Source organism: Clostridium sp. CM028 (assembly GCF_030585565.1).
GTDB classification, from domain to species: Bacteria; Bacillota; Clostridia; order Clostridiales; family Clostridiaceae; genus Clostridium_AD; species Clostridium_AD estertheticum_B.
In genome coordinates, this window is sequence record NZ_CP077766.1 from 2,617,501 (window position 1) to 2,675,171 (window position 57,671).

Consider the following 57,671-nt stretch of genomic DNA (forward strand, 5'->3'; position numbering starts at 1 on the left):
AATTCCTTAATTGAAGATAGCTGGAAAGCTGCTCCGCAGAAGGTAATAGGCCTGTAAATGAAAAGGAAAAACAGTCAGATCTAATCCAGAGTACCACGAGACACGTGAAACCTTGTGGGAAGCTGGGAGGACCACCTCCCAAGGCTAAATACTACCTAGTGACCGATAGTGAAGAAGTACCGTGAGGGAAAGGTGAAAAGAACCCCGGAAGGGGAGTGAAATAGAACCTGAAACCGTGTGCCTACAACCGGTCGAAGCACTTTATATGTGTGACGGCGTGCTTTTTGTAGAACGAGCCAACGAGTTACGATATGTAGCAAGGTTAAGTACTTAAGGTACGGAGCCGAAGGGAAACCAAGTCTGAATAGGGCGCATAGTTGCATGTCGTAGACCCGAAACCGGGTGACCTATCCATGGCCAGGATGAAGCGGAAGTAAAATTCCGTGGAGGTCCGAACCACGTTGGTGTTGAAAAACCATGGGATGAGCTGTGGATAGCGGAGAAATTCCAATCGAACTCGGAGATAGCTGGTTCTCCTCGAAATAGCTTTAGGGCTAGCGTCGATTAATTGAGTAATGGAGGTAGAGCACTGAATGGGCTAGGGGCTGACAACAGTTACTGAACCCTATCAAACTCCGAATGCCATATACTTTTATTTCGGCAGTCAGACTGCGAATGATAAGATCCGTAGTCAAAAGGGAAACAGCCCAGACCATCAGCTAAGGTCCCAAAGTGTAAGTTAAGTGGAAAAGGATGTGGGATTTCTAAGACAACTAGGATGTTGGCTCAGAAGCAGCCACTCATTTAAAGAGTGCGTAATAGCTCACTAGTCAAGAGATCCTGCGCCGAAGATGTCCGGGGCTAAAACTTACCACCGAAGCTATGGGTGTACACAATTGTGTACGCGGTAGAGGAGCTTTCTGTACTGGCTGAAGTCATACCGTAAGGAGTGGTGGACGGTACAGAAGTGAGAATGTTGGCATGAGTAGCGAGAGTTAAGTGAGAATCTTAACGGTCGAAAACCTAAGGTTTCCTGAGGAAGGCTCGTCCTCTCAGGGTTAGTCGGGACCTAAGCCGAGGCCGAAAGGCGTAGGTGATGGACAATCGGTTGATATTCCGATACCACCAATGGACGTTATTAGAAATGGGATGACGCAGGAGGATAAGATGTGCACACTATTGGATGTGTGTCTAAGCATTTAGGCGGAGCAGACAGGCAAATCCGTTTGCTCTTAACGCTGAGATGTGATGGGGAAGGGAATTTATTCCTGAAGTATCTGATTCCACGCTGCCAAGAAAAGTCTCTATCGAGGATATTGGTGCCCGTACCGCAAACCGACACAGGTAGGTGAGGAGAGAATCCTAAGACCATCGGAAGAATTGTTGTTAAGGAACTCGGCAAATTGACCCCGTAACTTCGGGAGAAGGGGTGCCTACGTAAGTAGGTCGCAGAGAATAGGCCCAAGCAACTGTTTAGCAAAAACACAGGTCTCTGCTAAAGCGAAAGCTGATGTATAGGGGCTGACGCCTGCCCGGTGCTGGAAGGTTAAGGGGATTACTTAGCGCAAGCGAAGGTATGAACTTAAGCCCCAGTAAACGGCGGCCGTAACTATAACGGTCCTAAGGTAGCGAAATTCCTTGTCGGGTAAGTTCCGACCCGCACGAATGGCGTAATGATTTGGGCACTGTCTCAACAACACATCCGGCGAAATTGTAGTGCAAGTGAAGATGCTTGCTACCCGCGATTGGACGGAAAGACCCCGTAGAGCTTTACTGTAGCTTAGCATTGAATTTCGGTATTGTCTGTACAGGATAGGTGGGAGACTGAGAAACATGGGCGTCAGCCTGTGTGGAGTCATCCTTGGGATACCACCCTGACAGTACTGAGGTTCTAACTGGAGGCCATGAATCTGGTCACAGGACATTGTTAGGTGGGCAGTTTGACTGGGGCGGTCGCCTCCAAAAAAGTAACGGAGGCGCCCAAAGGTTCCCTCAGCGCGGTTGGAAATCGCGCGAAGAGTGCAAAGGCAGAAGGGAGCCTGACTGCGACACTTACAAGTGGAGCAGGGACGAAAGTCGGGCTTAGTGATCCGGTGGTACCTCGTGGGAGGGCCATCGCTCAACGGATAAAAGCTACCTCGGGGATAACAGGCTGATCTCCCCCAAGAGTCCACATCGACGGGGAGGTTTGGCACCTCGATGTCGGCTCGTCGCATCCTGGGGCTGAAGTAGGTCCCAAGGGTTGGGCTGTTCGCCCATTAAAGCGGCACGCGAGCTGGGTTCAGAACGTCGTGAGACAGTTCGGTCCCTATCCGTCGCGGGCGTAGGAAATTTGAAGGGAGCTGTCCTTAGTACGAGAGGACCGGGATGGACAAACCTCTGGTGCACCAGTTGTCACGCCAGTGGCATCGCTGGGTAGCTATGTTTGGAAGGGATAAACGCTGAAAGCATCTAAGCGTGAAGCCCACCCTGAGATGAGATTTCCCATAACTCGCACGTAAGTGCGGTGTTAGTAAGACTCCTGGAAGACCACCAGGTTGATAGGTTAGAGGTGTAAGCATGGTAACATGTTCAGCTGACTAATACTAATAAGTCGAGGGCTTGACCTAAATATATAATTAGAAATAAAGCGATACTTCAAGCGTAAGCGAGAAGACTAGTTCACTGTGCAATTTTGAGAGAATATTTATTTTCTCAATCTAGTGATTATGGCATGAAGGTAACACCCGTTCCCATACCGAACACGAAGGTTAAGCTTCAATGCGCCGATGGTACTGCAGGGGTGACCTTGTGGAAGAGTAGGTTGTCGCTAGGTAATGTTCCGCGATAGCTCAACGGTGGAGCACTCGGCTGTTAACCGATAGGTTGAAGGTTCAAATCCTTTTCGCGGAGCCATTTTTTAAAATATAATAACATATGACGGATATTAATAAATCTGGTGATTATGGCATGAAGGTAACACCCGTTTCCATACCGAACACGAAGGTTAAGCTTCAATGCGCCGATGGTACTGCAGGGGTGACCTTGTGGAAGAGTAGGTTGTCGCCAGGTAAATATGGATCTTTAGCTCAGCTGGTTAGAGCTACCGGCTCATAACCGGTCGGTCCGGGGTTCGAGTCCCTGAAGGTCCACCATATGTGGGGATATAGCTCAGCTGGGAGAGCACCTGCCTTGCACGCAGGGGGTCAAGGGTTCGATTCCCTTTATCTCCACCAAAGAACAGTCCAATATGGGCTGTTTTTTTTGTGGAGATAAATAAGTTGTTAGTAAAAAAACTGGGTTAAATCATCTCCTGTGCAGCGGTTGATTTTATTCCAAGATTGCAGCTCCGCAGGAGATGATTTAAGTGGATTATTAATGTTGTTAGAAATTCTATAATATAAAAATTCTTAATAACGTTTATAAATAAATAAATAAATAAAATGCTTAAATACAAACAATTTCTTATATACTTGACCATGCGTGTCAATATATATAAAACAAAGGATTATAATGAAAGAATGAGTAAATGGAGAATAACGTGGATATATAACAAAAAAAACAAATATACAACTTTATTATTATGATACAATATTCCTTGTCGTCACAAACAAGTGGCACGATAAGCTAACTGTTGATAACTATTTAATATATTTTCAAATGAAAATAATTTTTAAAAAGTTGTTGACAAAACAAGAAATACCTAGTAGAATAGTAGAAGTCGTCACATGATGACAAAGCAAATTGGTCTTTGAAAATTAAACAGAGAAATAGGTAAAGATAGCGAAATAATATTTCGCTAAACCAGTTAATTACTTTAGTATAAAGTAAAATTTAGTCGTAAGACTAAAAGTATGTAATGAGCTTGCGTAACAACTTAACAGTTGTCGCAGATTAATCATTTCAACTAAAAAAGTGTAAACTTTTAAATTGAGAGTTTGATCCTGGCTCAGGACGAACGCTGGCGGCGTGCCTAACACATGCAAGTCGAGCGATGAAACCTTTCGGGGTGGATTAGCGGCGGACGGGTGAGTAACACGTGGGTAACCTGCCTCAAAGAGGGGAATAGCCTCCCGAAAGGGAGATTAATACCGCATAATATGTTTTGGTCGCATGATCGAAACATCAAAGGATTTTTCTTCGGAAAATTCCACTTTGAGATGGACCCGCGGCGCATTAGCTAGTTGGTGAGGTAACGGCTCACCAAGGCGACGATGCGTAGCCGACCTGAGAGGGTGATCGGCCACATTGGAACTGAGACACGGTCCAGACTCCTACGGGAGGCAGCAGTGGGGAATATTGCGCAATGGGGGAAACCCTGACGCAGCAACGCCGCGTGAATGATGAAGGCCTTCGGGTTGTAAAGTTCTGTCTTCTGGGACGATAATGACGGTACCAGAGGAGGAAGCCACGGCTAACTACGTGCCAGCAGCCGCGGTAATACGTAGGTGGCAAGCGTTGTCCGGATTTACTGGGCGTAAAGGATGCGTAGGCGGACATTTAAGTCAGATGTGAAATACCCGAGCTTAACTTGGGTGCTGCATTTGAAACTGGGTGTCTAGAGTGCAGGAGAGGTAAGTGGAATTCCTAGTGTAGCGGTGAAATGCGTAGAGATTAGGAAGAACACCAGTGGCGAAGGCGACTTACTGGACTGTAACTGACGCTGAGGCATGAAAGCGTGGGGAGCAAACAGGATTAGATACCCTGGTAGTCCACGCCGTAAACGATGAATACTAGGTGTCGGGGGTCGAACCTCGGTGCCGCCGTTAACACATTAAGTATTCCGCCTGGGGAGTACGATCGCAAGATTAAAACTCAAAGGAATTGACGGGGGCCCGCACAAGCAGCGGAGCATGTGGTTTAATTCGAAGCAACGCGAAGAACCTTACCTAGACTTGACATCCCCTGCATAACCCAGAGATGGGCGAAGTCCTTCGGGACAGGGTGACAGGTGGTGCATGGTTGTCGTCAGCTCGTGTCGTGAGATGTTGGGTTAAGTCCCGCAACGAGCGCAACCCTTATCATTAGTTGCTACCATTAAGTTGAGCACTCTAGTGAGACTGCCCGGGTTAACCGGGAGGAAGGTGGGGATGACGTCAAATCATCATGCCCCTTATGTCTAGGGCTACACACGTGCTACAATGGTGAGTACAAAGAGATGCAAGACCGCAAGGTGGAGCCAAACTCAAAAACTCATCCCAGTTCGGATTGTAGGCTGCAACTCGCCTACATGAAGCCGGAGTTGCTAGTAATCGCGAATCAGCATGTCGCGGTGAATACGTTCCCGGGCCTTGTACACACCGCCCGTCACACCATGAGAGTTGGTAACACCCGAAGTCCGTGAGGTAACCGTAAGGAGCCAGCGGCCGAAGGTGGGATTGATGATTGGGGTGAAGTCGTAACAAGGTAGCCGTAGGAGAACCTGCGGCTGGATCACCTCCTTTCTAGGGAGTAGATGTATTGACTTCGGTCGATGCAATAGAAGAATATTAATTTGTTCTTCAAAAATATCTATTGTAATTAATCGTACCTAGTTCTCTGTTTAATTTTGAGAGACTAATTTTATCTAACTCTTAGGAGTTAGATAATGAATAGTTTTTCTTAAAATGTTCTTTGAAAATTGCACAGTGAAAAAAGTTGTTTTAAAAAAATTAAAACTACGCAAGTAGTTTATAAATTAATTTAATACAATTTCGCAAAATTAATATAACCGTCTATGTAAATAGACAGAATCAAGGTCAAGCTACAAAGGGCGCATGGCGAATGCCTTGGCACTAGGAGCCGAAGAAGGACGCGTTAAGCTGCGATAAGCTTTGGGTAGGCGCAAATAGCCTGTGATCCAAAGATTTCCGAATGGGGGAACCCACATAGTAACAACTATGTACTGCATACTGAATAAATAGGTATGCAGAGGTAGACCCGGGGAACTGAAACATCTAAGTACCCGGAGGAAGAGAAAGAAACATCGATTTCCTAAGTAGCGGCGAGCGAAAGGGAAAGAGCCCAAACCCAGGTCTTTGATCTGGGGGTTGAGGATAGATCATAAATACTGCAATTCCTTAATTGAAGATAGCTGGAAAGCTGCTCCGCAGAAGGTAATAGGCCTGTAAATGAAAAGGAAAAACAGTCAGATCTAATCCAGAGTACCACGAGACACGTGAAACCTTGTGGGAAGCTGGGAGGACCACCTCCCAAGGCTAAATACTACCTAGTGACCGATAGTGAAGAAGTACCGTGAGGGAAAGGTGAAAAGAACCCCGGAAGGGGAGTGAAATAGAACCTGAAACCGTGTGCCTACAACCGGTCGAAGCACTTTATATGTGTGACGGCGTGCTTTTTGTAGAACGAGCCAACGAGTTACGATATGTAGCAAGGTTAAGTACTTAAGGTACGGAGCCGAAGGGAAACCAAGTCTGAATAGGGCGCATAGTTGCATGTCGTAGACCCGAAACCGGGTGACCTATCCATGGCCAGGATGAAGCGGAAGTAAAATTCCGTGGAGGTCCGAACCACGTTGGTGTTGAAAAACCATGGGATGAGCTGTGGATAGCGGAGAAATTCCAATCGAACTCGGAGATAGCTGGTTCTCCTCGAAATAGCTTTAGGGCTAGCGTCGATTAATTGAGTAATGGAGGTAGAGCACTGAATGGGCTAGGGGCTGACAACAGTTACTGAACCCTATCAAACTCCGAATGCCATATACTTTTATTTCGGCAGTCAGACTGCGAATGATAAGATCCGTAGTCAAAAGGGAAACAGCCCAGACCATCAGCTAAGGTCCCAAAGTGTAAGTTAAGTGGAAAAGGATGTGGGATTTCTAAGACAACTAGGATGTTGGCTCAGAAGCAGCCACTCATTTAAAGAGTGCGTAATAGCTCACTAGTCAAGAGATCCTGCGCCGAAGATGTCCGGGGCTAAAACTTACCACCGAAGCTATGGGTGTACACAATTGTGTACGCGGTAGAGGAGCTTTCTGTACTGGCTGAAGTCATACCGTAAGGAGTGGTGGACGGTACAGAAGTGAGAATGTTGGCATGAGTAGCGAGAGTTAAGTGAGAATCTTAACGGTCGAAAACCTAAGGTTTCCTGAGGAAGGCTCGTCCTCTCAGGGTTAGTCGGGACCTAAGCCGAGGCCGAAAGGCGTAGGTGATGGACAATCGGTTGATATTCCGATACCACCAATGGACGTTATTAGAAATGGGATGACGCAGGAGGATAAGATGTGCACACTATTGGATGTGTGTCTAAGCATTTAGGCGGAGCAGACAGGCAAATCCGTTTGCTCTTAACGCTGAGATGTGATGGGGAAGGGAATTTATTCCTGAAGTATCTGATTCCACGCTGCCAAGAAAAGTCTCTATCGAGGATATTGGTGCCCGTACCGCAAACCGACACAGGTAGGTGAGGAGAGAATCCTAAGACCATCGGAAGAATTGTTGTTAAGGAACTCGGCAAATTGACCCCGTAACTTCGGGAGAAGGGGTGCCTACGTAAGTAGGTCGCAGAGAATAGGCCCAAGCAACTGTTTAGCAAAAACACAGGTCTCTGCTAAAGCGAAAGCTGATGTATAGGGGCTGACGCCTGCCCGGTGCTGGAAGGTTAAGGGGATTACTTAGCGCAAGCGAAGGTATGAACTTAAGCCCCAGTAAACGGCGGCCGTAACTATAACGGTCCTAAGGTAGCGAAATTCCTTGTCGGGTAAGTTCCGACCCGCACGAATGGCGTAATGATTTGGGCACTGTCTCAACAACACATCCGGCGAAATTGTAGTGCAAGTGAAGATGCTTGCTACCCGCGATTGGACGGAAAGACCCCGTAGAGCTTTACTGTAGCTTAGCATTGAATTTCGGTATTGTCTGTACAGGATAGGTGGGAGACTGAGAAACATGGGCGTCAGCCTGTGTGGAGTCATCCTTGGGATACCACCCTGACAGTACTGAGGTTCTAACTGGAGGCCATGAATCTGGTCACAGGACATTGTTAGGTGGGCAGTTTGACTGGGGCGGTCGCCTCCAAAAAAGTAACGGAGGCGCCCAAAGGTTCCCTCAGCGCGGTTGGAAATCGCGCGAAGAGTGCAAAGGCAGAAGGGAGCCTGACTGCGACACTTACAAGTGGAGCAGGGACGAAAGTCGGGCTTAGTGATCCGGTGGTACCTCGTGGGAGGGCCATCGCTCAACGGATAAAAGCTACCTCGGGGATAACAGGCTGATCTCCCCCAAGAGTCCACATCGACGGGGAGGTTTGGCACCTCGATGTCGGCTCGTCGCATCCTGGGGCTGAAGTAGGTCCCAAGGGTTGGGCTGTTCGCCCATTAAAGCGGCACGCGAGCTGGGTTCAGAACGTCGTGAGACAGTTCGGTCCCTATCCGTCGCGGGCGTAGGAAATTTGAAGGGAGCTGTCCTTAGTACGAGAGGACCGGGATGGACAAACCTCTGGTGCACCAGTTGTCACGCCAGTGGCATCGCTGGGTAGCTATGTTTGGAAGGGATAAACGCTGAAAGCATCTAAGCGTGAAGCCCACCCTGAGATGAGATTTCCCATAACTCGCACGTAAGTGCGGTGTTAGTAAGACTCCTGGAAGACCACCAGGTTGATAGGTTAGAGGTGTAAGCATGGTAACATGTTCAGCTGACTAATACTAATAAGTCGAGGGCTTGACCTAAATATATAATTAGAAATAAAGCGATACTTCAAGCGTAAGCGAGAAGACTAGTTCACTGTGCAATTTTGAGAGAATATTTATTTTCTCAATCTAGTGATTATGGCATGAAGGTAACACCCGTTCCCATACCGAACACGAAGGTTAAGCTTCAATGCGCCGATGGTACTGCAGGGGTGACCTTGTGGAAGAGTAGGTTGTCGCTAGGTAATGTTCCGCGATAGCTCAACGGTGGAGCACTCGGCTGTTAACCGATAGGTTGAAGGTTCAAATCCTTTTCGCGGAGCCATTTTTATTTAAAGTATACAAAGCTAATTATTAGCTTTTTTTTATTTTTTGAAAAATTATAATAAATAATATACAAATTTTAAAAAATAGATATGAGCTTTAGTAATAACTTATATTTAGTTTAAATATATAATTAAGTATCAATAAATTTATTTTATTGATACTTTTATCTTTTTTAGAAAGTAATAATTATAAAATTCAGCTATATACAAAGGCTTTTTATTTAAAGGTAGAATATATGAATATATATCTAACGAAAAGCTAGGAGGTATCGTATATGAAAGAATATATAAGCAAAAATCTAAGAAATATAGGAATTGTTGGACATAGTGGTTCAGGAAAAACCACATTAATGGAATCAATATTATATTACACTAAAGCTATAGATAGATTCGGAAAAGTTAATGATGGTACTACAATTAGTGATTACGATATTGAAGAAAAGAAAAGAAAAACGTCTATTTCTACATCAGTGGCTTTAAGTGAATGGGGAAATATAAAATTAAATTTAGTAGATATGCCTGGATATTTTGATTATGAAGGAGAAATGATTGAGGGGCTAAGAGCTGTAGATATGGCAATGATAACTGTTTGTGGGGTATCAGGTGTAGAAGTTGGAACTGAGAAGGCTTGGGAATATATCAATGATCATAAGCTACCTAGAGCATTTTTTATTAATAAGCTAGATAGGGAAAATAGTAATTTTCAAGTTGCTTTGCAACAGATAAAAGAAACATTTGGAATATCCGCAGTACCAATTCAATATCCTATAGGTAGTGAAGAAAATTTTAGCGGCGTAATAAATGTCATATCTAGAAGGGCTCAAATATTTAATCCTAAAACACATGGGATGGAAGATAGTGATATTCCAGAAGAATTAATAGATAAAGTGGATGAGTGTAAACAGATGGTTATGGAAGCAGTTGCTGAAACAGATGAAGTTCTATTAGAAAAATATTTCAATGAGGGTTCTATAAGTGAAAAAGAAATATATCAAGGTCTTATAAAAGGAGCTTCTATGGGAGAAATTACACCTATAATGTGTGGATCTGCTTTACTTGGTATAGGAATGAATACGTTGCTAGAAGATATGGTTGAATGCTTCCCTTCTCCAATTGAAACAACTATGTACATTGCAAAAGGTATGAAAAACAATAAATATACGCAAGTCAAAATTGATGATATGGGTCCATTCTCAGCATTAGTATTTAAAACTATTGCAGATCCTTTTGTAGGTAAATTATCTATGTTCCGTGTTATTACTGGAAAAGCTAAAAGTGACACAATAGTATATAATACTAATAAAAATAAAGAAGAAAAAATAGGTGCTATGTATTTTTTAAAAGGAAAACAACAATTTCAAACTCGAGAAATTGCGGCAGGGGATATAGGTGCAGTTGCAAAACTTCAATGCACGACTACTGGAGATACTCTCTGTGATAGAGCGAAACTAATAATGTTTGATACTATGGAGTTCCCACAACCAGTTTTTTCAAGAGCTATTGTAACTAAAGCTAAAGGTGATGAAGATAAAATATCTAATGGATTAACAAAATTGTTAGAAGAAGATCTTACATTCTCAATATCTAGGAGCGCAGAAAATGCACAAACTATAATCTCAGGATTAGGATCTACCCACTTGCAGGTTATAGTTAGTAAATTGAAAAATAAATTTGGAGTTGAAGTATCATTAGAAATTCCAAAGATTGCTTATAGAGAAACAATTAAAAGAACTTCTGATGTCCAAGGAAAACATAAAAAGCAATCCGGAGGACATGGCCAGTATGGTGATGTAAAGATTAAATTTGAGCCTAGAATAGACGGTGCAGATGATTTAGAATTTATTGATGCGGTGGTTGGTGGAACAGTTCCAAGGCAGTATATACCTGCTGTTGAAAAAGGGTTAAGGGAATGCATTAGGCATGGTGTACTTGGAGGATTCCCAGTTATAAGACTTAAAACAACGTTACATGATGGTTCGTATCATGCTGTAGATTCTTCTGAAATGGCATTTAAAATGGCAGCGTCGTTAGCTTACAAGAAGGGCATTAAGGAATCAGATCCTGTTTTATTAGAACCAATTATGCATGTGGAGGTCACATGTCCAGAGGACTATATGGGCGATATTATTACGGATATAAGCAAGAAAAGAGGTAGAATTTTGGGGATGGAGTCTGTTGAAAGAGGTCAGAAAGTCATAGGAGAAGTACCTCAATCAGAATTATTTGATTATGCAACAGATTTACGCTCAATGACTGGTGCTAGGGCAAATTTTAGAGTCAAGTTTGAAAGATATGAAGAAGTGCCTCAGGATGGAATTGATAAAATAATTGAAGCTAGCAAGAACCTGGAATAGAAATAAAATAAAGAAATAAAACCATAGGTAGCTACGGTTTTATTTCTTTGTTTTAACGACATTTCAGAAGGAAAGTCTCCCAACTCATATAAGTGAGGGTATAAATCTCCTTCTGAAGTCGTCAATTCATCTTCTTCGAAGCTGTGCAGCTCCGCAGGAGATGATTTAATTATGAATTTTTAGGTATAGAAAAAGAATAAAAGTAAATTATAATAAATGCGCATATTTTGCTCAAAATTACAAAACCTAATGTGAAATATAGTAAAGAGGGGAGAATTAAATGTCTGAATATAAATTAGACATTCCTGGAGAAATTAACTTAAGTGATTACAGCAGCATTCATGATTATATGGGCATAATAGAGCGAAATGATAAGTTCACAATTATTTCAAAAATGAAAAATGCTGATGAAATGAAAATATTATGTGAAATGTTGGAAAATAATTCTTTTACCGTTGTAACACAAGGAGATAAAGAAAATGGCAAATATTACATCACATCACAAAAGGGAAGGTAAAGAGGAAATTAAGAGCAATTATGTAAGTGAGCTATTTGCATAATATATTTAAGAAGGCCATCACTATTAATGTTTGAATATTTTAAAAAAACAAATTAGGAAATAAAACTTTCCGAAATTTGTTTTTGATTTTATAGGAGTTATTAAATAGAGTACTGTGTTATTTATGCTTATTTTTTATTCTTATAGATAGTAAAGTATGAAACTCACTTCGATATTGGTATTTTTAGGATAAAACTGGGTGCAATTGGTCATAATTAAAGGAAGAAGTAAATCCATTGCAAGTGAGGTGTTTTAACATGATGTTTAATAAATTTACAGAAAGATCACAAAAGATTTTAGTATATGCTCAAGAGGAGGCAAAGCAATTAAAGCATGGTTATGTAGGGACAGAGCATATATTGCTAGGAATTCTAAAGGATGAAGACGGAGTATGTAAAAAATCATTGGATGATATGAAAATTTCGTTTGAGGGAGTAAAGAAATTAGTAATGGAGTATGAGGGAGAAGGAGACATAGAAATGCGAAGTAGCGAGATACCTCTAACTCCAAGAACAAAAAGGCTACTAGAACTAAGTCTTCTGGAAGCTAGAAATTTGAATCATAATTATATTAGTCCAGAGCATATTTTGTTAGCCTTGATTAGAGAAGAAGAAGGTGTTGCATATACAATTTTGGCTAATTTAGGAGCGGACTTTAATAAACTTAGAAATGGTATACTAAATAATTGGTGTTCTGAAGATACTCCAAAAGGTAGTTTATCAAAAGAAAAGCAAAAACAGGGTACTCCAAACTTAGAACGTTTTGGTAAAGACTTAACTGAGATGGCAAGACAAGGTAAACTTGATCCTGTTATAGGTAGAGGTAATGAAACTCAAAGACTTTTAGAAATTTTATGCAGAAGAATGAAGAATAATCCATGCCTTATAGGAGAACCAGGCGTAGGGAAAACAGCTATAGCAGAGGGACTAGCACAAAGAATAGCTTCCGGTAGCATTCCTGAAATTTTAAAAGACAAAAGGGTTATAACTTTGGATATATCCTCAATGGTGGCAGGTTCTAAATACAGGGGAGAGTTTGAGGAAAGGCTTAAAAAGGTTATGCAAGAGATAGTCGTCGCAGGAAATGTTATTATATTTATAGATGAAATTCATACTATCATTGGGGCAGGAGGAGCTGAAGGAGCTATTGATGCATCTAATATATTAAAACCGGCCCTCGCTCGAGGAGAACTTCAATGCATAGGGGCAACAACTATAGATGAATACAAAAGGCATTTTGAAAAAGATGCAGCACTCGAGAGGAGATTTCAACCTATAATTGTAGGAGAACCAAGCAAAAATGAAGCTGTTGAAATATTAAAAGGATTAAGAGATAAGTATGAAGCACATCATAGAGTAAAGATTACGGATAGTGCAATAGAAGCAGCTGTTAGCTTATCACATAGATATATATCAGATAGATACTTACCTGATAAAGCAATAGATCTTATAGACGAGGCTGGTGCAAAAGTAAGAATTCAAAATTTAACTGCTCCAGAAAATTTGAAAAATTTAGAAGAAAAAATAGATGGAATTTGTAAAGAGAAAGCTGATGCTATATCAGTGCAGGACTTTGAAAAAGCAGCTAAGATTAGAGATATCGAAAAACAATTAAAGGATAAATTGTATAATTCAAAAAACAATTGGAAAACTCAAAATCAAGCGGATGAGCTAATAGTTACAGAGCTTGAAATTGCTAATGTGGTATCAAGGTGGATTAATATACCTATAGAAAAATTGACTGAAAAAGAATCGGAACGGCTACTAAAGTTAGAAGAGGTACTCCACACGAGAGTAATAGGACAAGGTGAGGCAGTGAAATCTATTTCAAGAGCTGTAAGACGTGCAAGGGTAGGGTTAAAGGATCCAAAGAGACCTATAGGATCTTTTATATTTTCAGGTCCCACTGGTGTAGGAAAAACAGAATTGTCTAAAGCTTTAGCAGATGCCATGTTTGGTGATGAAAATAACATGATAAGAATAGATATGTCAGAATATATGGATAAGCACACTGTTTCAAGGCTTATGGGTTCGCCACCAGGATATGTAGGTTTTGATGAAGGTGGTCAATTAACGGAAAAGGTGAGGAGAAACCCTTATTCAGTTATACTTTTTGATGAAATTGAAAAAGCTCATCCAGACGTAGTTAATATTTTGTTACAGATATTAGAGGATGGAAGGCTAACAGACGGAAAAGGGAAAACAGTAGATTTTAAAAATACAGTAATTATAATGACATCAAATGTAGGCGCGTCTAGTATAAAAAAACAGAGGTCTCTAGGTTTCGATATAAAGGATAATGAAGCAAGCTCTAAATATGAAAAGATGAAAGAAAATATAATGGAAGAGCTAAAACATTCATTTAGACCTGAATTTTTAAATAGAATAGATGACATTATCGTATTTCATTCGCTAGAACATGAAGATTTATATAAAATAGTAGGATTAATGCTTAAGGTAGTAAAAGAGCGTCTTAAAGATCTTGAAATTAATATTACTTTTGATGAGGAAACTAAGAAGCATTTAGCTAAGGCGGGACTTAATACTACTTATGGAGCTAGACCACTAAGGCGAGAAATAACTAATACTGTGGAAGATAAGCTTTCTGAAGAAATACTTAAGGGTAATATTAATAAAGGTGATAATGTAAGTGTTCTTATGAAAAATAGTGAATTGATTTTTAAGACTTTACATATTTAATGTTGTTTATGTGTAGGATATGCTTAAAAAACATAATTTTTTTTACTTTCAGTTTATAACTAAACTTACAAATAAATAAAACTAAGGAAAACTGCACACAAGAGGTATACGGTTTTTCTTAGTTTTATTCAGGATATGCAATTATATTCTGTTATACACAACATGTGAATCAGTTGTATCGCTAACTATTGGATTATGGTAATGTAATTCTACAATTTAAATAATAAAAGATTTTTCATAAACAACATAGGCACATTAATATTTTATATAAAAATGCTTATTTATTATCTATATATTTAACATTTTTAATCTCTGGCATAGATATATTCAATGATTTTAATGTATCTTTATTTATATACACTTCTGTTTCTTCAGAGATTTTAATTGGCATATTAGATATATCATTACCCTTTAGTACATCAACTGCCATGTTACCTGCTTCATATCCTAACTTATAATAATCTATTCCTACAGTAGCTAATGCTCCAGATTCTACGGAGCCTTTTTCCGATGCTATAACAGGTATTTTTGCCTCCAATGTATTTTTTACTATTATAGGCATGGATGACACTATTAACTGATCAGTTGGTACATATAAAACGTCTATTTTCGTAAGTAAGCTACTTATGGCACTATTAACTTCATTAGTGCTTGTTACTCCGGAAGTAACAATTTCATAACCTTTAGCTGCTTTTTTTAGCTCATTTACCTGTACTTGTGAATTTACTTCACTTGTATTATATAAAATTCCTATTCTTTTAGCATTGGGCATCAATTCCTTTATTAACTCCAATTGTTTTTTCACTGGTAAATAATCTGAAGTCCCAGAAACATTAGTTTCTGGCTTATCTAAAGACTTTATTATTCCAGCTTGCACAGGATCAGTAACGGCCGTAATTATTATTGGAATTTTTTTTGTAGCATTATATGACCCCTGTGCTGAAGGGGTAGCTATTGCATAAATTAAATCCTTCTTTCCAGATGCAAACTTTTTGCCGATAGTTTGGGTCGTAGTTATATCTCCTTGGGCGTTTTGATAATCAATATCTATATTGTCTCCCTCCTTATAACCATTATCCTCTAGTGCTTTTATAAATCCTTCTCTACTTTGATCTAGTGCAACATACTCTACTATTTGACTTATACCTATTTTTATAACTTTCTTCTTTTCATTCGTTTTTGTACATCCGGTTAATATGCATGTAATTATTAGTGTAGTAGCTAACATTTTTTTCACAATAATACCTCCTTTATACCGCGTATTCAAATTTTTTCAATATACTTTCTATTGTTAATTTTTTCTTTTCGGATTCATTTAAATCTAAAATAACTTCACCTTTATGTAGCATTATTAGCCTATTACCATACTGAAGTGCATCCTTTAAATTATGAGTTATCATTAATGTAGTAATATTTTTTTCTTTTACAATCTTTTGAGTTAACTCCATTATCTCATTAGATGTCTTTGGATCTAATGCTGCAGTATGTTCATCTAACAACAGTAACTTAGGAGCAGATAGGCTTGCCATTATCAATGATAGAGCTTGTCTTTGTCCCCCTGATAAATAATTTACATTCACATCTAAAAGCTTCTTTAGATCTAATGATATTCCATTTAAAAGAGCTTCCAGTTCTTTAGTTTTATATCTAAGGCAATATTTAAAATTAATTAATTTACCCTTATTTAAAGCCAGAGATAAATTTTCTCTAACGGTCATGGATGGACATGTTCCTAAGGATGGGTTTTGAAAAACCCTGCTTACAATTCTTGTTACTTTATGTTCAGGCATTTTAGTTAAATCATTTCCTTCAAGAAAAATATTACCTGAGCTTTCTTTAACTAATCCAGAAATTATATTTAATAATGTGGACTTACCTGTTCCATTGCTACCAATTATGCTTATAAAATCCCCTTCGTTAATGTCTAAATTAATGCCCTTAAATAACACATTTTCACCTAAATAAGAATTATAAAAAATTTTTGATAAATCTTGTATTTTTAACATTTAATAACCACCCCCGTATAGATTTGTTACTTTCACTATTACTTCTACCACCAACTGTTATAAATAAAATTATTACAAAAGATGTGACCATTTTTAAATCCACAGGTGTAAGTCCAAAATTCATAGCTAAATATATGGTAATTTGGTAGATTAGAGTGCCTATAATTACACTACTTGTCTGTTTTATAAACTTGCCGTTTTTAATAATAGATGATCCAATGATTATAGAAGCTATACCTAAAATTAATGTACCTATGCCCATAGATATATCCGAAAATCCTTGATATTGAGCCATCATACTTCCAGAAAAAGCTATAAGTCCATTAGATATCATAAGTCCTAATATTTTTATTTTACCTATTTCTACGCCTAAAGATTTAATCATTTGTGGGTTATCGCCCACACCTTTCAATGCATATCCTAATCCTGTTTTTAAAAACATATCGATAGCAACTTTAAATATTACAACTAAGATTAAAGCTACAATTAAAGGGTTGAAATCATAAAAAATATTTTCATCATTAAAGAGGGCAATGTTTGCCTTTCCCATAATCCGTAGGTTTAGAGAATATAAAATTCCCATTACTAGAATGCCTGAAAGTAAGTTTGATATTTTAAATTTAACATGGAGTATTCCCGTTAATAACCCCGCTATACACCCAGAAGCTAGCGCAAGCACTGAGCCTAAAATAGGAGAAATTCCACTTTTTAAGGTTACAGCTATTATTGCTGCCCCTAAGGAAAAACTTCCATCAGCAGATAAGTCCGGAAAGTCCAAAATTTTATAGCTTATATACACCCCCAATACCATGATTGATAAAATTAAGCTTTGTACTAATATTCCTGTTGCGACTTCCATCAAAATCCTCCTTTGTAAAATTAAGAAAAGATATTTAAAATACAAAAAAAAGCCACATAGAATATCTATGTGACTTTTTTCATATAACTTATGAAAAACTTATAATCATAGTCAACATAGATACAAATCATTTGATGCAAGCATCAATGGACCTGTACCTATGTTTAATTTTTAGGTACAAATCCTATGTAAATTGGCGACTAAAGACAAATTGTATTTTTTGATTTAATAAGTTTTTCATAATTAATCTCTCCTTAAAAAAATATTATATTTATAATACCATTCTTATCTGTAATAATCAAGAATATTTTTTCGTTAAAACTATTTTATTATTTCGGTTTTATAGGGTGTACAACCTTATGCAAATATAAATAATATAATTTATTTTATTTGTAAGAATTTATTTAATCTTGTATAATATTATAATGAGACAAGAAGGCCTACTCAAATATTAAATGCTTCTAGTTTTTTTATTTAAGAGACTAGTTTAGAAAAAAATAAAGGGTTACTTTTTATAATTGTGATATTTATGTTAATGTAGTAGGGCGACTAAATTTAGATGGGACTTCTGGAGATTTAGGGCTTGGTATTGTCTAGCGTGAAAAGTAAGGAAATAAAGCTCGACAAACAATTATTGTATAAGTGCGAAAAGAAAATTAATGCTAAGGATATTAATATTATAGGGACGGCTTCATTAAAAGATATTATAAGATTTTTTAATGGCACTATTTATTAAGTAGGGAGAAAAAGATGAGAGAAGAAAAAAGCAAGGAACTTATGAATATATTAAAAAGAATGGCCCCTGGAACGACGCTTAGGGAAGGACTTGAAAATATCTTAAGAGCTAAAACGGGAGGGCTTATTGTTTTAGGAGACAGTAAGGAAATATTAGACATCGTAGATGGCGGATTTCGAATAAATGCGGACTATAGCCCTGCTTATGTATATGAACTAGCAAAGATGGATGGAGCCATAGTAATAAGCAGTGATTTGAAAAAAATATTATATGCTAATACTCAGCTCATGCCAAGCCCTACAATACCCACTTTTGAAACAGGGACAAGGCATAGGACAGCTCAAAGAATAGCTAAGCAGACTGGGTATGCTGTTGTTGCAATATCACAAAGAAGAACCATCATAACTGTATACAAAGATGATATAAAATATGTTTTAAGAGATAGTAGTATTATTTTAGCGAAGGCAAATCAAGCTATTCAGACATTAGAAAAGTATGTTTCAGTTCTTGAGCGAGTAGTAAGTAATCTAAATCTTTTAGAATTTCAAGATTTAGCAACCTTGTTTGATGTAATATCAGCAATACAAAGAACAGAAATGGTTATGAGGATAGTTGGTGAAATTGAAAGGCATATATGTGAACTAGGGAATGAGGGCAGACTAATTTCAATGCAACTAAATGAGTTAATTAGAAGTGTTGAGGAGGATGGGATACTCTTAATAAGGGATTATTGTCAAAGTGGTATGGATTATACGCAAATATATAGCCAAATAGAAAATATGAGTTCTGAAGAGCTCATGGATTTAGATTTTATTTCTAGGATTATTGGATATATAGGTGTTCCGTTAGTAGATACTCTAATTTCTCCAAGAGGATATAGAATGCTTGGTAAGATACCTAGAATACCTGTAAATGTTATAGAAAATTTAGTTAAGCACTTTAGAGAATTAAAAACTACAATGGAAGCTTCTTATCAACAACTTGATAGCGTAGAAGGTATTGGGGAAGCAAGGGCTAAAGCTATTAAAAATGGGTTAAGAAGGTTAAAAGAGCAATTTATGTTAGATAAGCAAATATAGCATAAAATAAGTTTTAACTTATTTTATGCTATATTTACTAACGCATAGTATATTTACCTAAGGTACTTATTTTGTTATACTCTTTTAAAAGAATATCATATAAGTTTAAGTCTACAAGATTACATAAAGAAGCAATATAAAAAAGGTTGTTTCCTAATTCTTTTTCTAAGACTTCTCTACAGTTTTCACAAAGATTACCTAGCATGTGGGTATCAAGTGAAGCACTAAGAGTATCCAAATCTAAATCATCTATATCAGCAGGAGTATATTGCTTCTTTGCTTCCACGCCAATACAACCACAATTGGTAACAGACTTTGCAACAGCTCTGTTAACTCTAGCCTGAGACTCTTGAAGTTTGGTGATTATATCCAAAATACTTTTATGTCGTAATAGGGACTCATCCACAGAGTTTTGAAAATTATCAAAAATACAATCTTTCATTAAGTTCAACTCCTTTTAATCATTTAAGTAGCTATACTATCTTTATTATAGGATTTACATTACGTTTTTGTCAATAAATTAAGTACGCATTTAACCTTATGAATATATAATAAAGCAACAGGAGTTTTATTAATAGGGGGCGTGTTATGTTAAATATTGGCCAAAAAATATTTGTAGCATATTATGGTGCTGGGTATGTACAGAATATAAACAGTGAAGAATTGTATAATATAAAATGTAAATATATAAATATATATCTTTTATTAGATAATATGAATTTTATGATTCCGATAGATAAAATAGAGAAACATAAAATAAGAAACATTTCAAATAAAGTAGAATTAGAAACAGTTTTAAATACAATATCAAATAGGTCCAATTGTATAGAAAGTAATTGGAATAATAGATATAGATTTAACAAGAAAAAAATCCAAAGTGGTAATGCTCTAAAAATGTGCGAGGTACTTAGGGATTTATATTATTTAAAGAAGAAAGATATGCTTCCACCGGGTGAGTTAAAGATTCTAGAAAGAGTTGAAGGGATGGTAGCCAGTGAAATAATGTTAGTGTTTGAACTTAATATGGAACAAGCGTTAAACAAAATAAGGGATTTCGTTTAACAAATTGTTAATTCTAGGGTGCATTTTATTGAAATGCACAACTTTATAGTATATATTAGATAATAACAGGATATAAATCCAAATAAGTGTTAATAATTTAGAAGGAGGTGAAATTTTTTGTTAAAAAAAATTTTGAGAGGACTTTTTACAATCATAGGACTAATTTTGGGGTACTTAATAGGAGATATGCTTCTAAGCACAAGCTATTTAGGTGGGCTTAATTATTTAAAAAATGGTACAATTCAAGGAATAATATTCATTATTTTTTCTACTTTAATTTTTGGAGTTATTTTATTTCTAATATCTCCTATAATCGTATCTTTTATAATGAAGTTTATGGATCATGTGGAGAAAAGCACACAAAAAATGCCGACTTCTCAAATTATTTTTGGTACAGGAGGGGCAATAATAGGGCTTGTAATAGCATCTTTGTTTGCGGGATTATTTAAGTACCAATCTCTTATATGGAATATTATTGCAGTTATTTTTACTGTTATAATGGCAGCTTTAGGAGCAGATATTTGCGCTAGAAAAAGAGATGAAATATTATCCTTCTTTACAAGCATTAAAAGGAAAGATGGATTCAAAGATAAGAAAATCAAAGGATTTACTAATGAAAATCCTAAGGTGCTAGATACATCAGTAATAATTGATGGTAGAATATTTGATATTTGTCAAACGGGTTTTGTTGAAGGGCCACTAGTAATACCAACTTTCGTATTGGAGGAGCTTAGGCATATAGCTGATTCATCAGATGGGCTTAAAAGGAATAGAGGCAGAAGAGGATTAGATATACTAAACAAAATTCAAAAGGAATTAAATATAGAAGTTGAAATTTGGGAGAAAGACTTTCCCAATATTGCAGAAGTAGATAGCAAACTTCTTAAGTTAGCTCAAGTTTTGAATGGTAAAGTAATTACTAACGATTTTAATCTTAACAAGGTAGCTGAATTCCAAGGAGTTCCAGTTTTAAATATTAATGAACTTGCAAATGCAGTAAAGCCAGTAGTTCTACCAGGGGAAGAAATGAAAATTCAAGTGATGAAAGATGGAAAAGAATCGGGCCAAGGGATAGCTTATTTAGATGATGGCACAATGATTGTTGTTGAAGGTGGAAGACGATATATTGGTGAAAATATAGTTGTTATTGTAACATCAGTACTTCAGACGGCAGCAGGTAGAATGATTTTTGCTAAAAATAAGGATTCTTTGGTAAAAAGTTAGTCATATTGTGTGAGTAACTTTTTTATAAGTAAAAACGATGCTATTGTACTTATTAATGATGGGTCTAGAACATTTATAAACGAATATGTTATAAGCTATTAGTGACAACTTAGATGATGGTTTTACTATTGACAGTAGCATATTTAATGTGTATATTGATTAATAACTATAAAAAATATTAAATCTAAATTAAATAGTAGGTTGAGAGACTTTCAAAGTTTTTAACCCGTTTCGGAGCTGTAGCAAAACTACCGGTAGCATAACCGTTAAAAAATGAGTACAAATTTAGGTGGTACCGTGATAAAGCTCGCCCTAAAACAGGGTGAGCTTTATCATTTTTTTGATGTTTTTTATTTTAAATGTGTATCATGTAAATAATAAATTCAAGGATAAAAGATATAAGCGGTAAAGATGGGCAGGACCTTAGTAAGTACATTGATATAGAAATACCTATAACGATAAAAAGTAGTAGCCGTGTTATAAGCCACCATACAATGGCTACTACCTTTTATCATAGAAATGTCTAATAATTAAAAAGGAGAATAAGCATGGAATTTAATATGCTAAAGGGTAAATTTACAGTAGAACAAGTTAAACAGATAAATCCACTAGTGCTTGCATTAGTTGGAGATGCAGTTTATGAGGTATTTATTAGAACCTATCTTGTGGAAAAAAATAGAAATATGAATGTTCATAAAATTCATATTAAAACAGTTGAACATGTAAAAGCACATGCGCAAAGTGAGTATATGAAATTCTTTATAGAAAATTTAAATGAAGAAGAGCTCAGTATATTTAAAAGAGCTAGAAACTCTAAAAGTGGCACAACACCTAAAAATGGAGATTTAAATGAATATAAATGGGCTACGGGGTTTGAAGCTTTAGTGGGATTTCTATATTTAAGTGAAAAGAATGAAAGACTAAACTATATTTTCGAGAAGATTATAAACCACGATTTGGGGGCTGAGTAATTGTGCTTAAGGTTAAATTAATTGAACATACGCCTAATCCAGAAAAAATTATAGCAGCGGCAGCTAAACTTTGTTATAGTCAAGTTGGGGTTGATGAAATACTAGAAGATTTGAATGAACAAAAAACACAAAAGTTGTTAGACATGTTAATGACTTATGGCCATCATTCGCCAATAGAACATGTGAGCTTTACTTTTGCAATTGAGGGCATATCTAGAAGTTTGACCCATCAATTAGTGAGACATAGGGTGGCATCATATTCTCAACAGAGTCAGAGATATGTAAAGCTTGAACAATTTGAATATGTAATTCCTCCCAATATTGAAAAAGATGAAGAAGCAAAAATAATATTCATAGAATCTATGAAGCGCATTCAAGAGGAGTATAATCAGTTAGTAGAGATATTGTGTAGAAATGAATTGGCTAATCTTTTAAAAGAATATTTAAAGGATGAAAAATTAATAAATACTGAAGAAATTGAGAAAAAACAATATACAATTATTAAGGGCAAAGCTGAGAAAAAGGCTATCGAAGATGCGAGATATGTATTTCCAAATGCTTGTGAAACTAAAATGATAGTTACTATGAATGCTAGAGAATTAATTCATTTCTTTAATCAGAGATGTTGTACTAGAGCTCAATGGGAAATACGTCAAATGGCAAAAACAATGCTGATGCAAGCGAGGATTGTAGCACCTGTACTTTTTAAATATGCAGGGCCAAGTTGTGTTAGTGGACCATGCCCTGAAGGCGGTATGAGTTGTGGAAAAATGATGGAAATAAGAAAAGAATATGAAGTTAAATAGATAAAGAGAGAGGTATTTGAAATGAGCGATAATAAAAAATATCAAGGAAATAGTGGATTTGGAAGTAGTAGGGAAGAGAAAACTGGAACAGGGTCTAAAAGGGTTAGGACGAGCGAAAAAGGTGCGAAAGAAAGTAGAGGGTTTTCAAGTAGTAAATATGATAAAGGTGGAGCGTCTTCCAGAAGATTTAGAGGTGACGAGCAGGGTACAAAAGAAAGTAGAGAAGATAAAGGCAGAGTAGGTAATAAAAGAAACAAACAAAGTGAAGAGAATGCACCAGAAAACAAAAAATTTGCTAGGGAAAGAACTGAAATAAGCCCTAAGAATAGCAATGTTAATAAAGAAGTTGAGACTAAAATCATTAGAGAGGATTTAGTTGAAGGAAGAAATGCAGTTATAGAAGCGCTAAAATCAGATAGAACCATAGAGTACATTCTTATTGCCAAAGGTGATATGGTAGGATCTATAAGCGTGGTACTAGCATTAGCCAAAGAAAAAGGAATTGTTACGAAAGAAGTAGATAGAAGAAAACTAGATGAAATATCACAAACTTCATCACATCAAGGAGTTATTGCTATAGTAACACCTTACAAATATTTTCAATTAAATGACATATTTGAATATGCGCGAGAAAGAGGAGAAAAGCCTTTTATAATTATACTAGATGAAATTGAAGATCCACATAACTTTGGGTCTATCATAAGAACTGCAGAGGTATGCGGAGCTCACGGAATAATTATACCTAAGAGAAAAAATGTGGGAGTTACACCAACAGTGTATAAAACATCAGCTGGTGCAATTGAACATATGAAAATAGTAAAAGTAACTAATATAAATGCAACTATTGAAGAAATAAAAGGACTCGGAGTATGGGTTTATGGTGCGGATATGGATGCCGAAAATTATGTTTTTAATACTGATTTAACTGGTGCGGTAGCCCTTGTTATTGGAAGTGAGGGTAGAGGCATTTCTAAACTTACAAAAGAAAAATGTGATGTTCTAGTAAAAATACCCATGGCAGGGAAAATAACATCTTTAAATGCATCGGTTGCAGGTGGTATAATAATGTATGAAATTATGAAGCAAAAGATTAAATGAGGTAAAAAGTGAAAACAGTTTTTGTTGATGGGTATAATGTTATAAATAGCTGGCCAAATCTTAAAAAGATTAAAGATTTTAGTTACGAATCTTCACGCCTGCAGCTTATTGACACTCTTCAAAATCACTCGGGATTTAAAGGGTATAAAATATTTATAGTTTTTGATGCACAAATGGTTAAAGGTAGCCTTCAAAAAAAAGAAAGACAAGGAAATTTAGTTGTGATTTTTACAAAAGAGGGCGAAACGGCAGATGATTATATTGAGAGAATGGTCAATAATATAGGACGAAAATCCGAAGTCTGCGTTGTCACGTCAGACTCGCTAGAGCAGCAAGTTACCTTTCAAAGAGGGGCCACTCGAATGTCTTCCATTGAATTTTATCACGAAGTAATTAGTACACAAAAAGAGATTCAAATAAATATCGAAAAAAAGCATTTAGGAAAAAGAAATTGGTTAGAAGAGAGAATAGATGAAAAAACATTAAAAAAACTTGAAAAAATACGCAGGAGCCATTGAATTTTCTTGACTATAGAAATTGCACTAAGGTATAATCATCTATATGACACATGTTTGGTGTGGAGGGGATATTTGTTGGAAAAAATCATTAGAGCTAGTATGGATACTTCATGCTTTGAAGAAAGATTGGATGAAGAAGTAGTCATTGAAGCACAAAATGGAAATGTTAGAGCACAAGAATATTTAATTAATAAATACAGGAATTTTATTAAAGCCAAGGCTAAGTCGTATTTTTTGATTGGGGCTGATAAAGAAGATATTTATCAAGAAGGAATGATAGGTCTCTATAAGGCCATTAGAGATTTTAAGGCAGATAGATTATCTTCTTTTAGGGCTTTCGCAGAAATTTGTGTTACAAGACAGATAATTACAGCAATAAAAACAGCTACTCGCCAAAAACACATTCCCCTTAATACATATATATCTTTAAATAAGCCAATATATGACGAGGAATCAGACAGAACATTATTGGATGTGTTATCAGGTGCTAAAATTACTGATCCCGAAGAGCTAGTTATAAGCCGTGAAGAAGTAATAAGCATTCAAAATGAAATTGGGGAAGTTCTTTCAGAACTAGAGATGGAAGTGTTGATGTCATACTTAGATGGTAAATCTTATCAAGAGATTGCTTGTGATTTAGATAGGCATGCAAAGTCTATTGATAATGCGCTACAAAGAGTAAAAAGAAAATTAGAAAAATGTCTAAGCAAAAGGTGAAAATACATTGACAAAAAAATAAACAGTAGTATAATCAATAATTGGTGTATAGCTTTAAGTTGTACGTCGGCGGGAGTAGCTCAGTGGTAGAGCACCAGCTTCCCAAGCTGGGTGTCGCGGGTTCGATACCCGTTTCCCGCTCCAAAATTTAATGCCCATATAGCTCAGTCGGCAGAGCGTCACCTTGGTAAGGTGGAGGTCACCGGTTCAATTCCGGTTATGGGCTCCATAACTATTAAATCCGTACAATACACTAGGATGAGTTTACTTGCACAAAAGTGTAATTATTTATATTGAGGAGGAATACAAAATGGCAAAGGCAAAGTTTGAAAGAAGCAAACCACACGTAAACATTGGAACAATAGGGCACGTAGATCACGGCAAGACAACATTAACAGCTGCAATAACAGCAGTACTCGCAACTAAAGGTTTAGCAGAAGTATCTAGGTTTGACCAAATTGACAAAGCACCTGAGGAAAGAGAAAGAGGAATTACAATAAATACATCACATGTTGAGTATGAAACAGATAATAGACATTATGCACATGTTGATTGCCCAGGGCATGCAGATTATGTAAAGAACATGATCACAGGCGCAGCACAAATGGATGGAGCAATTCTAGTTGTTAGTGCAGCAGATGGCCCAATGCCTCAAACAAGAGAGCATATACTATTAGCAAGCAGAGTTGGAGTAGGATATATAGTAGTATTCTTAAACAAAGCAGATATGGTAGATGATCCAGAATTATTAGAACTTGTTGAAATGGAAGTAAGAGAATTATTAAGTGAGTATGACTTCCCTGGTGACGACATTCCAGTAGTAACAGGATCAGCATTAAAAGCATTAGAAAACCCAACTGATGAAGAAGCATCAAAATGCATAGCTGAATTAATGGAAGCAGTAGATAGCTACATTCCAACACCAACAAGAGCAACAGATAAAGCATTCTTAATGCCAGTAGAAGATGTATTCACAATCACAGGTAGAGGAACAGTTGCTACAGGAAGAGTTGAAGCTGGGATACTTAAGGTTGGAGAAGAAGTAGAAATCGTAGGACTTAGCGAAGATAAAAGAAAAGTTGTATGTACAGGAGTTGAAATGTTCAGAAAACTTTTAGATCAAGCAATGGCCGGAGACAACATCGGAGCATTACTAAGAGGAGTACAAAGAACAGATATTCAAAGAGGTCAAGTACTTTCTAAGCCAGGTTCAATACATCCACATGATAAATTTGTAGGTCAAGTATATGTACTTAAAAAAGAAGAAGGCGGAAGACATACTCCATTCTTCGACGGATATAGACCACAATTTTATTTCAGAACAACTGATGTAACTGGATCAATAAAATTACCAGACGGAATGGAAATGGTAATGCCAGGAGATCACATAGACATGAATGTTGAACTAATCACTCAAGTAGCAATGGATGAGGGATTAAGATTCGCAATCAGAGAAGGTGGAAGAACAGTAGGTTCAGGAGTTGTTACTTCAATAGTTAAATAATACAAACAAAAAAATGCATTATGAATTAGAAGAAAGAAAATTGTTTAATAAAAAAACACCTTGAACTAATTCATTGACATATGTATTAAATTGTGATAACTTATTTAAGTATAACAAAAATGCTAAAGATAGCTTAGCGCTTAATAAGTATGAGCTTTCTTAAATAGATGGAAAACCGGGAGGTGTAGATTGTGAGAGTAAAAGTAACTTTAGCTTGTACTGATTGCAAACAGAGAAATTACAATACAATGAAAAACAAAAAAAATAACCCAGACAGAATAGAAATGAAGAAATACTGTAAGTTCTGCCACAAACATACACTTCATAAAGAAACAAAATAATACAGCATTAAACACAAAACAGTAGGGATGTGAATAAAATGGCTGTTACTGGGAATGTTAAAGTAAAGGAAAAATCAAACCAAAAAGGTATAGTGAAGTTTTTCAATGAACTTAAGGCAGAGGCGAAAAGAATAACTTGGCCTTCAAAACAAGATGTTAAAAAGGCAACTTTTGCAGTGACAAGTTTTTGTTTTATTTTTGTGATTTTAATAGGTTTGTTGGATTATGGTTTTAAGAACCTCTATAAACTAATCTTTAAATAAGGTAAAGGAAGGAGGTAGGGGGACGGAATACTCCACCCCTTGAGCTATGGCAGATAAAGCTAAATGGTATGTTGTACATACATATTCTGGTTATGAAAATAAAGTTAAAGTCAACCTAGAAAAAGCGATCGAAAATAGAAATCTTGAAGAATATGTACATGATATTCAAGTACCTATGGAAGAAGTAGTTGAAGTAAAGGATGGAAAAAAGAAAATAACTTTAAAAAAGGTGTTTCCAGGTTATGTTATGGTTAAAATGCTTATGACAGATGAATCTTGGTATATAGTTAGAAATACCAGAGGTGTAACTGGGTTCGTAGGACCGGGTTCTAAACCGGTAGCTCTTACTGAAGATGAAGTTAGAACTATGGGTATAGCAGAAAAAACTATAGTTGTTGACTACGAAATAGGTGAGAATATTCAGGTGACATTTGGACCATTAGAAGGATTTGTTGCTTTAATACAAGAAATTCATTTGGAAAAGCAAAAAATTAAAGCACTTATAAATATGTTTGGCAGGGAAACTCCTGTTGAACTAGAATTCAATCAAATACAAAAACTAGACTAGATACTTAATAAAACGAAAGTTTTAGTAAGTGGGAGGATTTTTAATCCGTTTACCACAATATAGGAGGTATAAATTCATGGCTAAGAAAATAACAGGGATGATAAAACTTCAACTTCCTGCAGGAAAAGCTACCCCAGCACCACCAGTTGGACCAGCACTTGGACAACACGGAGTTAATATCATGGGATTCTGTAAAGAATTCAACGCGAAAACTTCGGATCAAGCAGGTATGATAATACCAGTAGTAATAACAGTATATCAAGATAGATCTTTTAGTTTCATACTGAAAACTCCACCAGCAGCAATATTGTTAAAGAAAGCAGTTGGATTAGAAAGCGGTTCTGGTGTTCCAAACAAAACCAAAATTGCTACAGTTTCTAAAGCTAAAGTAAGAGAAATAGCAGAACTTAAGATGCCAGATTTAAATGCAGCATCAATTGAATCTGCAATGAGTATGATAGCTGGAACAGCAAGAAGTATGGGAATAGTTGTAGAAGAATAATTTTAAATTAATTACGTGGGAGGTAAAAACCGTTATTACCACGAAGGAGGATACTATTATGGGAAAAAATTACATAGAAAGCGCTAAGCTTATAGATAAAAATGCTCTATATACACCAACAGAAGCTATGGAACTTGTGGTGAAAACATCTAAAGCTAAGTTCGATGAAACTATAGAACTCGCTGTAAGCCTTGGTGTTGATCCAAGACATGCAGACCAACAAGTTAGAGGTGCAGTAGTACTTCCTCATGGAACAGGTAAAACAGTTAAAGTTTTAGTTTTTGCTAAAGGCGAGAAAGCTAAAGAAGCGGAACTTGCAGGAGCAGACTTCGTTGGAACTGATGAATTAGTTGAAAAAATACAAAAAGAAAATTGGTTTGAATTTGATATAGTTGTTGCTACTCCAGATATGATGGGTGTTGTTGGTAAATTAGGTAGAGTACTTGGACCTAAGGGATTAATGCCAAATCCAAAGTCAGGAACAGTTACATTTGATGTTGCTAGAGCAATAAATGAAATAAAAGCTGGTAAAGTTGAGTATAGAGTTGATAAAACTTCTATAATTCATGTACCGCTTGGTAAAAAATCTTTTGGTGCTGACAAATTAGTTGCAAACTTTCATGCTTTAATGGAAGCAGTAGTTAAAGCTAAACCATCAGCAGCTAAAGGACAATACTTAAAATCAGTATCAGTTTCAAGCACTATGGGACCTGGAATAAAAGTCAATCAAGCTAAAGTATTAGACTAGTATTGACAAATAGGGTTAAACATGATACAATTTCCAGAGTGAAATAAATGATATTCCGTAGATAGTAGGTGCGAAAGCGTAAAAGACAACATGCCTACCGAGGATTCCTATAAGTATACTTGTATACATATATTAGGTCTCTTCGTGTCTACGGAGAGATTTTAATTTTTTATAAAGCAGTTAAAAACTGTTAGGAGGTGGATATATAGTGTTAAGCAATAATAGACAAGTAAAAGAAGCAAAAGTAGCAGAAATAAAAGAAAAATTAGCAAAAGCTCAAGGTGTAGTATTTAGTCAATATCAAGGTCTAAATGTAGAAGAAGATACGCAACTAAGAAAAAACCTTAGAGAAGTTGGGGTAGAATATAAAGTTTATAAAAACACTTTAGTTATTCTAGCGGCTAGGGAATTAGGAATTGAAGGTATAGAAACTCACCTACAAGGATCTATTTCAATGGCATTTGGATATGAAGATGCAACTGTTGCAGCTAGAGTTTTAAATGAATTTGCAAAAACTCATAAAAAGTTAGAGCTTAAAGCAGGCATAATTCAAGGTAAAATATTCGATGGTGCCGAGGTTAATGCTCTTGCATCAATACCACCAAGAAATGTTCTTATTGCAAAATTACTTGGAAGCTTCAAAGCTCCATTATCAAATCTTGCATACCTATTGAATTCAGTTAAAGAGCAAAAGGAATCAGCTCAATAATATTTCAAATATTAAGCTGAACTACATAGCGATTTTTAATTGATTCAAATCATGCCTTTTTTAAAAGGTAAGTACAAAACAATATTTATATGAAAAAAATTCGGAGGTGCATTTATAATGACAAGAGAAGAAATTATTCAAGCTATAAAAGATATGAGTGTTTTAGAATTAAATGAATTAGTAAAAGAGTGTGAAACAGAATTTGGAGTGAGTGCTTCTGCACCAGTTGCAGTTGCAGGAGTTGCTACAGCAGCTGTTGAAGAAAAAACTGAATTTGACGTAATTTTAACTAGTGCAGGCGCTAGCAAAATTAAAGTTATTAAAGTTGTTAGAGAAATAACTGGATTAGGATTAAAAGAAGCTAAAGATATAGTTGATGGAGCACCTAAGGCAATTAAAGAAGCTATAAGCAAAGAAGATGCAGAAGCATTAAAAGCTAAAATAGAAGAAGTTGGCGGCGCAGCAGAAATAAAATAATTTTATCATAAACAGGGTACTTTTAGATAAGAGTGCCCTTTTTTAAAATGTTATGTTGACATAGAATTATACTTATGATAATATAGCGTAATGCATTAAAACTAGTAGTTTAACGTTAAAAAAGAAATTACTGGTTAATGTGAATTGAATTAACAAAAATGGTTATAATAACATAATAAATATGTGAATCCAAAAGCATAAGGTCCTAGGGGAAAGTGTGTTTTTGGTTATTTTAGTTTATACAAGGGGTGAAAGCTGATGGTACATCCTGTCCAATTAGGTAAAAGAACAAGAATGAGTTTTTCAAAAATAGGTGAAGTAACTGATATGCCAAATTTAATTGAGATACAGTTAGACTCTTATAATTGGTTTTTAAAAGAAGGACTTCAAGAGGTTTTTGACGATATAAATCCTATTCAAGACTATACTGGGAATCTTGTTCTAGAGTTTGTAGGATACAAACTTGATACAGATAACATTAAGTATACTGAAGAACAATGTAAGGAAAGAGATACAACTTACGCAGCACCGTTAAAAGTTAAGGTTAGATTGCGTAATAATGAAACAGGTGAAATTAAGGAACAAGAAGTCTTTATGGGAGACTTCCCACTGATGACACCACAAGGAACATTTGTTATAAATGGAGCAGAAAGAGTTATAGTAAGTCAATTGGTTAGATCACCAGGGGTTTATTACAATTATTCTGTTGATAAAACTGGAAAAAAACTTTACTCTGCAACGGTAATCCCAAACAGAGGAGCATGGCTCGAGTATGAAACAGATTCTAATGAAATTGTATATATTAGAATTGACAAGACAAGAAAACTGCCTATAAGTATTTTGGCCAGAGCTATGATGGATAATGGTAGCGATTTAGACTTACATCAATTATTAGGTGAAGAAGAAAGACTAAAAGCTACAATAGAAAAAGATAATACTAAAACAAGAGAAGAAGCTTTGATAGAAATATATAAGAGATTAAGGCCAGGCGAACCACCTACAGTGGATAGTGCGGTATCTCTTATTGATTCACTATTCTTTGATGCTAAGAGATATGATTTATCAAGAGTTGGTAGATATAAATTTAATAAGAAGTTATCAATTAATCACAGAATTGCAAACAAAATTGCTGCTGAAAATATTGTTAACCCTACAACTGGCGAAGTTATAGTTGAAAAAGGTCAAAAGATAGATAGAGAAGTTGCTCTAGAAATTCAAAACTTAGGAATTAATGTAGTAGATCTTCAAGTAGAGGATAAGGTGTTAAGAGTTATAGGAAATCACTTTGTTAACATTAATAAAGTAGTTAACTTTGATATTTCTGATCTTAATATTAGGGAAATGGTCCATTATCCAACATTAAAAGAGATATTGGATAATTTTAGTGATGAAGAATCAATTAAAGAACAAATAAAAGCTAATAAAACTAGATTAATACCTAAACATATAATTAAAGATGATATGTATGCTACAGTGAGCTACGAGTTAGGACTAACTTACGATATCGGTTATATTGATGATATTGATCATTTAGGAAACAGAAGAATTAGATCTGTAGGTGAACTTTTACAAAATCAATTTAGAATTGGTTTATCTAGAATGGAAAGAGTTGTCAAAGAAAGAATGACAATCCAAGACCAAGAAGGAATAACGCCTCAGGCGCTTATAAACATAAGGCCTGTAGCCGCAGCTATAAAAGAATTCTTTGGAAGTTCACAACTTTCTCAGTTTATGGACCAAACAAATCCATTATCAGAACTTACAAATAAAAGAAGATTATCTGCACTAGGACCAGGCGGTCTCTCTAGGGAGAGAGCTGGGTTTGAGGTTAGAGATGTTCATTACTCGCATTATGGCAGAATGTGCCCTATAGAAACTCCAGAAGGACCCAATATAGGACTTATTAATTCACTTGCGAGTTACGCTAAAGTTAACGAATATGGGTTTATTGAAACACCATATAGGATTGTAGATAAGAAAACATCAGTAGTTACAAACGAAATTGTGTATATGACTGCGGATGAAGAAGATGCATATCTAGTAGCACAGGCAAGTGAACCAATTAGCGAAGATGGTACTTTTGTAGATGAAAAAGTAACTGTAAGAGCTAAAGAAGAAGTAATGGTTGTTCCAAAAGAAGAAGTAGATCTTATGGATATATCGCCAAGACAGATAGTTTCTGTTGCTACAGCAATGATTCCATTCCTTGAAAATGATGATGCTAGTCGTGCGCTAATGGGTTCCAACATGCAACGTCAAGCAGTACCACTACTTAAATCACAATCGCCAATTGTAGCTACTGGAATAGAATATAGAGCTGCAGTAGATTCTGGTGTACTTCCGAAAGCTAAAAACGCCGGCACAGTTGAGTATGTAAGTGCTAACGAAATTAAGGTAAGAAGAGATTCAGATAGTGGATTAGATGTTTATAAAATTCTAAAGTTTAAAAGATCTAATCAGGGTACGTGTATAAATCAAAAACCTATAGTTAATAAAGGCGAAAAAGTTGAAGTAAATACTGTTTTAGCAGATGGACCTTCAACTGACCTTGGAGAAATAGCATTAGGTAAGAACATCCGTATTGGGTTTGTAACTTGGGAAGGTTATAACTATGAGGATGCGATGTTAATATCTGAAGAACTTGTTCGTGATGATATATTTACATCGGTGCACATTGAAGAATATGAATCAGATGCAAGAGATACAAAGCTTGGACCAGAAGAAATAACTAGGGATATTCCTAATGTTGGCGAAGATGCACTTAAAGATATAGATGAGGGCGGAATAATAAGAATAGGTGCTGAGATAAGATCTGGAGATATTCTAGTTGGAAAAGTAACTCCAAAGGGAGAAACGGAACTTACCGCAGAGGAAAGATTATTAAGGGCAATATTTGGAGAAAAGGCAAGAGAAGTAAGAGATACATCACTTAGAGTGCCACATGGCGAAGCTGGAATAATAGTTGACGTTAAAGTGTTCACTAGAGAAAATGGTGATGAACTTCCACCAGGTGTAAATGAACTAGTTAGATGTTATATAGCTCAAAAGAGAAAGATATCTGTAGGCGATAAGATGGCAGGAAGACATGGTAATAAAGGGGTTATATCTAGAGTATTACCAGTAGAAGATATGCCGTTTTTACCTGATGGAAGGCCACTTCAAATATGCTTAAATCCACTAGGTGTTCCTTCTCGTATGAATATAGGCCAGGTATTAGAGGTCCACTTAGGATGGGCAGCTAGTGAATTAGGTTGGCATATTGCAACGCCAGTATTTGATGGTGCGCTTGAAGAAGAAATTGAAGCGTGCTTGGAAAAAGCAGGATATAATACAGATGGAAAAACTGATTTATATGATGGAAGAACAGGAGAAGCATTTGACAACAGAGTTACTGTTGGATATATGTATATCTTAAAGTTACATCATTTAGTAGATGACAAAATACATGCTAGATCTACAGGTCCATATTCTCTCGTAACTCAGCAACCATTAGGTGGTAAAGCACAGTTTGGTGGCCAAAGGTTTGGAGAAATGGAAGTTTGGGCATTAGAAGCTTATGGTTCAGCTCATACATTACAAGAGATTTTAACAGTTAAATCCGATGACGTTGTAGGAAGAGTTAAAACATATGAAGCAATAGTAAAAGGCGAGAATATTCCAGAACCTGGTGTGCCTGAATCCTTTAAAGTTCTTATAAAGGAATTACAAGCGTTGTGTTTAAATGTTAAAGTTCTTACTGATGAATTAGAAGAAATTAAACTGAAGGAATCAGTTGATGATGAAATGGAAGAATTAAATTTAAATGTTAACATAGAAGGATCAGAAGATATAATTCCTGAAGCACCAACGGAAGAGTACATTGAGCTTATCGATGAAGATGAAGAACTGGACATTGATATAAATTATGATGAAATACCGGCAGAAGAATTTGGTGAAGACTTAGAATTAAATGATTTTAATGATGAACATTAATATGAAGGGAGGATGAACCCTTGTTTGAATTTAATAATTTTGATGCTATTCAAATAGGATTAGCATCACCGGAACAGATCAGAGAATGGTCAAAAGGTGAAGTAAAAAAACCAGAGACTATAAACTATAGAACTTTAAAACCTGAAAGAGATGGGTTGTTTTGTGAAAGAATATTTGGACCAATTAAAGATTGGGAATGTCACTGTGGAAAATACAAGAGAGTAAGATATAAGGGAATAGTTTGTGATAGATGTGGTGTTGAAGTTACAAAATCTAAAGTAAGACGTGAAAGAATGGGGCATATCGAACTTGCTGCCCCAGTATCTCACATTTGGTATTTTAAAGGAATACCATCTCGTATGGGACTTATTTTAGATATGTCACCTAGATCTCTAGAAAAGATTCTTTATTTTGCTTCTTATGTAGTATTAGATCCAAAAGAAACATCACTACTTAAAAAACAAATCCTTAGTGAAAAAGAGTATAGAGAAGCTATTGATAAATTTGGAAATGATAGTTTTGTAGCTGGTATGGGTGCAGAATCTGTGAAAGTACTTTTACAAGATATAAACTTAGAAGAATTATCTAAGGAATTAAAAGAAGACCTAAAAACGAGTACAGGACAAAAAAGAATCAGAAGTATAAGAAGACTAGATGTGTCAGAATCATTTAGAAAATCTAAAAACAAACCTGAATGGATCATAATCGATGTAATACCAGTTATACCTCCTGATTTAAGACCGATGGTACAATTAGACGGAGGAAGATTTGCTACATCTGATTTAAATGATTTGTATAGAAGGGTAATAAACCGTAACAATAGGCTAAAAAAACTTCTAGATTTAGGTGCTCCAGATATAATTGTTAGAAATGAAAAAAGAATGCTCCAAGAAGCTGTAGATGCATTAATTGATAATGGAAGAAGAGGAAGGCCAGTTACGGGACCAGGGAACAGACCTTTAAAATCTCTATCTGACATGTTAAAAGGAAAGCAAGGAAGATTCAGGCAAAATTTACTTGGAAAACGTGTTGATTACTCAGGCCGTTCAGTTATAGTTGTTGGACCAGAGTTACAAATGTATCAATGTGGTCTTCCAAAAGAGATGGCTTTAGAATTATTTAAGCCTTTTGTTATGAAAAAGCTAGTTGGAAGTGGAGTAGCGCATAATATTAAGAGTGCTAAGAGAATGGTAGAGAGAGTTATGCCTCAAGTATGGGATGTACTTGAAGAAGTAATAGCTGATCACCCAGTACTATTAAATCGTGCACCTACACTTCATAGACTAGGAATTCAAGCTTTCCAACCTATACTTGTAGAAGGTAGGGCTATTAAACTACATCCGCTTGTATGTACGGCTTATAATGCTGACTTTGATGGAGATCAAATGGCGGTACATGTACCTCTATCTGTTGAAGCTCAAGCTGAAGCAAGGTTCTTAATGCTTGCTGCACATAACATTATGAAACCATCAGATGGTAAACCGGTTTGCGTACCTACTCAAGATATGGTTTTAGGAGCTTACTATTTAACTATTGATAAAGATGGTGCTAAAGGTGAGGGAAGATCATTCTCATCGCCAGATGAAGTAATAATGGCTTATCAAGTAAAGGATATTGATATTCATGCTAAAATTAAAGTTAAGTTATTTGGCACCGTTGATGGTGTAAGTATAACTTCAATTATAGAAACTACACCTGGAAAACTAATTTTCAATGAAACTATACCTCAAGATTTAGGGTTTATTGATAGAAGCATTCCTGGAAATGAATTGAAATTTGAGATAGACTTCTTGGTAAGTAAAAAGAATCTTGGTAGTATTATTGATAAATGCTACTTAAAATATGGGCCTTCAGAAACTTCTAAGATGCTAGACAAAATAAAGGCTAAGGGATATCATTACTCAACAATTGGAGCAATTACGGTTGCTACATCTGACATGGTGGTTCCAGAGGCTAAAAAAGCATTGTTAAAAGATGCGGATGAAACTGTTGAAAAAATTGAGAAGATGTATCGAAGAGGATTTATATCCGAGGAAGAAAGATACCAAAGAGTAATAGAAAAATGGACTAAAACTACAGAAGATGTGGCAAATGCACTAATGGATAGTTTGGATAAATTCAATCCGATATTCATGATGGCAGATTCAGGTGCCAGAGGGTCTAAGAGTCAGATCAAACAATTAGCAGGTATGAGAGGCCTTATGGCTAATCCATCTGGTAAGATAATTGAGTTGCCTATTAGAGCATCCTTTAGAGATGGACTAAGTGTATTAGAGTACTTTATTTCAACACATGGAGCTAGAAAAGGTAACGCAGATACAGCACTTAAAACAGCTGACTCAGGTTATTTAACAAGAAGGCTTGTTGATGTATGCCAGGATGTTATCGTAAGACACGAAGATTGTGGAACGGATGAAGGTTTTGAAGTTTCAGAAATTCGTGATGGAAGTGAAGTAATTGAACAGTTAGTTGAAAGATTGACTGGAAGATATTCCGCTGAAGATATTATTCATCCAAAAACAGGCAAAGTAATAGTTCCTAAGAATGAGTATATGGATATTAAGTTAGCAGAAGAAGTTCAAAAGTCTGGTGTAAAAAAAGTTATGATTAGATCGGTATTTACATGTAAGGCTAAAATTGGAGTTTGTTCTAAATGTTATGGAATGAATATGGCAACGTCTCAAAAGATTAACATTGGCGAAGCCGTAGGCATAATTGCAGCTCAATCTATAGGAGAACCGGGTACACAACTTACAATGAGAACATTCCATACAGGTGGAGTAGCAGGATCAGATATAACCCAAGGTCTTCCAAGAGTTGAGGAATTATTTGAAGCTAGAAAACCAAAGGGACTCGCAATAGTAAGTGATGTATGCGGTAGCGTTAAAATGGAAGATACTAAGAAAAAGAGAGTTGTCATTGTAATTGGTGATGCAGGGGAAGAACTAAGTTATGATATACCTTTTGGATCAAGATTAAAAGTTGCAAATGGTGATAGAATTGAGGCCGGAGATGAGATAATTGAAGGTTCAGTTAATCCGCACGATATTTTAAGAATAAAAGGCGTTAACGGAGTTAAAAATTATTTATCGTCAGAGGTACAGAAAGTTTATAGACTTCAAGGTGTTGATATAAATGATAAACATTTAGAGGTTGTTGTGAGACAGATGACAAGAAAAGTAAAGGTTGAGGAATCTGGAGATACTGAACTACTTCCAGGGAACTTAGTAGATATATTTGCTTTTGAAGATGCTAATGCAAAAATTGAAGCTGAAGGTGGAGTACCTGCTCAGGGGAAAATTTCTCTATTAGGTATAACTAAAGCGGCACTTGCAACAGAATCATTCTTGTCAGCAGCATCATTCCAGGAGACAACAAGAGTACTTACTGATGCGGCTATTAAGGGTAAAATTGATCCATTGCTTGGATTAAAAGAAAATGTAATAATTGGTAAACTGATACCTGCGGGTACTGGAATGACAAGATATAGAACAATAAAAATCAATACTGAAGATGATGAAAAGGTAGAAATTGAAAATGATTTGGAAGTATAGGTTGTAACTAGTTGACAGGGTGATAGTAAAATGATAAAATACACCTTGTGTGTGATTTAAATCGAGTAGATGCATCTTAATTAGGTAAATCTTTTGATTATAATTGTGAAGGGGGTTAGAAATGGTAGGTAAAATTGTAGGTCAGAAAGTCGTTGGAGTTAAACAAACCCTAAAAGCGTTAAAGAATAGTCGGGGTAAAGTTTTGTATATAGCCAAAGATGCTGATAGTAGTATTACTGATCCTATTCTAAAACTAGCCAAGGTTAATTCCCTACAAATAATATTTGTAGACACAATGAAAGAATTAGGAAATCTTTGTGATATAGATGTTGCATCAGCAACAGCATTGCGTTTCGAAGATTAAATTAATGCTAGCAACTAAATAATATAGATATATCCATGCGGTAACATTGCCATTTAGTTATGTTACGCTGCATTGATATAAATGAAGAACAGCTTACAAAAATGAGGGGGTGAAATCATGCCAACTATCAATCAATTAGTAAGAAAAGGCAGAAAGACATTAGCAACAAAATCAGCTGCACCAGCATTGAAGAACTGTCCGCAAAAAAGAGGAGTTTGTACAGTAGTTAAAACAACAACTCCTAAAAAGCCAAACTCAGCATTAAGAAAAGTAGCAAGAGTTAGACTTACAAACGGATACGAAGTTACTGCTTATATACCAGGTGTAGGCCACAATTTACAAGAACATAGTGTTGTACTTATAAGAGGTGGAAAAGTTAAGGATTTACCAGGAGTTAGATACCACGTCATCAGAGGGACATTAGACTCTGCTGGAGTTGCGGGCAGACTACAAAGTAGATCTAAATACGGTACTAAGAGACCAAAGCAAAAAAAATAATGCTTTGAATTAAGGTGCAATGTCTTCAGCATTTATATATATGAAAATTTATATTTACATACATTTGCAGGAGTACAGAGTACTTTGCGGTAGAGATATCGAGTACCTATGAGTTAATTAAAATTGTTAAGGAGGGAAGTAAAGTGCCGAGAAAAGGATATATTGCAAAAAGAGATGTATTACCAGATCCTATGTACAACAGCAAAGTCGTTACAAAGTTAATAAACAATGTAATGGAGGATGGTAAAAGAGGAGTAGCACAAAAAATATGCTATGAGGCTTTTGACATAATCAAAGAAAAAACAGGCAAAGAACCTTTAGAGGTTTTTGAAGAAGCATTAAATAATGTTATGCCATTACTTGAAGTAAAAGCTAGAAGAATAGGTGGAGCTAATTATCAAGTGCCTATCGAGGTTAGACCTGAGAGAAGACAGACATTAGGACTAAGATGGTTGCTTATTGCTGCAGATAATAGAGGAGAGAAGTATGCAAGAGAAAAACTTGCTAACGAATTACTCGAAGCTGCAAACAATACTGGAGCAGCAGTAAAGAAGAGAGAAGATATTCATAAAATGGCTGAAGCTAACAAGGCTTTTGCTCATTACAGGTATTAATATTAAAACTGTTTTGGCTTTGCCAAGACAGTTTTGTCAAATTTAAAATCACTCGTTGACAGGAGGCGCAAATAGTGGGTAGAGAATATTCTTTAGAAAAATTCCGTAATATAGGTATTATGGCTCATATTGATGCTGGTAAAACAACAACAACTGAGCGTATATTATTCTATACAGGAAAAACACACAAGATTGGTGAGGTTCATGATGGTGGAGCTACTATGGACTGGATGGTACAAGAACAGGAAAGAGGTATAACAATAACTTCTGCGGCTACAACTTGTTTCTGGAAGGGTTATAACATAAATATCATTGATACACCAGGGCACGTAGATTTCACAGTTGAAGTTGAAAGATCTTTAAGAGTACTTGATGGTGCAGTTTCTGTATTCTGTGCAAAAGGCGGAGTAGAACCACAATCAGAAACAGTATGGAGACAAGCGACTAAATATAAGGTACCAAGAATGGCATATGTTAACAAAATGGATATAATGGGTGCAGACTTCTATCACGTTGTAGACATGATGAGAGAAAGACTTCATGCTAATGCAGTTCCAATACAGCTTCCAATAGGTAAAGAAGAAGGCTTCCTAGGTATTATAGATTTAGTTAGAAATGTTGCAGAAGTCTATAGAGATGATTTAGGAACACAAATAGAAGAAATAGAAATTCCAGAAGATATGAAAGAGTTAGCAGAAGAATACAGATCGGCTATGGTTGAAGCAATAGCTGAACTAGATGAAGAGCTTATGATGAAATATCTTGATGGTGAAGAAATAAGTGAAGAAGAATTAAAAGCAGCATTACGAAAAGGTGTAATTAAGAATGAAATAGTACCTGTAATTTGTGGTTCTTCATATAAAAATAAAGGCGTTCAAATGATGATAGATGCTGTTATAGAATACATGCCGTCACCACTTGATATACCAGCTACCAAAGGACAAGATGTTGATACTGGTGAAGAAATGGAAAGACACCCAAGTGATGATGAGCCAATGGCAGCATTAGCGTTTAAAATAGCTACAGATCCCTTTGTTGGCAGACTTGCGTTTACAAGAGTTTACTCAGGCGTAATGAAAACTGGTACATATGTATTAAATGCTAACAAAGGTAAAAAAGAAAGAGTTGGTAGACTAGTTAAAATGCATGCTAATCACAGAGAAGAAGTTGAAGAATTACGTTCAGGAGAATTAGGTGCAGTAATTGGACTTAAAAACACAACTACTGGAGAAACTTTATGTGATGAAGATCATCCAATATTGTTTGAAACCATGGACTTCCCAGATCCAGTTATCCATGTAGCTATTGAGCCAAAAACAAAAGCTGGTCAGGAAAGAATGGGTATGTCTCTTGCAAAGCTTTCTGAAGAAGATCCTACTTTTCAAACTTATACTGATCAAGAAACAGGTCAAACAATAATTGGTGGTATGGGCGAGCTTCATCTAGAAATTATTGTTGATAGACTTCAAAGAGAATTTAAGGTTGAATGTAATGTAGGAAAACCACAAGTAGCTTATAAAGAAACAATACGAAAAGCAGTTAAAGCAGAAGGTAAATACATTAAACAATCAGGTGGACGTGGACAATACGGTCACTGTTGGATAGAGTTAATACCAACTACTGAACCTTACTCATTTGAAAATTGTACGGTTGGTGGATCTATTCCAAGAGAATTTATATCTCCAATTGAGAACGGAATTAAAGAAGCATCAAAGAATGGTATTCTTGGTGGATACCCAGTTCTTAACTTTAAAGTTAAAGTAGTTGATGGATCATACCATGATGTTGACTCAAACGAAATGGCATTTAAGGTTGCTGGTTCAATGGCATTCAAGAACGGTATGGCAAAAGCAGATCCAGTTTTGCTTGAACCAATAATGAAGGTCGAAGTAACAGTGCCAGAAGAGTATATGGGAGACGTTATGGGAGACATTAATTCAAGAAGAGGTAGAATAGAAGGAATGGAAGCTCAATCAGGCGCTCAAGTAATTAGAGCAATGGTTGCATTATCAGAAATGTTTGGATATGCTACGACGCTTAGATCAAGAACTCAGGGTAGAGGAGTATACAGTATGGAATTTGCTGCATACGAACCAGTTCCAAAGGGTATTCAAGAACAAGTTATAGGAAGTAAATAACAAGCAAAATATAAGATAATATGCAAATATAAGGAGGAATACAAAATGGCAAAGGCAAAGTTTGAAAGAAGCAAACCACACGTAAACATTGGAACAATAGGGCACGTAGATCACGGCAAGACAACATTAACAGCTGCAATAACAGCAGTACTCGCAACTAAAGGTTTAGCAGAAGTATCTAGGTTTGACCAAATTGACAAAGCACCTGAGGAAAGAGAAAGAGGAATTACAATAAATACATCACATGTTGAGTATGAAACAGATAATAGACATTATGCACATGTTGATTGCCCAGGGCATGCAGATTATGTAAAGAACATGATCACAGGCGCAGCACAAATGGATGGAGCAATTCTAGTTGTTAGTGCAGCAGATGGCCCAATGCCTCAAACAAGAGAGCATATACTATTAGCAAGCAGAGTTGGAGTAGGATATATAGTAGTATTCTTAAACAAAGCAGATATGGTAGATGATCCAGAATTATTAGAACTTGTTGAAATGGAAGTAAGAGAATTATTAAGTGAGTATGACTTCCCTGGTGACGACATTCCAGTAGTAACAGGATCAGCATTAAAAGCATTAGAAAACCCAACTGATGAAGAAGCATCAAAATGCATAGCTGAATTAATGGAAGCAGTAGATAGCTACATTCCAACACCAACAAGAGCAACAGATAAAGCATTCTTAATGCCAGTAGAAGATGTATTCACAATCACAGGTAGAGGAACAGTTGCTACAGGAAGAGTTGAAGCTGGGATACTTAAGGTTGGAGAAGAAGTAGAAATCGTAGGACTTAGCGAAGATAAAAGAAAAGTTGTATGTACAGGAGTTGAAATGTTCAGAAAACTTTTAGATCAAGCAATGGCCGGAGACAACATCGGAGCATTACTAAGAGGAGTACAAAGAACAGATATTCAAAGAGGTCAAGTACTTTCTAAGCCAGGTTCAATACATCCACATGATAAATTTGTAGGTCAAGTATATGTACTTAAAAAAGAAGAAGGCGGAAGACATACTCCATTCTTCGACGGATATAGACCACAATTTTATTTCAGAACAACTGATGTAACTGGATCAATAAAATTACCAGACGGAATGGAAATGGTAATGCCAGGAGATCACATAGACATGAATGTTGAACTAATCACTCAAGTAGCAATGGATGAGGGATTAAGATTCGCAATCAGAGAAGGTGGAAGAACAGTAGGTTCAGGAGTTGTTACTTCAATAGTTAAATAATAATTTACAATGTATTTATAACCATCAATTGATGAATTTCAATAATAATAAAAGCTTTTATTATTAAGGAGAAGAGGACGCTCTTCTCCTTTTAAATACAATAAAACTTTTGTATAAATATAAGCAGGAACCACAAATATAAAAATTATGAAATAATAGTGAAAAAATACTTGTCAAAGCAAAAGAAGTGTTGTATACTTTAGAAGTTGTATTGTGGTAACAGTGATGAGGTAAGAGGTTGCCGGACTTCCGGGTAATTCTTCACCGAGCATGTCCTGATCTTGAATCGGACGACGGGGTTCCTACGATTGTTTCATGCATTTATTACATGAAACACCCGGAGCAGTTTACAGAACATCCGCTGTTGCACGTAAGAAGTAGAGCGTGCGATGAAAAGGAGGAAATAATAATGATAAAACAAAAAATCAGAATTAGATTAAAGGCTTTTGATCACAACATATTAGATCAATCAGCTGAGAAAATTGTTCAAACAGCTAAAAGTACAGGAGCTAAAGTAGCTGGTCCAGTACCGCTACCTACAGAAAAAGATGTAATTACAGTGTTGAGAGCTCCACACAAGTATAAAGATTCAAGAGAACAATTTGAAATAAGAACTCATAAGAGACTAATAGATATAATTAGTCCATCACCTAAAACTGTTGATGCCTTAATGAGATTAGACTTACCAGCTGGTGTTGATATCGAAATAAAACTATAAGCGTACATATAAGTGCGATTAAGCGTATAAGTATAATTACTGTACGTAAGCATTAAATTAATATTACTAACTGTTATGATCACTAATGTGGTCCGCTAATAAGTAGGAGGTGTATTTTCATGAAAAAAGCAATAATGGGTAAAAAACTTGGTATGACTCAAATATTTGATGAAAATAAAAGAGTTGTTCCAGTAACAGTTGTTGAAGCAGGTCCATGTGTTGTTATTCAAAAGAAAACTATCGAAAATGATGGTTACAATGCAATTAAAGTTGGCTTTGGTGACATAAGAGAAAAGTTAGTTAACAAACCAATGCAAGGACAATTTGCTAAAGCAGGAACATCTTTAAAAAGATTCGTAAAAGAATTTAGAATGGAAGATATAAGTGCTTATGAAGTAGGTCAAGAATTTAAGGCAGATATATTTGCTGCTGGAGATAAAATTGACGTATCAGGAATATCTAAGGGAAAAGGATTCCAAGGTTGTATTAAAAGATGGAATCAGCATACAGGACCAATGAGTCATGGATCTAAATTCCATAGAGCAGTTGGATCAATGGGAGCATCTTCCGATCCATCAAAAACGTTTAAAAACAAACGTATGCCAGGTCATATGGGTAATGTTAGTAGAACAGTAATAAACCTTGAAATAGTTAAAGTAATGCCTGAAAAGAACATTATATTAGTTAAAGGTGGTATACCGGGACCTAACAAAGGCACAGTTGTAATAAGAAATGCTGTTAAAGCGTAACTTTAAAGAAAGGAGGATGCAGAATGCTTACATTAGATTTATTTAGTAAAGAAGGACAAAAGGTTGGAGATATTCAACTAAATGAAAATATATTTGGAGTTGAAGTCAACACAGATGCTATGCATCAAGTTGTAGTAGCACAACTTGCAAATAAAAGACAAGGAACTCAATCAGCTAAAACTAGAGCTGAGGTTCGAGGCGGTGGTATAAAGCCTTGGAGACAAAAAGGAACTGGTAGAGCAAGACAAGGTTCTATAAGAGCACCACAATGGATACATGGTGGTATAGTATTTGCTCCAAAGCCAAGAGATTACCGTATGTCTGTACCGAAGACAATGAGAAGAGTTGCTTTCAAATCAGCTTTATCAGCTAAGGTAGCTTCAAATGAAATGATAGTTATAGATAGTTTAGAATTTGACTCACCAAAAACTAAAGCAATGTTAGAGGTTTTAAAAGCTTTTGATGCTAAAAAAACTTTAATAGTTGTTGAAAAGTCAGAAGAAAATATCTATAAATCAGCAAGAAACATACCTGGAGTACAAGTATCACCAGTAAATAATTTGAATGTTTATGACATACTAAAGTATGAAAAATTCATAGTTACAAAGGATGCTGTATCTAAAATTGAGGAGGTGTATATATAATGAAGCTAACTAGCCATGATATTATAAGAAAACCGATAATTACTGAAAAAAGTATGGCTGTAATGGCGGAAAAAAAATACACCTTTATAGTTGATATTCATGCAAATAAAACTCAAGTTAAAAAAGCAGTAGAAGAAGTATTTGGAGTTAAAGTTGAAAATGTAAGAACACTAAGAAATATAGGTAAAACTAAAAGAGTTGGGGTTCACATTGGAAAAAGAGCTGACTTCAAAAAAGCTATTGTTACTTTAACAACAGAAAGCAAGACAATTGAGTTTTTTGATGGAATGTAATTATTAAGCAGGTATTGGCAGAGGCCAGATAAGCGAGAAAGAAGGAGGAAAGTCACATGGGAATTAAGAAATTTAGACCGACCACACCTTCAAGAAGAAATATGACTATGGCTGATTTCGCAGAAATAACAACAGATAAGCCATTAAAATCACTTCTTGTAAGCACAAAAAGATCAGGTGGTAGAAATAATCAAGGTAAAATAACTGTTCGTCACCGAGGTGGTGGAGCAAAACAAAGTTACAGACTAATAGATTTCAAGAGAACTAAAGATAATATTCCAGCAAAAGTTTCTACAATTGAGTACGATCCAAATAGATCTGCTTACATAGCTCTTGTTGCATATTCTGATGGTGAAAAAAGATACATAATTGCTCCAGTTGGATTAAAAGTTGGAGATGTAATTGTATCCGGTGCTGATTCTGATATAAAAGTTGGGAATACTCTTCCAATAATTAATATACCAACAGGTTCTACGATTCATAATATAGAACTACAGGTTGGAAAAGGTGCTCAACTTGTAAGATCAGCAGGTTCTTCAGCGCAACTTATGGCTAAAGAAGGAGAATATGCTCAAGTAAGACTTCCAAGTGGTGAAGTAAGATATGTTAGAGTAAATTGTAGAGCTACTATAGGAACGGTTTCTAATGTAACTCATGGTATTGTTAACATAGGTAAAGCAGGAAGAAAAAGACACTTAGGGTTTAGACCTACAGTCAGAGGTTCAGTAATGAATCCTTGCGATCATCCACATGGTGGTGGAGAAGGTAAATCTCCTATAGGTCACGCTAGTCCGATGACTCCATGGGGTAAACCGGCACTAGGATATAAAACTAGGAAAACCAAAAAATACTCTGACAAATTTATTGTCAAGGGAAAAAATAGAAAATAGTTTGAAGAGAATTTAAATTCTTTTTAAAACAATGGTTACGGTGTATGAAGGGAGGCCACAAAAATGAGTAGATCAGTTAAAAAAGGACCTTATGTACAAGAAGTTTTGTTAAACAGAATTAACGAAATGAATAAAAATGGCGAGAAAAAAGTAATAAAGACTTGGTCAAGAAGTTCTACTATTTTCCCGCAAATGATAGGGCATACTATCGCAGTACATGATGGAAGAAAACATGTACCAGTTTATGTTTTAGAAGATATGGTAGGACATAAATTAGGCGAATTTGCTTTAACTAGAACATTTAAAGGACACATTGTTAGAGAAAAAACAAGCAGAGTAAAATAGTGTGGAAGGAGGAGACAATCATGGAGGCTAAAGCTATAGCTAAATATGTGAGAACGTCCTCAATGAAAATCGGGATTGTTCTTGATTTAATAAGAGATAAAAATGTAAATGAAGCTTTTGCTATATTACAATACACTCCAAAAAATGCAGCTGAAGTAGTAACTAAAGTACTAAAATCAGCTGTAGCAAATGCAGAGAACAATTTAAATTTAGATATCAATAGACTATACGTTGCTAAGGCTTATGCATGTCAGGGTCCAACACTTAAGAGATTTAGACCGCGTGCACAAGGAAGAGCTTATAGAATAAGAAAAAGATCTAGCCATATAACTATTATAGTTACGGAAAGATCATAAGAAGGAGGGTTTTAGCGTGGGACAAAAAGTACATCCACACGGCTTTAGGGTTGGTGTAATAAAAGACTGGAGTTCTAAATGGTATGCAGATAAAAAGAATTTTGCAGATAATCTTGTTGAAGATTTTAAGATTAGAGAATTCTTAAAAAGTAAACTTTACACAGCTGGAATTTCTAAAATTGAAATTGAAAGAGCTGCTAAAAGAGTTAAAATCAACATACACACTGCTAAACCAGGAATGGTTATTGGTAGAGGTGGCTCTGGAATTGAAGTTATAAAGTTAGACATGAAAAAAATTATAACAGATAAGAATGTTTTAATTAACATAGTAGAAGTAAAACAAGCTGAAAACAACGCTCAATTAATGGCTGAAAATGTTTCTTCGCAATTAGAAAAGAGAATTTCTTTTAGAAGAGCAATGAAACAAACAATTCAAAGAGCTATGAGATCTGGCGTAAAAGGTGTTAAAATTTCATGTGGAGGAAGACTTGGCGGAGCAGAAATAGCTAGGACTGAACACTATCATGAAGGTACAATACCATTACAAACTTTGAGAGCTGATATAGACTATGGATTTGCAGAAGCAGATACAATATATGGTAAAATTGGCGTAAAAGTTTGGGTATATAGAGGCGAAGTTCTTCCTACAAAGAAAATCGTTAAGGAAGAAATAAAAGCGTAGAAGTGTAAGGAAGGAGGAATAAGACATGTTAATGCCTAAGAGATCTAAACATCGTAAGGTTCAACGTGGTAGAATGAGAGGAAAAGCTACAAGAGGAAACTTTATTGCATATGGTGAGTATGCATTACAAGCTATGGAATGTGGCTGGGTTAAAAGTAATCAAATAGAAGCTGCCAGAGTTGCTATCAATAGAGAAGTAAAAAGAGGCGGAAAGGTTTGGATAAAAATCTTCCCTGATAAGCCAGTAACTGAAAAACCGGCTGAAACTCGTATGGGATCTGGTAAAGGATCAGTAGAATATTGGGTAGCAGTTGTTAAACCAGGTAGAGTCTTATTTGAAATTGCAGGAGTAACAGAAGAAGCTGCTAGAGAAGCAATGAGACTTGCTTCACACAAACTTCCAATTAAAACTAAGTTTGTATCTAGAAAAGATTTTGAGGAAATGGGTGGTGAAGTCATTGAAGGCTAATGAATTAAAAGAATTAAGACAAAGTAATCCTCAAGATTTGCTAGTGAAAATGTCTGATCTAAAGGCAGAATTATTTAACCTTAGATTTCAGTTAGCTACAGGGCAACTAGAAAACCCTATGAGAATTAAACAAGTGAAAAAATCTATAGCCCAAATTAAGACCATTCTTAGGCAAGAAGAAATAAAAGCTTTTGAACAGTAAAACTGAAAGGAGGTTGCTCTTGTGGAAAGAAATAATAGAAAAACAAGAACAGGTAAAGTAGTTTCTGATAAAATGGATAAGACAATAGTTGTTGCAATTGAAACAAAAGTTCGTCACCCACTATACGGAAAAATACTTAACACAACAACAAAATTTAAAGCTCATGATGAAAAAAATGAAGCTAAAATCAATGATAAAGTTACAATTATGGAAACTAGACCATTGTCTAAAGATAAAAGATGGAGAATTACTGGAATAGTTGAAAAAGCTAAATAGTATTTCGGTCTAACAACTGAAAGGAGGGTATTTGATATGATACAACAGCAATCGAGATTAAAAGTTGCGGATAATTCTGGTGCAAAGGAAATTATGTGTATTAGAGTATTAGGTGGTTCTAAGAGAAAATGGGGAAACATCAGCGATACAATAGTTGCTAGCGTAAAAAGTGCAACACCAGGTGGAGTTGTTAAAAAAGGTGAAGTAGTTAAGGCAGTTATAGTTAGATCAGTAAAAGGATTAAGAAGAGCGGATGGATCATACGTTAAATTTGATGATAATGCAGCTGTTATCATAAAAGACGACAAAACCCCAAAGGGAACTCGTATATTCGGACCTGTTGCAAGGGAGTTAAGAGATAAAGACTTCAGTAAGATCTTATCATTAGCGCCTGAAGTTCTATAAGATAGGAGGTGTCTAACATGGCAGTTAAAAAAATGCACGTAAGAAAAAAAGATACAGTAATGGTTATATCAGGTAAAGACAAAGGCAAAATAAGCGAAGTCTTAGCTGTATACCCTAAAACTGGTAAAGTTTTAGTGAAAGATGTTAGTGTAATTACAAAACATCAAAAACCAAGCAAACAAAATATGCAAGGTGGAATAACTCACAGAGAAGCAGCTATAAATAGTTCAAAAGTTATGTTATATTGTACAAAATGCAAAAATGTAACAAGAATAAGTAGCAAAATTCTAGAAGATGGAACTAAAGTAAGAGTTTGTAAGAAATGTGTAGAAACATTTTAATTCCTGAAAGGAGGTTTAACATATGAGTTCAAGACTACAAGAAAAATATGATAATGAAGTAGTTCAAGCGCTAATGGAAAAATTCGGTTATAAAAATATAATGGAAGTACCAAAGCTTGAAAAAATTGTTTTAAATATGGGAGTTGGAGAAGCTAAAGACAATTCTAAAGTTTTAGATGCAGCTCTTAGCGATATGCAGATTATAGCGGGTCAAAAACCAATTATAACAAGAGCGAAGAAGTCAATAGCTAACTTCAAGTTAAGAGAAAATACTCCAATAGGTTGTAAAGTTACATTAAGAAAAACTCAAATGTTCGAATTTGCAGATAAATTAATGAACGTTGCATTACCTAGAGTTAGAGATTTTAGAGGAGCTTCTTCTAAAGCATTTGACGGAAGAGGGAATTACGCTATAGGGATTAAAGAACAACTTATATTTCCTGAAATAGATTATGATAAAATTGATAAAATTAGAGGAATGGATATAATATTTGTTACTACAGCAAAGACAGACGAGGAAGCAAGAGAGTTATTAAGATTCCTTGGAATGCCATTTGCTCAATAATAGGGAGGGAAACATATGGCACGTAAGGCTTTAATAGAAAAATGGAAAAAAGAACCTAAATTTACAACTAGAGCTTATACAAGATGTAGACTTTGTGGAAGACCACATTCTGTTTTACAAAAATTTGGTATATGCCGTATCTGTTTTAGAGAGCTTGCACACAAGGGAGAAATTCCTGGTTGCAGAAAAGCAAGTTGGTAATTAGAACATTCTAATGAAAGGAGGCACGAAAAATGGTTATGACTGACCCAATCGCAGATTTGCTAACACGTATAAGAAATGCAAATGTTGTTAGACATGAAATAGTAGAAATACCTTCTTCAACTATAAAGAAGGAAATTGCAAATATATTGCTTCAAGAAGGATATCTTAAAAACATTGAAGAGTATAATGATGGCGTTGTTCCAATGATGAGACTTGCAATGAAGTATGGTCAAAACAAGGAAAGAGTTATCACTGGACTTAAGAGAATATCTAAGCCAGGTTTAAGAGTATATTCTAAAAATGAGGATATTCCAAAGGTACTAAACGGATTAGGAGTTGCTATAATATCAACTTCAAAAGGTCTAGTAGCAGATAGAGATGCTAGAAAATTAGGTTTAGGCGGAGAAGTTATTTGTTACATTTGGTAATATAATAATTTTGATGCATAACAGTATTGAGTTATTATGTACATAGTAATAATAGATAATTCATGGAAAAACAAAATTGTTATGTGCCTAAAGTAAGATAGAGACTAAACAATTAAGAATTGGTTAGTATTTAAAAGGAACATACGAGACGTAGCAATTAATAATTGTTATGTGTCTAAAAAGAATACAGGAGGTGTAAGTATGTCGAGAATCGGAAGACTTCCAGTAGCTATACCTAATGGAGTGACTGTTGCAGTTTCACCAATGAATGTTGTAAATGTAAAAGGACCAAAAGGTGAGTTAACTCAAAGCATGAGTACTAAAATGAATATAGCTATGGAAGATAATACTGTAGTAGTTACAAGACCAAGCGATGTAAAAGAACATAGAGCTCTTCATGGATTAACAAGATCATTGATAAACAATATGGTTATTGGAGTAACAGAGGGATACCAAAAAACGCTTGAGTTAGTTGGTGTTGGTTATAGAGCTCAGTTAAAAGGCACTAAAATAACATTAAGTCTTGGATATTCACATCCAGTTGAAATAGATGCAGTTGCAGGAATCCAATTTGAATTACCTGATGCTAACAAAATTATAGTAAAAGGTACTGATAAACAATTAGTTGGAGCTGTTGCAGCAACAATAAGAGCTTGGAGAAAACCAGAACCTTACAAAGGAAAAGGAATTAGATATGCTGGCGAAGTTGTCAGACGTAAGGAAGGTAAAACAGGTAAATAAAGTAGGAAGGAGTGAATGATGTGTTCAAGAAGGAAGATAGACAAAAGTCAAGAGTTAAGCGTCATCTTAGAGTTCGTAAAAAGATCTCTGGTACAGCACAAAGACCTAGATTAGCTGTATATAGAAGTGAAAAGAACATATATGCTCAAGTAATAGATGATGTTGCAAGAATCACACTAGTTTCTGCTTCAAGCGTAGATAAAGCTTTTGAACAAAAGATAGGAAGCAATAAAGATGCTGCTAAATTAGTAGGAAAAATGATTGCTGAAAGAGCGCTTGAAAAAGGAATAGAAGAAGTAGTATTTGATAGAGGCGGATATGTATACCACGGTAGAGTGCAAATTCTCGCTGAGGGAGCAAGAGAAGCTGGACTTAAATTCTAAGAGAAGGAGGGAAACACATGAAAATAGATCCTAGCACATTAGATCTTAAAGAAAAAGTAGTTAATATAAACAGAGTTGCTAAGGTTGTTAAAGGTGGAAGAAACTTCAGATTCAGCGCACTAGTTGTTGTTGGAGACGAAAACGGACACGTTGGCGTTGGAATGGGTAAATCTGTAGAAATTCCTGAAGCAATTAGAAAAGGAATAGAAGATGCTAAAAAGAACTTAATAAATGTAGCTATGGTTGGAACAACTATTCCACATACTATTGATGGAAAGTTTGGTACTTCGGTTATACACATAATGCCAGGTGCTGAAGGTACAGGAATTTTAGCTGGTGGTCCAGTTAGAGCAGTTCTAGAATTATCAGGATTAAAGGATGTTAGAGCTAAATCTTTAGGCTCTAGTAATGCAAGAAATGTGGTTAATGCTACTATCGAAGGTTTAGCAGGTTTAAGAACAGTAGAAGACGTTGCTAAATTAAGAGGCAAGACCGTAGAAGAAATTTTAAGATAGGAGGGGAAAACCTTGGCTAAAGTTAAAATAACATTGGTTAAAAGCTTAATAGGTAGAAAGAAAGAACACATAGCTACAGTTAATGCTTTAGGATTAAAAAAAATAAGAAATAGTGTTGAGCACGAGGAAACTCCTCAGATCAAAGGTATGATAAACAAAATTATATATCTAGTAAAAGTAGAGCAAGTATAAAAAAGAGGAGGTGTTGACATGAAACTTCAAGATTTAAGACCTGCGGAAGGTTCCAAAAAATCTCCTAAGAGAATCGGTAGAGGTACTGGTTCAGGATGGGGAAAAACTGCAGGAAGAGGTCAAGATGGACAAAACTCTAGATCAGGTGGAGGAACAAGACCAGGATTTGAAGGAGGTCAGATGCCTTTATACAGAAGATTACCTAAAAGAGGGTTCACAAATATTTTTGCGAAAAAATATTCTTGTATAAATGTAGATAGACTGAATATGTTCGAAGATGGTACAGAAGTTACAACAGAATTGCTATTAGAGAGAAGAGTCATAAGAAAAGCATATGACGGAGTTAAGATACTTGGAAATGGTGATTTAGAAAAGAAATTAACTGTAAAAGTATCAAGATTTTCTAAAGGAGCAGCTGAGAAAATTGAAACAGCTGGAGGAAAAGTTGAGGTGATATAAATGTTATCAACCCTACGTAATGCCTGGAAAGTTCCTGATTTAAAAAAGCGTATGATATTCACGCTACTTATGGTTGCAATTATGCGGATGGGTATTTATATTCCTGTTCCTGGTGTAGATGCTAGCAAACTTGTAGACTTAACTAGTAATGGTGGAACTTTAATTAGTTTTTATGATATGATGTCAGGTGGTGCATTAAGTAAATTTAGCATTTTTGCTATGGGTGCTGGTCCATACATAAACGCATCAATTATAATGCAGTTACTCGTAATAGCAGTCCCGTATTTAGAGCAACTTTCTAAAGAAGGGCTTGAAGGACGTAAGAGAATACAAGATCTTACTAGATATGTTTCAATAGTGCTGGGTGCTTTACAGGCCCTCGGTATGTATGCAGTTATTGCAGGTACTGGAGCATTCTCAGATACATCTAGTTTAGCCATATTTTTAGTGATACTAACGATGACTACTGCATCAACATTTTTGGTGTGGATAGGTGAACAAATCACAGGTAAAGGTATAGGTAATGGTATTTCATTAATAATTTTTATTAATATTGTATCTGGATTACCTTCAACGGTGTATAAAATTGCTGAACTTCAGAAGGCAGGCACTGTAAATTTTGTAGAGGTTATGATGTTTATTGTAGTTGCTATAGCATTATTAATTGCAGTAGTAATAGCAAGTTTAGGTGAAAGAAGAATTCCAGTTCAATATGCTGGAAAAGCTGTTGGAAACAAGGTTTTTAAAGGACAATCAACTCATATTCCAATTGGTGTAACTGCATCTGGAGTTATCGGTATAATTTTTGCAATGTCAGTAATGACATTCCCAGAAACAATAGCACAGATTAAACCGACATCTTCAATTGCAAAGTTCATTGTAGGAAGTCCTTGGAGCATATTTGAAAGAAACAGTTGGAAGTATTCATTGGTGTATTTTGTATTAATAGTATTCTTTACATGGTTTTATACTCAGGTAACATTTAAACCAGATGAAATGGCTGAAAATATGCATAAATCATCAGGTTTCATACCAGGAATTAGACCGGGTGAGAATACAGCAACTTATATCGATAAGGTATTGACTAAGATTTCGATACTGGGAGGAACTTTTGCCGCTGTTATAGCAATATTCCCTATTTTTATAGAGGGATATACTCACTTTAAGGGAATATATTTTGGAGGTACAATGTTATTAATTATGGTGAATGTTGCTCTTGAGACTTTAAGACAACTTGAATCACAATTAGTAATGCGGCATTACCAAGGATTCCTTAAATAAATTATTACCAGGAGATGATACTATGAGAATAATCTTGTTAGGTCCTCCGGGAGCCGGAAAAGGAACGCAAGCAAAATCCATAAGTAATAAATTTTCCATACCACATATATCAACAGGGGACATATTCAGGAAGAATATTTCAGAAAAAACCCCTCTTGGAATTGAAGCTAAGAAACATATTGATAAGGGTCACTTAGTCCCAGATGAATTGACTATAGATATAATCAAGGATAGGTTAAATAATGAAGATTGTAGTAATGGATTTTTACTAGATGGCTATCCTAGAACTGTTAATCAAGGTGAAGCCTTAAAAACTTTATTAGACGGAAAGGGTAACACCCTTGATACAGCGTTATTAATAAAGGTGCCTAGAGAATTTATTCTAGGTAGAATGACTGGTAGAAGGGTTTGTCTTACATGCGGTGCTAGCTATCATATTACATTCAATCCGCCGAAAGTGGACGGAAAATGTAATTTGTGTGGAAGTGATATTGTACAAAGAGCTGATGACACTGAAGAAACCGTTAATGAACGGATAGACATATATGAGGCTCAAACACAACCATTGATAAAGTACTATGATGATAAAAACTTACTATCAGTAGTTGATGGGACGCTAGAAATTAACAGCGTGTTTGAAAGTATCTGTGGTATCTTAGAAGAAATAAAAAAATGATAAACATAAAAAGTGATATGGAAATTCAATACATGAGAAGTGCGGGTAAAGTGGTTTCAGAAGCTCTTGTAATAATTGAACAGGTAATAAAACCTGGAATAACCACTGCAGAACTGGATAAATTAGCTGAAGAGTTCATAGTAAAACAAGGTGCTAAACCATCTTTTAAGGGTTATTGTGGATTTCCAGCTTCCATATGTACATCTGTTAATGATGAAGTGGTTCATGGGATTCCATCTAACCGTATTTTACTTGAAGGAGACATAATTAGCATAGATTGTGGTGCCATATTAAATGGCTATCATGGAGATGCTGCTAGAACTTTTCCAGTAGGAAAAGTATCCAATGAAGCTACAATGCTCATTGAGGTCACTAAAAACAGTTTCTTTAAGGGTGTTGAAAAAGCTATAATCGGTAATAGATTATCAGATATATCTGCGCAAATTCAGTGTTATGCTGAAGGCCATAGATATTCTGTGGTTAGGGATTTTGTAGGTCATGGAATTGGTAAGTCAATGCATGAGGAACCAGAAATTCCTAATTATGGTGTTCCAAATAGAGGACCTAAGTTAGTTCATGGTATGGTACTTGCAATTGAACCTATGATAAATATAGGAAAGCATTATGTCAAAGTAAAGTCTAATAAGTGGACGGTAGTAACGCGAGATGGCAGTTTATCTGCACATTATGAAAATACTGTTGCTATTTTAAAAAATGGTCCTGAAATATTAACTTTGAACTAATAGAGGTGAATGATTTGGAGAAAAATAGCCTTATAGGTAAGGTAGTACATTCTAAAGCGGGAAGGGATATGCATAGAAATTTTATTGTGGTAGGAATACTAAATAACGAATATGTGTATATTTCTGATGGAGAGTTAAGAAAGATTGAGAAGCCTAAGAAAAAGAAGGTTAAACATCTAAAATTTACTCACACAGTAGCTGAGGAAATTAGAGATATAATTTTATCTAATAAAGAGGTTACTAATTCTAAAATTAAAATATTTTTGCAGTCTGCAGATATTGGTAAGGAGGTTTAATTACCTTATGTCAAAAGATGATATAATTGAAATGCAAGGTGTGGTATTAGAAACTTTGCCCAATGCAATATTTCAAGTTGAGCTTGAGAGTGGGCATAAAATATTAGCTCATATTTCAGGAAAGTTAAGAATGAATTTCATAAGAATATTACCAGGAGACAAGGTTACAGTAGAACTTTCCCCATATGATTTGACTCGTGGGAGAATAACTTGGAGAGACAAGTAATAAGGAGGGTTAGCTATGAAAGTAAGGCCATCAGTTAAACCTATGTGTGAAAAATGTAAGGTTATAAAGAGAAAAGGAAGAGTAATGGTTATCTGTGAAAATCCTAAACATAAACAAAAGCAAGGTTAATCGGTTTTATTTACAAATGATATTGAATTAAATATCAAAGCTAATATATTAATAAATGTTTATCATATCGTTTTTAATTATAGATGTGATAAATTATAACAACAATTACGTGGGAGGTGTAAACAGTAAATGGCAAGAATAGCAGGTATTGACCTACCAAGGGAAAAAAGAATTGAAATAGGTTTAACATATATATTTGGTATTGGTTTAACTAAATCACAGGGAATCCTTAAAACAACAGGAGTAAATCCTGACACAAGAGTTAAGGACTTAACTGAAGAAGAAGTTAATGAATTAAGAACATACATCACTAAGAACTTTATTATTGAAGGTGACTTAAGAAGAAGAGTTGCACTAGATATAAAAAGGTTAATGGAAGTTGGATGTTATAGAGGAATAAGACATAGAAAAGGTCTTCCAGTAAGAGGACAAAAAACTAAAACTAATGCTAGAACAAGAAAAGGCCCTAAGAAAACAATGGCGGGTAAGAAGAAATAGTAAGGAGGGAATGTAATGGCTCAAAAAGTTAAAAGAAGTAGAAGAAAAAAAGAAAGAAAAAATGTTGAGCACGGTTGTGCACACATAAAGTCTACTTTCAATAATTCCATCGTTACACTTACAGATGCAGCTGGTAATGCTTTATCTTGGGCAAGTGCAGGTGGATTAGGTTTTAGAGGATCAAGAAAGAGTACTCCATTTGCAGCTCAAATGGCAGCAGAAGCTGCTACAAAAGCAGCTATGGAGCACGGATTAAAGAGTGTTGACGTATTCGTTAAAGGACCAGGAGCAGGTAGAGAAGCGGCAATTAGATCACTTCAAGCGGCTGGATTAGAAATTACATTAATCAAAGACGTTACTCCAATTCCACATAATGGATGTAGACCACCGAAAAGAAGAAGAGTATAGTACTTAATATAGTAATTAGTAAATTAATTAGTAGAGTAAATAGGAGGTGTAATTTGAATGGCAAGATATACTGGAGCTACTTGTAGACTTTGTAGAAGAGAAGGCATGAAGCTAAACCTTAAGGGTGATAGATGCTTTACAGATAAATGTGCATTTGCCAGAAGAGGCTATGCACCAGGACAACATGGACAGAGTAAGAAAAAAATGTCTAATTATGGATTACAATTGAGAGAAAAACAAAAGGCTAAGAGAATATACGGAGTGCTTGAAAGTCAATTTAGAAGATACTATGAAAAAGCTGACAAGTTAAGAGGAATAACAGGTGAAAACTTATTAAGACTTTTAGAAGTTAGACTTGATAATGTAGTTTATAGATTGGGTTACGGAAATTCAAGACAAGAAGCTAGGCAACTAGTAACTCACGGACATTTCTTAGTTAATGGTAAAAAG

The 57,671-nt window shown here is 35.7% G+C and carries 61 protein-coding genes, 6 tRNA genes, 6 rRNA genes and 1 other annotated feature (2 of these 74 only partly in view); of the genes, 69 read left to right on the forward strand and 4 right to left on the reverse strand.

The genetic code is table 11. From position 1 onward, the window contains the following. The 13 genes from KTC94_RS12320 to KTC94_RS12380 form a co-directional block, all read left to right on the forward strand. Positions 1-2,609: ribosomal RNA gene (locus tag KTC94_RS12320) — 23S ribosomal RNA — on the forward strand (it extends 317 nt beyond the left edge of the window). Between the two features lie 89 nt (positions 2,610-2,698). After that, a 5S ribosomal RNA gene (rrf, locus tag KTC94_RS12325) occupies positions 2,699-2,815 on the forward strand. Between the two features lie 5 nt (positions 2,816-2,820). Then, a tRNA-Asn gene (locus KTC94_RS12330) sits at positions 2,821-2,895 on the forward strand. A gap of 39 nt (positions 2,896-2,934) precedes the next feature. Next, positions 2,935-3,051: ribosomal RNA gene (rrf, locus tag KTC94_RS12335) — 5S ribosomal RNA — on the forward strand. Between the two features lie 6 nt (positions 3,052-3,057). Next, positions 3,058-3,134 (forward strand) — tRNA-Ile (locus tag KTC94_RS12340). 5 nt (positions 3,135-3,139) lie between these two features. After that, positions 3,140-3,215: transfer RNA gene (locus tag KTC94_RS12345), tRNA-Ala, on the forward strand. 690 nt (positions 3,216-3,905) lie between these two features. Next, positions 3,906-5,423, forward strand: a 16S ribosomal RNA gene (locus KTC94_RS12350). Between the two features lie 292 nt (positions 5,424-5,715). Continuing rightward, positions 5,716-8,641 (forward strand): 23S ribosomal RNA (locus KTC94_RS12355). 89 nt (positions 8,642-8,730) lie between these two features. Continuing rightward, positions 8,731-8,847 (forward strand): 5S ribosomal RNA (gene rrf, locus KTC94_RS12360). The 16S, 23S and 5S rRNA genes sit together here with 4 tRNA genes alongside, the layout of an rRNA operon. A gap of 5 nt (positions 8,848-8,852) precedes the next feature. Beyond that, positions 8,853-8,927 (forward strand) — tRNA-Asn (locus KTC94_RS12365). A 276-nt stretch (positions 8,928-9,203) separates the two neighbouring features. Further along, positions 9,204-11,282 carry an elongation factor G gene (gene fusA, locus KTC94_RS12370; RefSeq protein WP_220319768.1) on the forward strand — a complete coding sequence of 693 codons (2,079 nt, stop codon included), beginning with the start codon at positions 9,204-9,206 and terminating at the stop codon, positions 11,280-11,282. Positions 11,283-11,562: 280 nt separating this feature from the next. Further along, a complete protein-coding gene (locus KTC94_RS12375) occupies positions 11,563-11,799 on the forward strand; it encodes a hypothetical protein (protein ID WP_216302346.1) in 237 nt (78 codons plus the stop codon). Positions 11,800-12,098: 299 nt separating this feature from the next. Further along, the gene (locus tag KTC94_RS12380; protein ID WP_220319769.1) at positions 12,099-14,540 is read left to right on the forward strand and encodes an ATP-dependent Clp protease ATP-binding subunit; all 2,442 of its coding nucleotides are present in this window, start codon (positions 12,099-12,101) and stop codon (positions 14,538-14,540) included. 277 nt (positions 14,541-14,817) lie between these two features. On the opposite strand, the gene KTC94_RS12385 is transcribed toward KTC94_RS12380, so the two are convergent. Genes KTC94_RS12385 through KTC94_RS12395 form a run of 3 tightly spaced genes read right to left on the reverse strand, consistent with a single transcriptional unit; the run spans position 14,818 to position 17,405 of the window. Continuing rightward, on the reverse strand, positions 14,818-15,777 hold the full coding sequence (locus KTC94_RS12385) for an ABC transporter substrate-binding protein (protein WP_220286291.1): 960 nt from the start codon (positions 15,775-15,777) through the stop codon (positions 14,818-14,820). A 13-nt stretch (positions 15,778-15,790) separates the two neighbouring features. Beyond that, positions 15,791-16,546 (reverse strand): ABC transporter ATP-binding protein, encoded by a 756-nt coding sequence (locus tag KTC94_RS12390; protein WP_216302349.1) that lies wholly within the window; start codon positions 16,544-16,546, stop codon positions 15,791-15,793. After that, positions 16,509-17,405: an ABC transporter permease gene (locus KTC94_RS12395; protein WP_220319770.1), complete on the reverse strand. Its 897-nt coding sequence runs from the start codon at positions 17,403-17,405 to the stop codon at positions 16,509-16,511. Before KTC94_RS12395 ends, KTC94_RS12390 begins: the two co-directional genes overlap by 38 nt. A 583-nt stretch (positions 17,406-17,988) precedes the next feature. On the opposite strand from KTC94_RS12395, the gene KTC94_RS12400 reads away from it, so the two are divergent. Further along, positions 17,989-18,141 (forward strand): hypothetical protein, encoded by a 153-nt coding sequence (locus tag KTC94_RS12400; RefSeq protein WP_258875989.1) that lies wholly within the window; start codon positions 17,989-17,991, stop codon positions 18,139-18,141. Positions 18,142-18,155: 14 nt separating this feature from the next. Continuing rightward, entirely contained in the window at positions 18,156-19,220 is a 1,065-nt protein-coding gene (gene disA / locus KTC94_RS12405; protein ID WP_216302352.1) for a DNA integrity scanning diadenylate cyclase DisA, read from the forward strand. Positions 19,221-19,257: 37 nt separating this feature from the next. Here the strand turns inward: disA and KTC94_RS12410 are convergent, their stop codons facing one another. Beyond that, positions 19,258-19,662, reverse strand: coding sequence for a DUF1573 domain-containing protein (locus KTC94_RS12410; protein ID WP_216302353.1), 405 nt, complete (start codon positions 19,660-19,662; stop codon positions 19,258-19,260). Between the two features lie 146 nt (positions 19,663-19,808). Between KTC94_RS12410 and KTC94_RS12415 the strand changes: the two genes are divergently transcribed. The 54 genes from KTC94_RS12415 to rpsD form a co-directional block, all read left to right on the forward strand. Then, positions 19,809-20,282 carry a CarD family transcriptional regulator gene (locus tag KTC94_RS12415; RefSeq protein WP_216302354.1) on the forward strand — a complete coding sequence of 158 codons (474 nt, stop codon included), beginning with the start codon at positions 19,809-19,811 and terminating at the stop codon, positions 20,280-20,282. 117 nt (positions 20,283-20,399) lie between these two features. After that, entirely contained in the window at positions 20,400-21,506 is a 1,107-nt protein-coding gene (locus KTC94_RS12420; RefSeq protein ID WP_216302355.1) for a PIN/TRAM domain-containing protein, read from the forward strand. Positions 21,507-22,054: 548 nt separating this feature from the next. Next, complete coding sequence (locus KTC94_RS12425) at positions 22,055-22,477, forward strand: Mini-ribonuclease 3 (RefSeq protein WP_216302356.1); 423 nt, start codon at positions 22,055-22,057, stop codon at positions 22,475-22,477. After that, complete coding sequence (gene thyX / locus KTC94_RS12430; RefSeq protein ID WP_220319854.1) at positions 22,477-23,283, forward strand: FAD-dependent thymidylate synthase; 807 nt, start codon at positions 22,477-22,479, stop codon at positions 23,281-23,283. The genes KTC94_RS12425 and thyX overlap by 1 nt, the downstream gene beginning before the upstream one ends. Before the next feature lie 312 nt (positions 23,284-23,595). After that, positions 23,596-24,381: a 23S rRNA (guanosine(2251)-2'-O)-methyltransferase RlmB gene (rlmB, locus tag KTC94_RS12435; RefSeq protein WP_258280778.1), complete on the forward strand. Its 786-nt coding sequence runs from the start codon at positions 23,596-23,598 to the stop codon at positions 24,379-24,381. Between the two features lie 8 nt (positions 24,382-24,389). Then, positions 24,390-24,899, forward strand: a complete 510-nt coding sequence (locus tag KTC94_RS12440; RefSeq protein ID WP_216302358.1) for an NYN domain-containing protein — start codon at positions 24,390-24,392, stop codon at positions 24,897-24,899. Between the two features lie 99 nt (positions 24,900-24,998). Beyond that, positions 24,999-25,616 carry an RNA polymerase sporulation sigma factor SigH gene (gene sigH / locus KTC94_RS12445; RefSeq protein ID WP_165414377.1) on the forward strand — a complete coding sequence of 206 codons (618 nt, stop codon included), beginning with the start codon at positions 24,999-25,001 and terminating at the stop codon, positions 25,614-25,616. A 69-nt stretch (positions 25,617-25,685) separates the two neighbouring features. Next, a tRNA-Gly gene (locus tag KTC94_RS12450) sits at positions 25,686-25,760 on the forward strand. Positions 25,761-25,769: 9 nt separating this feature from the next. After that, a tRNA-Thr gene (locus tag KTC94_RS12455) sits at positions 25,770-25,845 on the forward strand. Between the two features lie 81 nt (positions 25,846-25,926). Beyond that, complete coding sequence (tuf, locus tag KTC94_RS12460; RefSeq protein ID WP_216302359.1) at positions 25,927-27,120, forward strand: elongation factor Tu; 1,194 nt, start codon at positions 25,927-25,929, stop codon at positions 27,118-27,120. A 191-nt stretch (positions 27,121-27,311) separates the two neighbouring features. Next, positions 27,312-27,461: a 50S ribosomal protein L33 gene (gene rpmG, locus KTC94_RS12465; protein WP_125002828.1), complete on the forward strand. Its 150-nt coding sequence runs from the start codon at positions 27,312-27,314 to the stop codon at positions 27,459-27,461. 38 nt (positions 27,462-27,499) lie between these two features. Then, complete coding sequence (secE, locus tag KTC94_RS12470; RefSeq protein ID WP_165414399.1) at positions 27,500-27,724, forward strand: preprotein translocase subunit SecE; 225 nt, start codon at positions 27,500-27,502, stop codon at positions 27,722-27,724. A gap of 46 nt (positions 27,725-27,770) precedes the next feature. Continuing rightward, complete coding sequence (nusG, locus tag KTC94_RS12475) at positions 27,771-28,292, forward strand: transcription termination/antitermination protein NusG (protein ID WP_216302360.1); 522 nt, start codon at positions 27,771-27,773, stop codon at positions 28,290-28,292. A 76-nt stretch (positions 28,293-28,368) separates the two neighbouring features. Further along, positions 28,369-28,794 (forward strand): 50S ribosomal protein L11, encoded by a 426-nt coding sequence (rplK, locus tag KTC94_RS12480; protein ID WP_071614644.1) that lies wholly within the window; start codon positions 28,369-28,371, stop codon positions 28,792-28,794. A 58-nt stretch (positions 28,795-28,852) separates the two neighbouring features. Beyond that, positions 28,853-29,542, forward strand: coding sequence for a 50S ribosomal protein L1 (rplA, locus tag KTC94_RS12485; protein ID WP_216302361.1), 690 nt, complete (start codon positions 28,853-28,855; stop codon positions 29,540-29,542). Between the two features lie 37 nt (positions 29,543-29,579). Next, positions 29,580-29,716: a sequence feature (ribosomal protein L10 leader region), on the forward strand. A gap of 34 nt (positions 29,717-29,750) precedes the next feature. Next, positions 29,751-30,251: a 50S ribosomal protein L10 gene (rplJ, locus tag KTC94_RS12490; RefSeq protein ID WP_165414402.1), complete on the forward strand. Its 501-nt coding sequence runs from the start codon at positions 29,751-29,753 to the stop codon at positions 30,249-30,251. A 117-nt stretch (positions 30,252-30,368) separates the two neighbouring features. After that, a complete protein-coding gene (rplL, locus tag KTC94_RS12495) occupies positions 30,369-30,728 on the forward strand; it encodes a 50S ribosomal protein L7/L12 (protein WP_165414403.1) in 360 nt (119 codons plus the stop codon). A 258-nt stretch (positions 30,729-30,986) separates the two neighbouring features. Then, complete coding sequence (gene rpoB / locus KTC94_RS12500) at positions 30,987-34,700, forward strand: DNA-directed RNA polymerase subunit beta (RefSeq protein ID WP_165414404.1); 3,714 nt, start codon at positions 30,987-30,989, stop codon at positions 34,698-34,700. Positions 34,701-34,720: 20 nt separating this feature from the next. After that, positions 34,721-38,254 (forward strand): DNA-directed RNA polymerase subunit beta', encoded by a 3,534-nt coding sequence (gene rpoC, locus KTC94_RS12505; RefSeq protein ID WP_216302362.1) that lies wholly within the window; start codon positions 34,721-34,723, stop codon positions 38,252-38,254. Between the two features lie 121 nt (positions 38,255-38,375). Then, positions 38,376-38,618: a ribosomal L7Ae/L30e/S12e/Gadd45 family protein gene (locus tag KTC94_RS12510; protein ID WP_165414406.1), complete on the forward strand. Its 243-nt coding sequence runs from the start codon at positions 38,376-38,378 to the stop codon at positions 38,616-38,618. Positions 38,619-38,735: 117 nt separating this feature from the next. Beyond that, entirely contained in the window at positions 38,736-39,116 is a 381-nt protein-coding gene (gene rpsL, locus KTC94_RS12515) for a 30S ribosomal protein S12 (protein ID WP_165414407.1), read from the forward strand. Positions 39,117-39,259: 143 nt separating this feature from the next. Next, positions 39,260-39,730: a 30S ribosomal protein S7 gene (gene rpsG, locus KTC94_RS12520; protein ID WP_165414408.1), complete on the forward strand. Its 471-nt coding sequence runs from the start codon at positions 39,260-39,262 to the stop codon at positions 39,728-39,730. Positions 39,731-39,804: 74 nt separating this feature from the next. Next, on the forward strand, positions 39,805-41,868 hold the full coding sequence (gene fusA, locus KTC94_RS12525; RefSeq protein ID WP_216302363.1) for an elongation factor G: 2,064 nt from the start codon (positions 39,805-39,807) through the stop codon (positions 41,866-41,868). Between the two features lie 45 nt (positions 41,869-41,913). Continuing rightward, positions 41,914-43,107 carry an elongation factor Tu gene (tuf, locus tag KTC94_RS12530; RefSeq protein ID WP_216302359.1) on the forward strand — a complete coding sequence of 398 codons (1,194 nt, stop codon included), beginning with the start codon at positions 41,914-41,916 and terminating at the stop codon, positions 43,105-43,107. 409 nt (positions 43,108-43,516) lie between these two features. Further along, the gene (rpsJ, locus tag KTC94_RS12535) at positions 43,517-43,825 is read left to right on the forward strand and encodes a 30S ribosomal protein S10 (protein WP_071614633.1); all 309 of its coding nucleotides are present in this window, start codon (positions 43,517-43,519) and stop codon (positions 43,823-43,825) included. 119 nt (positions 43,826-43,944) lie between these two features. Continuing rightward, positions 43,945-44,574, forward strand: coding sequence for a 50S ribosomal protein L3 (rplC, locus tag KTC94_RS12540; RefSeq protein WP_165414236.1), 630 nt, complete (start codon positions 43,945-43,947; stop codon positions 44,572-44,574). Between the two features lie 23 nt (positions 44,575-44,597). After that, positions 44,598-45,218, forward strand: a complete 621-nt coding sequence (gene rplD / locus KTC94_RS12545) for a 50S ribosomal protein L4 (protein ID WP_216302364.1) — start codon at positions 44,598-44,600, stop codon at positions 45,216-45,218. Beyond that, positions 45,218-45,511, forward strand: coding sequence for a 50S ribosomal protein L23 (rplW, locus tag KTC94_RS12550; protein ID WP_165414238.1), 294 nt, complete (start codon positions 45,218-45,220; stop codon positions 45,509-45,511). Before rplD ends, rplW begins: the two co-directional genes overlap by 1 nt. Positions 45,512-45,567: 56 nt before the next feature. Next, entirely contained in the window at positions 45,568-46,401 is an 834-nt protein-coding gene (gene rplB, locus KTC94_RS12555) for a 50S ribosomal protein L2 (RefSeq protein ID WP_165414239.1), read from the forward strand. A 63-nt stretch (positions 46,402-46,464) separates the two neighbouring features. Continuing rightward, positions 46,465-46,746 (forward strand): 30S ribosomal protein S19, encoded by a 282-nt coding sequence (gene rpsS / locus KTC94_RS12560; protein WP_165414240.1) that lies wholly within the window; start codon positions 46,465-46,467, stop codon positions 46,744-46,746. Positions 46,747-46,766: 20 nt separating this feature from the next. Next, entirely contained in the window at positions 46,767-47,102 is a 336-nt protein-coding gene (rplV, locus tag KTC94_RS12565; protein WP_165414241.1) for a 50S ribosomal protein L22, read from the forward strand. A gap of 16 nt (positions 47,103-47,118) precedes the next feature. Then, positions 47,119-47,784 (forward strand): 30S ribosomal protein S3, encoded by a 666-nt coding sequence (gene rpsC, locus KTC94_RS12570; protein ID WP_216302365.1) that lies wholly within the window; start codon positions 47,119-47,121, stop codon positions 47,782-47,784. Positions 47,785-47,809: 25 nt separating this feature from the next. Continuing rightward, a complete protein-coding gene (rplP, locus tag KTC94_RS12575; protein WP_165414243.1) occupies positions 47,810-48,253 on the forward strand; it encodes a 50S ribosomal protein L16 in 444 nt (147 codons plus the stop codon). Further along, positions 48,243-48,455, forward strand: coding sequence for a 50S ribosomal protein L29 (gene rpmC / locus KTC94_RS12580; protein ID WP_165414244.1), 213 nt, complete (start codon positions 48,243-48,245; stop codon positions 48,453-48,455). Before rplP ends, rpmC begins: the two co-directional genes overlap by 11 nt. Positions 48,456-48,476: 21 nt before the next feature. Further along, positions 48,477-48,731, forward strand: coding sequence for a 30S ribosomal protein S17 (rpsQ, locus tag KTC94_RS12585; RefSeq protein ID WP_165414245.1), 255 nt, complete (start codon positions 48,477-48,479; stop codon positions 48,729-48,731). A gap of 36 nt (positions 48,732-48,767) precedes the next feature. Then, positions 48,768-49,136 (forward strand): 50S ribosomal protein L14, encoded by a 369-nt coding sequence (rplN, locus tag KTC94_RS12590; RefSeq protein ID WP_165414246.1) that lies wholly within the window; start codon positions 48,768-48,770, stop codon positions 49,134-49,136. A 17-nt stretch (positions 49,137-49,153) separates the two neighbouring features. Beyond that, positions 49,154-49,477, forward strand: a complete 324-nt coding sequence (gene rplX, locus KTC94_RS12595) for a 50S ribosomal protein L24 (protein ID WP_216302366.1) — start codon at positions 49,154-49,156, stop codon at positions 49,475-49,477. 22 nt (positions 49,478-49,499) lie between these two features. After that, positions 49,500-50,042 (forward strand): 50S ribosomal protein L5, encoded by a 543-nt coding sequence (rplE, locus tag KTC94_RS12600; protein ID WP_165414247.1) that lies wholly within the window; start codon positions 49,500-49,502, stop codon positions 50,040-50,042. A gap of 15 nt (positions 50,043-50,057) precedes the next feature. Beyond that, complete coding sequence (locus KTC94_RS12605; protein WP_165414248.1) at positions 50,058-50,243, forward strand: type Z 30S ribosomal protein S14; 186 nt, start codon at positions 50,058-50,060, stop codon at positions 50,241-50,243. Positions 50,244-50,275: 32 nt separating this feature from the next. Beyond that, positions 50,276-50,674, forward strand: coding sequence for a 30S ribosomal protein S8 (gene rpsH / locus KTC94_RS12610; RefSeq protein ID WP_165414249.1), 399 nt, complete (start codon positions 50,276-50,278; stop codon positions 50,672-50,674). Positions 50,675-50,875: 201 nt separating this feature from the next. After that, positions 50,876-51,415 carry a 50S ribosomal protein L6 gene (gene rplF / locus KTC94_RS12615; protein ID WP_216302367.1) on the forward strand — a complete coding sequence of 180 codons (540 nt, stop codon included), beginning with the start codon at positions 50,876-50,878 and terminating at the stop codon, positions 51,413-51,415. A 20-nt stretch (positions 51,416-51,435) separates the two neighbouring features. Then, positions 51,436-51,798 (forward strand): 50S ribosomal protein L18, encoded by a 363-nt coding sequence (gene rplR, locus KTC94_RS12620; protein ID WP_165414251.1) that lies wholly within the window; start codon positions 51,436-51,438, stop codon positions 51,796-51,798. Between the two features lie 17 nt (positions 51,799-51,815). Next, positions 51,816-52,313 carry a 30S ribosomal protein S5 gene (rpsE, locus tag KTC94_RS12625; protein ID WP_165414252.1) on the forward strand — a complete coding sequence of 166 codons (498 nt, stop codon included), beginning with the start codon at positions 51,816-51,818 and terminating at the stop codon, positions 52,311-52,313. 12 nt (positions 52,314-52,325) lie between these two features. Beyond that, positions 52,326-52,505 (forward strand): 50S ribosomal protein L30, encoded by a 180-nt coding sequence (rpmD, locus tag KTC94_RS12630; protein ID WP_216302368.1) that lies wholly within the window; start codon positions 52,326-52,328, stop codon positions 52,503-52,505. 18 nt (positions 52,506-52,523) lie between these two features. Continuing rightward, positions 52,524-52,964 carry a 50S ribosomal protein L15 gene (rplO, locus tag KTC94_RS12635; protein WP_165414254.1) on the forward strand — a complete coding sequence of 147 codons (441 nt, stop codon included), beginning with the start codon at positions 52,524-52,526 and terminating at the stop codon, positions 52,962-52,964. Continuing rightward, complete coding sequence (gene secY, locus KTC94_RS12640; RefSeq protein WP_220319771.1) at positions 52,965-54,245, forward strand: preprotein translocase subunit SecY; 1,281 nt, start codon at positions 52,965-52,967, stop codon at positions 54,243-54,245. It begins immediately after the preceding gene. Between the two features lie 22 nt (positions 54,246-54,267). Beyond that, complete coding sequence (locus tag KTC94_RS12645; protein ID WP_216302370.1) at positions 54,268-54,921, forward strand: adenylate kinase; 654 nt, start codon at positions 54,268-54,270, stop codon at positions 54,919-54,921. Further along, positions 54,918-55,664: a type I methionyl aminopeptidase gene (gene map / locus KTC94_RS12650; protein ID WP_216302371.1), complete on the forward strand. Its 747-nt coding sequence runs from the start codon at positions 54,918-54,920 to the stop codon at positions 55,662-55,664. Before KTC94_RS12645 ends, map begins: the two co-directional genes overlap by 4 nt. Positions 55,665-55,678: 14 nt before the next feature. Beyond that, the gene (locus KTC94_RS12655; protein WP_216302372.1) at positions 55,679-55,960 is read left to right on the forward strand and encodes an RNA-binding protein; all 282 of its coding nucleotides are present in this window, start codon (positions 55,679-55,681) and stop codon (positions 55,958-55,960) included. Between the two features lie 7 nt (positions 55,961-55,967). After that, a complete protein-coding gene (gene infA / locus KTC94_RS12660) occupies positions 55,968-56,186 on the forward strand; it encodes a translation initiation factor IF-1 (RefSeq protein WP_125002904.1) in 219 nt (72 codons plus the stop codon). Positions 56,187-56,201: 15 nt separating this feature from the next. Next, entirely contained in the window at positions 56,202-56,315 is a 114-nt protein-coding gene (gene rpmJ, locus KTC94_RS12665; RefSeq protein WP_021122033.1) for a 50S ribosomal protein L36, read from the forward strand. Positions 56,316-56,444: 129 nt separating this feature from the next. After that, a complete protein-coding gene (gene rpsM, locus KTC94_RS12670; protein WP_216302373.1) occupies positions 56,445-56,813 on the forward strand; it encodes a 30S ribosomal protein S13 in 369 nt (122 codons plus the stop codon). A gap of 15 nt (positions 56,814-56,828) precedes the next feature. After that, positions 56,829-57,221, forward strand: coding sequence for a 30S ribosomal protein S11 (gene rpsK, locus KTC94_RS12675; protein WP_165414260.1), 393 nt, complete (start codon positions 56,829-56,831; stop codon positions 57,219-57,221). 57 nt (positions 57,222-57,278) lie between these two features. Then, on the forward strand, positions 57,279-57,671 hold the 5' portion of the coding sequence (rpsD, locus tag KTC94_RS12680; RefSeq protein WP_165414261.1) for a 30S ribosomal protein S4. The gene runs 228 nt beyond the window's last position; 393 of the gene's 621 nt are visible here — the first part of the coding sequence; it begins with the start codon at positions 57,279-57,281; its stop codon lies off the right edge, out of view.

What these genes read in the sequence shown, in the direction of transcription:
- fusA (WP_220319768.1), top strand. Translation starts at nt 9,204, where the DNA reads ATGAAAGAATATATAAGCAAAAATCTAAGAAATATAGGAATTGTTGGA.
- KTC94_RS12375 (WP_216302346.1), top strand. Translation starts at nt 11,563, where the DNA reads ATGTCTGAATATAAATTAGACATTCCTGGAGAAATTAACTTAAGTGAT.
- KTC94_RS12380 (WP_220319769.1), top strand. Translation starts at nt 12,099, where the DNA reads ATGATGTTTAATAAATTTACAGAAAGATCACAAAAGATTTTAGTATAT.
- KTC94_RS12390 (WP_216302349.1), bottom strand. Translation starts at nt 16,546, where the DNA reads ATGTTAAAAATACAAGATTTATCAAAAATTTTTTATAATTCTTATTTA.
- KTC94_RS12395 (WP_220319770.1), bottom strand. Translation starts at nt 17,405, where the DNA reads ATGGAAGTCGCAACAGGAATATTAGTACAAAGCTTAATTTTATCAATC.
- disA (WP_216302352.1), top strand. Translation starts at nt 18,156, where the DNA reads ATGAGAGAAGAAAAAAGCAAGGAACTTATGAATATATTAAAAAGAATG.
- KTC94_RS12410 (WP_216302353.1), bottom strand. Translation starts at nt 19,662, where the DNA reads ATGAAAGATTGTATTTTTGATAATTTTCAAAACTCTGTGGATGAGTCC.
- KTC94_RS12415 (WP_216302354.1), top strand. Translation starts at nt 19,809, where the DNA reads ATGTTAAATATTGGCCAAAAAATATTTGTAGCATATTATGGTGCTGGG.
- KTC94_RS12425 (WP_216302356.1), top strand. Translation starts at nt 22,055, where the DNA reads ATGGAATTTAATATGCTAAAGGGTAAATTTACAGTAGAACAAGTTAAA.
- sigH (WP_165414377.1), top strand. Translation starts at nt 24,999, where the DNA reads ATGGATACTTCATGCTTTGAAGAAAGATTGGATGAAGAAGTAGTCATT.
- tuf (WP_216302359.1), top strand. Translation starts at nt 25,927, where the DNA reads ATGGCAAAGGCAAAGTTTGAAAGAAGCAAACCACACGTAAACATTGGA.
- secE (WP_165414399.1), top strand. Translation starts at nt 27,500, where the DNA reads ATGGCTGTTACTGGGAATGTTAAAGTAAAGGAAAAATCAAACCAAAAA.
- nusG (WP_216302360.1), top strand. Translation starts at nt 27,771, where the DNA reads ATGGCAGATAAAGCTAAATGGTATGTTGTACATACATATTCTGGTTAT.
- rplK (WP_071614644.1), top strand. Translation starts at nt 28,369, where the DNA reads ATGGCTAAGAAAATAACAGGGATGATAAAACTTCAACTTCCTGCAGGA.
- rplA (WP_216302361.1), top strand. Translation starts at nt 28,853, where the DNA reads ATGGGAAAAAATTACATAGAAAGCGCTAAGCTTATAGATAAAAATGCT.
- rplL (WP_165414403.1), top strand. Translation starts at nt 30,369, where the DNA reads ATGACAAGAGAAGAAATTATTCAAGCTATAAAAGATATGAGTGTTTTA.
- rpoB (WP_165414404.1), top strand. Translation starts at nt 30,987, where the DNA reads ATGGTACATCCTGTCCAATTAGGTAAAAGAACAAGAATGAGTTTTTCA.
- KTC94_RS12510 (WP_165414406.1), top strand. Translation starts at nt 38,376, where the DNA reads ATGGTAGGTAAAATTGTAGGTCAGAAAGTCGTTGGAGTTAAACAAACC.
- rpsL (WP_165414407.1), top strand. Translation starts at nt 38,736, where the DNA reads ATGCCAACTATCAATCAATTAGTAAGAAAAGGCAGAAAGACATTAGCA.
- tuf (WP_216302359.1), top strand. Translation starts at nt 41,914, where the DNA reads ATGGCAAAGGCAAAGTTTGAAAGAAGCAAACCACACGTAAACATTGGA.
- rpsJ (WP_071614633.1), top strand. Translation starts at nt 43,517, where the DNA reads ATGATAAAACAAAAAATCAGAATTAGATTAAAGGCTTTTGATCACAAC.
- rplC (WP_165414236.1), top strand. Translation starts at nt 43,945, where the DNA reads ATGAAAAAAGCAATAATGGGTAAAAAACTTGGTATGACTCAAATATTT.
- rplD (WP_216302364.1), top strand. Translation starts at nt 44,598, where the DNA reads ATGCTTACATTAGATTTATTTAGTAAAGAAGGACAAAAGGTTGGAGAT.
- rplW (WP_165414238.1), top strand. Translation starts at nt 45,218, where the DNA reads ATGAAGCTAACTAGCCATGATATTATAAGAAAACCGATAATTACTGAA.
- rplB (WP_165414239.1), top strand. Translation starts at nt 45,568, where the DNA reads ATGGGAATTAAGAAATTTAGACCGACCACACCTTCAAGAAGAAATATG.
- rpsS (WP_165414240.1), top strand. Translation starts at nt 46,465, where the DNA reads ATGAGTAGATCAGTTAAAAAAGGACCTTATGTACAAGAAGTTTTGTTA.
- rplV (WP_165414241.1), top strand. Translation starts at nt 46,767, where the DNA reads ATGGAGGCTAAAGCTATAGCTAAATATGTGAGAACGTCCTCAATGAAA.
- rplP (WP_165414243.1), top strand. Translation starts at nt 47,810, where the DNA reads ATGTTAATGCCTAAGAGATCTAAACATCGTAAGGTTCAACGTGGTAGA.
- rplN (WP_165414246.1), top strand. Translation starts at nt 48,768, where the DNA reads ATGATACAACAGCAATCGAGATTAAAAGTTGCGGATAATTCTGGTGCA.
- rplX (WP_216302366.1), top strand. Translation starts at nt 49,154, where the DNA reads ATGGCAGTTAAAAAAATGCACGTAAGAAAAAAAGATACAGTAATGGTT.
- rplE (WP_165414247.1), top strand. Translation starts at nt 49,500, where the DNA reads ATGAGTTCAAGACTACAAGAAAAATATGATAATGAAGTAGTTCAAGCG.
- KTC94_RS12605 (WP_165414248.1), top strand. Translation starts at nt 50,058, where the DNA reads ATGGCACGTAAGGCTTTAATAGAAAAATGGAAAAAAGAACCTAAATTT.
- rpsH (WP_165414249.1), top strand. Translation starts at nt 50,276, where the DNA reads ATGGTTATGACTGACCCAATCGCAGATTTGCTAACACGTATAAGAAAT.
- rplF (WP_216302367.1), top strand. Translation starts at nt 50,876, where the DNA reads ATGTCGAGAATCGGAAGACTTCCAGTAGCTATACCTAATGGAGTGACT.
- rpsE (WP_165414252.1), top strand. Translation starts at nt 51,816, where the DNA reads ATGAAAATAGATCCTAGCACATTAGATCTTAAAGAAAAAGTAGTTAAT.
- rplO (WP_165414254.1), top strand. Translation starts at nt 52,524, where the DNA reads ATGAAACTTCAAGATTTAAGACCTGCGGAAGGTTCCAAAAAATCTCCT.
- secY (WP_220319771.1), top strand. Translation starts at nt 52,965, where the DNA reads ATGTTATCAACCCTACGTAATGCCTGGAAAGTTCCTGATTTAAAAAAG.
- KTC94_RS12645 (WP_216302370.1), top strand. Translation starts at nt 54,268, where the DNA reads ATGAGAATAATCTTGTTAGGTCCTCCGGGAGCCGGAAAAGGAACGCAA.
- map (WP_216302371.1), top strand. Translation starts at nt 54,918, where the DNA reads ATGATAAACATAAAAAGTGATATGGAAATTCAATACATGAGAAGTGCG.
- infA (WP_125002904.1), top strand. Translation starts at nt 55,968, where the DNA reads ATGTCAAAAGATGATATAATTGAAATGCAAGGTGTGGTATTAGAAACT.
- rpmJ (WP_021122033.1), top strand. Translation starts at nt 56,202, where the DNA reads ATGAAAGTAAGGCCATCAGTTAAACCTATGTGTGAAAAATGTAAGGTT.
- rpsM (WP_216302373.1), top strand. Translation starts at nt 56,445, where the DNA reads ATGGCAAGAATAGCAGGTATTGACCTACCAAGGGAAAAAAGAATTGAA.
- rpsK (WP_165414260.1), top strand. Translation starts at nt 56,829, where the DNA reads ATGGCTCAAAAAGTTAAAAGAAGTAGAAGAAAAAAAGAAAGAAAAAAT.